General features: G+C 52.7%; 55 protein-coding genes (2 of these 55 running past the window's edge). 2 read left to right on the forward strand and 53 right to left on the reverse strand.

Annotated elements, in window-relative coordinates; genetic code table 11:
* A protein-coding gene (locus tag KNP85_RS00895) for a YpdA family putative bacillithiol disulfide reductase (RefSeq protein WP_214800938.1) crosses the window boundary here: on the forward strand, positions 1-373 show its 3' end. The gene continues 635 nt to the left of window position 1, outside the view; 373 of the gene's 1008 nt are visible here — the last part of the coding sequence; its start codon lies off the left edge, out of view; the stop codon is at positions 371-373.
* Positions 374-417: 44 nt separating this feature from the next.
* Here KNP85_RS00895 and KNP85_RS00900 read toward each other — a convergent pair whose 3' ends face one another.
* The 7 genes from KNP85_RS00900 to KNP85_RS00930 form a co-directional block, all read right to left on the reverse strand.
* Positions 418-1686: a Glu/Leu/Phe/Val family dehydrogenase gene (locus tag KNP85_RS00900; RefSeq protein WP_021067184.1), complete on the reverse strand. Its 1269-nt coding sequence runs from the start codon at positions 1684-1686 to the stop codon at positions 418-420.
* Positions 1687-1836: 150 nt separating this feature from the next.
* On the reverse strand, positions 1837-2754 hold the full coding sequence (locus KNP85_RS00905; protein ID WP_214800846.1) for a D-alanine--D-alanine ligase: 918 nt from the start codon (positions 2752-2754) through the stop codon (positions 1837-1839).
* Between the two features lie 95 nt (positions 2755-2849).
* Positions 2850-3431: an adaptor protein MecA gene (locus tag KNP85_RS00910; RefSeq protein ID WP_021067182.1), complete on the reverse strand. Its 582-nt coding sequence runs from the start codon at positions 3429-3431 to the stop codon at positions 2850-2852.
* Positions 3432-3492: 61 nt separating this feature from the next.
* Positions 3493-4350 (reverse strand): MerR family transcriptional regulator, encoded by an 858-nt coding sequence (locus KNP85_RS00915; protein ID WP_021067181.1) that lies wholly within the window; start codon positions 4348-4350, stop codon positions 3493-3495.
* A 164-nt stretch (positions 4351-4514) separates the two neighbouring features.
* Complete coding sequence (locus KNP85_RS00920) at positions 4515-4718, reverse strand: hypothetical protein (protein ID WP_021067180.1); 204 nt, start codon at positions 4716-4718, stop codon at positions 4515-4517.
* Positions 4719-4759: 41 nt separating this feature from the next.
* Entirely contained in the window at positions 4760-6187 is a 1428-nt protein-coding gene (locus KNP85_RS00925) for a RecQ family ATP-dependent DNA helicase (protein ID WP_031200191.1), read from the reverse strand.
* Complete coding sequence (locus KNP85_RS00930; RefSeq protein ID WP_021067178.1) at positions 6171-7193, reverse strand: YpbB family protein; 1023 nt, start codon at positions 7191-7193, stop codon at positions 6171-6173. Before KNP85_RS00930 ends, KNP85_RS00925 begins: the two co-directional genes overlap by 17 nt.
* A 142-nt stretch (positions 7194-7335) precedes the next feature.
* Here KNP85_RS00930 and KNP85_RS00935 point away from each other — a divergent pair, with 142 nt between their 5' ends.
* Complete coding sequence (locus KNP85_RS00935) at positions 7336-7584, forward strand: ferredoxin (RefSeq protein ID WP_021067177.1); 249 nt, start codon at positions 7336-7338, stop codon at positions 7582-7584.
* A 38-nt stretch (positions 7585-7622) separates the two neighbouring features.
* Here the strand turns inward: KNP85_RS00935 and KNP85_RS00940 are convergent, their stop codons facing one another.
* The 46 genes from KNP85_RS00940 to KNP85_RS01165 form a co-directional block, all read right to left on the reverse strand.
* Positions 7623-8429: a thermonuclease family protein gene (locus tag KNP85_RS00940; RefSeq protein WP_214800847.1), complete on the reverse strand. Its 807-nt coding sequence runs from the start codon at positions 8427-8429 to the stop codon at positions 7623-7625.
* 82 nt (positions 8430-8511) lie between these two features.
* Positions 8512-9471 (reverse strand): ABC transporter permease, encoded by a 960-nt coding sequence (locus tag KNP85_RS00945; protein ID WP_021067175.1) that lies wholly within the window; start codon positions 9469-9471, stop codon positions 8512-8514.
* Complete coding sequence (locus KNP85_RS00950; RefSeq protein WP_021067174.1) at positions 9468-10532, reverse strand: ABC transporter permease; 1065 nt, start codon at positions 10530-10532, stop codon at positions 9468-9470. Before KNP85_RS00950 ends, KNP85_RS00945 begins: the two co-directional genes overlap by 4 nt.
* Positions 10529-12055, reverse strand: a complete 1527-nt coding sequence (locus KNP85_RS00955) for an ABC transporter ATP-binding protein (RefSeq protein WP_021067173.1) — start codon at positions 12053-12055, stop codon at positions 10529-10531. Before KNP85_RS00955 ends, KNP85_RS00950 begins: the two co-directional genes overlap by 4 nt.
* Positions 12056-12116: 61 nt before the next feature.
* Complete coding sequence (locus KNP85_RS00960) at positions 12117-13202, reverse strand: BMP family lipoprotein (protein ID WP_021067172.1); 1086 nt, start codon at positions 13200-13202, stop codon at positions 12117-12119.
* Positions 13203-13330: 128 nt separating this feature from the next.
* The gene (locus KNP85_RS00965) at positions 13331-14050 is read right to left on the reverse strand and encodes a GntR family transcriptional regulator (protein ID WP_214800849.1); all 720 of its coding nucleotides are present in this window, start codon (positions 14048-14050) and stop codon (positions 13331-13333) included.
* 401 nt (positions 14051-14451) lie between these two features.
* Entirely contained in the window at positions 14452-16629 is a 2178-nt protein-coding gene (locus KNP85_RS00970) for a DNA translocase FtsK (protein WP_021067170.1), read from the reverse strand.
* A gap of 62 nt (positions 16630-16691) precedes the next feature.
* Positions 16692-18359, reverse strand: coding sequence for a ribonuclease J (locus KNP85_RS00975; RefSeq protein WP_021067169.1), 1668 nt, complete (start codon positions 18357-18359; stop codon positions 16692-16694).
* A gap of 95 nt (positions 18360-18454) precedes the next feature.
* Positions 18455-19108 (reverse strand): M15 family metallopeptidase, encoded by a 654-nt coding sequence (locus tag KNP85_RS00980; RefSeq protein WP_021067168.1) that lies wholly within the window; start codon positions 19106-19108, stop codon positions 18455-18457.
* Complete coding sequence (locus tag KNP85_RS00985) at positions 19105-20358, reverse strand: lipid II:glycine glycyltransferase FemX (protein ID WP_214800852.1); 1254 nt, start codon at positions 20356-20358, stop codon at positions 19105-19107. The genes KNP85_RS00980 and KNP85_RS00985 overlap by 4 nt, the downstream gene beginning before the upstream one ends.
* Before the next feature lie 3 nt (positions 20359-20361).
* Positions 20362-21822 (reverse strand): UDP-N-acetylmuramoyl-L-alanyl-D-glutamate--2,6-diaminopimelate ligase, encoded by a 1461-nt coding sequence (locus tag KNP85_RS00990; RefSeq protein ID WP_031200186.1) that lies wholly within the window; start codon positions 21820-21822, stop codon positions 20362-20364.
* 83 nt (positions 21823-21905) lie between these two features.
* Positions 21906-23123, reverse strand: coding sequence for a M16 family metallopeptidase (locus KNP85_RS00995; protein ID WP_029595681.1), 1218 nt, complete (start codon positions 23121-23123; stop codon positions 21906-21908).
* A gap of 50 nt (positions 23124-23173) precedes the next feature.
* Positions 23174-25390, reverse strand: a complete 2217-nt coding sequence (gene pnp, locus KNP85_RS01000) for a polyribonucleotide nucleotidyltransferase (protein WP_021067164.1) — start codon at positions 25388-25390, stop codon at positions 23174-23176.
* Positions 25391-25522: 132 nt separating this feature from the next.
* Complete coding sequence (rpsO, locus tag KNP85_RS01005; protein WP_015881433.1) at positions 25523-25792, reverse strand: 30S ribosomal protein S15; 270 nt, start codon at positions 25790-25792, stop codon at positions 25523-25525.
* Positions 25793-25916: 124 nt separating this feature from the next.
* On the reverse strand, positions 25917-26843 hold the full coding sequence (locus tag KNP85_RS01010; RefSeq protein WP_214800854.1) for a bifunctional riboflavin kinase/FAD synthetase: 927 nt from the start codon (positions 26841-26843) through the stop codon (positions 25917-25919).
* A gap of 15 nt (positions 26844-26858) precedes the next feature.
* Complete coding sequence (truB, locus tag KNP85_RS01015) at positions 26859-27767, reverse strand: tRNA pseudouridine(55) synthase TruB (RefSeq protein WP_058763392.1); 909 nt, start codon at positions 27765-27767, stop codon at positions 26859-26861.
* A 48-nt stretch (positions 27768-27815) separates the two neighbouring features.
* A complete protein-coding gene (gene rbfA / locus KNP85_RS01020; protein ID WP_021067161.1) occupies positions 27816-28166 on the reverse strand; it encodes a 30S ribosome-binding factor RbfA in 351 nt (116 codons plus the stop codon).
* An 18-nt stretch (positions 28167-28184) separates the two neighbouring features.
* Positions 28185-30419 carry a translation initiation factor IF-2 gene (gene infB, locus KNP85_RS01025; protein ID WP_021067160.1) on the reverse strand — a complete coding sequence of 745 codons (2235 nt, stop codon included), beginning with the start codon at positions 30417-30419 and terminating at the stop codon, positions 28185-28187.
* A 21-nt stretch (positions 30420-30440) separates the two neighbouring features.
* Entirely contained in the window at positions 30441-30737 is a 297-nt protein-coding gene (locus KNP85_RS01030) for a YlxQ family RNA-binding protein (RefSeq protein WP_021067159.1), read from the reverse strand.
* A complete protein-coding gene (gene rnpM / locus KNP85_RS01035; protein WP_165569410.1) occupies positions 30734-31012 on the reverse strand; it encodes an RNase P modulator RnpM in 279 nt (92 codons plus the stop codon). Before rnpM ends, KNP85_RS01030 begins: the two co-directional genes overlap by 4 nt.
* The gene (gene nusA / locus KNP85_RS01040) at positions 31009-32175 is read right to left on the reverse strand and encodes a transcription termination factor NusA (RefSeq protein WP_029595684.1); all 1167 of its coding nucleotides are present in this window, start codon (positions 32173-32175) and stop codon (positions 31009-31011) included. Before nusA ends, rnpM begins: the two co-directional genes overlap by 4 nt.
* Positions 32176-32187: 12 nt before the next feature.
* On the reverse strand, positions 32188-32658 hold the full coding sequence (gene rimP / locus KNP85_RS01045) for a ribosome maturation factor RimP (protein ID WP_021067156.1): 471 nt from the start codon (positions 32656-32658) through the stop codon (positions 32188-32190).
* A gap of 119 nt (positions 32659-32777) precedes the next feature.
* Positions 32778-37070 (reverse strand): PolC-type DNA polymerase III, encoded by a 4293-nt coding sequence (locus tag KNP85_RS01050; protein ID WP_214800856.1) that lies wholly within the window; start codon positions 37068-37070, stop codon positions 32778-32780.
* A 76-nt stretch (positions 37071-37146) separates the two neighbouring features.
* Positions 37147-38847 (reverse strand): proline--tRNA ligase, encoded by a 1701-nt coding sequence (locus KNP85_RS01055; protein ID WP_021067154.1) that lies wholly within the window; start codon positions 38845-38847, stop codon positions 37147-37149.
* 40 nt (positions 38848-38887) lie between these two features.
* Positions 38888-40138, reverse strand: coding sequence for an RIP metalloprotease RseP (rseP, locus tag KNP85_RS01060; RefSeq protein ID WP_029595687.1), 1251 nt, complete (start codon positions 40136-40138; stop codon positions 38888-38890).
* Positions 40139-40154: 16 nt separating this feature from the next.
* Entirely contained in the window at positions 40155-41300 is a 1146-nt protein-coding gene (gene dxr / locus KNP85_RS01065) for a 1-deoxy-D-xylulose-5-phosphate reductoisomerase (RefSeq protein WP_021067152.1), read from the reverse strand.
* Between the two features lie 15 nt (positions 41301-41315).
* Entirely contained in the window at positions 41316-42113 is a 798-nt protein-coding gene (locus tag KNP85_RS01070; RefSeq protein WP_031200184.1) for a phosphatidate cytidylyltransferase, read from the reverse strand.
* Position 42114: 1 nt separating this feature from the next.
* Positions 42115-42852 carry an undecaprenyl pyrophosphate synthase gene (locus KNP85_RS01075; RefSeq protein ID WP_021067150.1) on the reverse strand — a complete coding sequence of 246 codons (738 nt, stop codon included), beginning with the start codon at positions 42850-42852 and terminating at the stop codon, positions 42115-42117.
* A gap of 83 nt (positions 42853-42935) precedes the next feature.
* The gene (gene frr / locus KNP85_RS01080; protein ID WP_021067149.1) at positions 42936-43496 is read right to left on the reverse strand and encodes a ribosome recycling factor; all 561 of its coding nucleotides are present in this window, start codon (positions 43494-43496) and stop codon (positions 42936-42938) included.
* Positions 43493-44218, reverse strand: coding sequence for a UMP kinase (gene pyrH, locus KNP85_RS01085; RefSeq protein ID WP_021067148.1), 726 nt, complete (start codon positions 44216-44218; stop codon positions 43493-43495). Before pyrH ends, frr begins: the two co-directional genes overlap by 4 nt.
* Before the next feature lie 106 nt (positions 44219-44324).
* Positions 44325-45206: a translation elongation factor Ts gene (gene tsf, locus KNP85_RS01090; protein ID WP_029595690.1), complete on the reverse strand. Its 882-nt coding sequence runs from the start codon at positions 45204-45206 to the stop codon at positions 44325-44327.
* A 117-nt stretch (positions 45207-45323) separates the two neighbouring features.
* Entirely contained in the window at positions 45324-46064 is a 741-nt protein-coding gene (gene rpsB, locus KNP85_RS01095) for a 30S ribosomal protein S2 (RefSeq protein WP_021067146.1), read from the reverse strand.
* 152 nt (positions 46065-46216) lie between these two features.
* Complete coding sequence (locus KNP85_RS01100) at positions 46217-46585, reverse strand: hypothetical protein (protein WP_214755804.1); 369 nt, start codon at positions 46583-46585, stop codon at positions 46217-46219.
* A 13-nt stretch (positions 46586-46598) separates the two neighbouring features.
* Positions 46599-47369, reverse strand: a complete 771-nt coding sequence (locus KNP85_RS01105; RefSeq protein ID WP_021067144.1) for a FliA/WhiG family RNA polymerase sigma factor — start codon at positions 47367-47369, stop codon at positions 46599-46601.
* Positions 47370-47380: 11 nt separating this feature from the next.
* Entirely contained in the window at positions 47381-47866 is a 486-nt protein-coding gene (locus tag KNP85_RS01110) for a chemotaxis protein CheD (protein ID WP_214800858.1), read from the reverse strand.
* Positions 47859-48458 carry a chemotaxis protein CheC gene (locus tag KNP85_RS01115; protein WP_021067142.1) on the reverse strand — a complete coding sequence of 200 codons (600 nt, stop codon included), beginning with the start codon at positions 48456-48458 and terminating at the stop codon, positions 47859-47861. Before KNP85_RS01115 ends, KNP85_RS01110 begins: the two co-directional genes overlap by 8 nt.
* The gene (locus tag KNP85_RS01120) at positions 48448-48879 is read right to left on the reverse strand and encodes a chemotaxis protein CheW (RefSeq protein WP_029595691.1); all 432 of its coding nucleotides are present in this window, start codon (positions 48877-48879) and stop codon (positions 48448-48450) included. The genes KNP85_RS01115 and KNP85_RS01120 overlap by 11 nt, the downstream gene beginning before the upstream one ends.
* 12 nt (positions 48880-48891) lie before the next feature.
* Positions 48892-50859, reverse strand: coding sequence for a chemotaxis protein CheA (locus tag KNP85_RS01125; protein WP_214800860.1), 1968 nt, complete (start codon positions 50857-50859; stop codon positions 48892-48894).
* A gap of 19 nt (positions 50860-50878) precedes the next feature.
* Complete coding sequence (locus KNP85_RS01130) at positions 50879-51718, reverse strand: MinD/ParA family protein (RefSeq protein WP_021067139.1); 840 nt, start codon at positions 51716-51718, stop codon at positions 50879-50881.
* Complete coding sequence (locus tag KNP85_RS01135; RefSeq protein WP_021067138.1) at positions 51697-52776, reverse strand: flagellar biosynthesis protein FlhF; 1080 nt, start codon at positions 52774-52776, stop codon at positions 51697-51699. Before KNP85_RS01135 ends, KNP85_RS01130 begins: the two co-directional genes overlap by 22 nt.
* The gene (gene flhA, locus KNP85_RS01140) at positions 52777-54750 is read right to left on the reverse strand and encodes a flagellar biosynthesis protein FlhA (RefSeq protein WP_251136182.1); all 1974 of its coding nucleotides are present in this window, start codon (positions 54748-54750) and stop codon (positions 52777-52779) included.
* Between the two features lie 58 nt (positions 54751-54808).
* Positions 54809-55900: a flagellar biosynthesis protein FlhB gene (gene flhB, locus KNP85_RS01145; protein ID WP_214800864.1), complete on the reverse strand. Its 1092-nt coding sequence runs from the start codon at positions 55898-55900 to the stop codon at positions 54809-54811.
* Entirely contained in the window at positions 55897-56667 is a 771-nt protein-coding gene (fliR, locus tag KNP85_RS01150) for a flagellar biosynthetic protein FliR (RefSeq protein ID WP_021067135.1), read from the reverse strand. Before fliR ends, flhB begins: the two co-directional genes overlap by 4 nt.
* Positions 56664-56936 carry a flagellar biosynthesis protein FliQ gene (gene fliQ / locus KNP85_RS01155; RefSeq protein ID WP_021067134.1) on the reverse strand — a complete coding sequence of 91 codons (273 nt, stop codon included), beginning with the start codon at positions 56934-56936 and terminating at the stop codon, positions 56664-56666. The genes fliR and fliQ overlap by 4 nt, the downstream gene beginning before the upstream one ends.
* Positions 56937-56947: 11 nt before the next feature.
* Complete coding sequence (gene fliP / locus KNP85_RS01160) at positions 56948-57613, reverse strand: flagellar type III secretion system pore protein FliP (RefSeq protein ID WP_214800866.1); 666 nt, start codon at positions 57611-57613, stop codon at positions 56948-56950.
* Positions 57610-57671, reverse strand: partial view of a flagellar biosynthetic protein FliO gene (locus tag KNP85_RS01165; protein ID WP_021067132.1) — the 3' end only. Its footprint extends 433 nt past the window's final position; the window shows 62 of its 495 coding nt (coding positions 434-495); its start codon lies off the right edge, out of view; the stop codon is at positions 57610-57612. Before KNP85_RS01165 ends, fliP begins: the two co-directional genes overlap by 4 nt.

Genomic DNA, 57671 nt, shown 5'->3' on the forward strand with positions numbered 1-57671 from the left:
GACGTTCGACTCGCTCGTCCGTCACGACAAGGTGCGACTCGAGCTCGAAGCGGAGATCGTTCGGATCGAACCGCATCATGTCGTCTATCGTCAGCATGGTGAAGAACATCGACTCGAGACCGACCACGTCCTCGCCATGACGGGCTACTTGCCCGACCATGGGCTGTTCGCCGATGCCGGGGTCCAAGTCGATGAGGAGACCGGTGTACCGACGTTCGACGAGTCGACTTACGAGACGAACGTCGACGGCTTGTTCATCGCCGGTGTCGTCGCTGCCGGAAACGATGCCAATAAGATTTTTATCGAGAACGGACGTTTCCATGGCCAAGCGATCGCCGAGACGCTTCGGGAGCGCAACGGTGTCACATTATAAATAAAGAGAGGGAAGACCTGAAACCAGGTCCTCCCTCTCTTTTGTTATACCCAACCGCGGAAGCGCGACGCTTCTGCCATCTTGCGCACACCGACCATATAGGCGGCGAGACGCATGTCGACCTTACGGGCCGACGAGGTATTGTATACCGTATTGAACGAGTGGACGAGCACTTTCTCAAGCTTCTCTTCCACTTCCTCTTCCGTCCAATAGTAACCTTGATTATTTTGAACCCATTCGAAGTATGAGACCGTCACTCCACCGCTCGAAGCGAGCACGTCTGGGACAAGCAGGATGCCACGTTCCGTCAAGATGCGGGTCGCTTCGTTCGTTGTCGGTCCGTTCGCGGCCTCGACGACGATGGACGCTTTGATGTTGTCGGCATTGTCCTCGGTGATTTGGTTCTCGATCGCGGCCGGGACCAAAATGTCGCAGTCGAGTTCGAGCATCTCTTTGTTCGAGATCGTGTTCTTGAACAAGGTCGAGATCGTCCCGAACGAGTCACGACGGTCGAGCAGGTACGGGATGTCGAGACCGTTCTCGTCGTGGATGGCTCCGTACGCATCACTGACGGCGATGACTTTCGCTCCGGCGTCATGCATGAACTTCGACAAGAAGCTACCAGCGTTGCCGAACCCTTGGACGACGACGCGGGCGCCTTTTAACTCGATCCCGCGACGAAGCGCCGCTTCTCGAATCATGATGGCGACACCTTTTGCCGTCGCCGTCTCGCGACCGTGCGAGCCACCGAGCACGAGCGGCTTCCCGGTAATGAATCCTGGTGAGTTGAATTCATCGATCCGGCTATACTCGTCCATCATCCATGCCATGATTTGCGAGTTCGTGAACACATCCGGTGCCGGGATGTCTTTCGTCGGTCCGACGATTTGACTGATGGCCCGAACGTAACCACGGCTCAACCGCTCAATTTCACGGAAACTCATCTCACGCGGATCACAAACGATTCCACCTTTACCGCCGCCATATGGAAGGTCGACGATGCCGGCTTTCAAGCTCATCCAGACCGACAACGCCTTCACTTCGACCTCGGTCACGCTCGGATGGAATCGGATTCCACCTTTCGTCGGTCCGACGGCATCGTTATGTTGCGCACGATATCCTGTGAAAATCTTGGTCGATCCATCATCCATCCGTACCGGGATGCGGACGGTCAACATCCGAAGCGGCTCTTTCAAGAGCTCGTACATCTCTTCTGGATACCCGAGTTTATCGAGCGCCTCGTGTATCACTTCTTGTGTCGATTCAAGGATGTTTTTTCGTTTTTGATGACCTTTTTCTTGATCCGTAATCATGAAGGTTTCCTCCCCTAAATTGTCGATTCTCCCCCAAGAATCAACCTCGTATTCGTTTAAAAGTATATCTGATACGCGCCCAATTTGAAAGGCTTTTACGAAAATAATGAAAGCGTTTTCTAAAACGAAAAAAGAAGGGGGTGCCCCTTCTTACTTTTCAAGTGCGAGTGCGATGAATCGCTCTAACAGTTCACCGTACGAGATGCCGACGGCGCGGGCGCTGTCCGGGAACAGGCTGAGCGGCGTCATGCCAGGCAATGTGTTCGTCTCTAAAATATAGGCGAGCCCGTCTTCTGACACGAGGAAGTCTGAGCGGGAATATCCGCTGCAGCCGAGGGCACGGTGCGCTTGAATCGCGGCCGCCTGAACTTCTTCCGTCAACGCAGCCGGCAATTCGGCCGGACAGACGTGAATCGATCCACCTTCTGAATACTTCGACTCATAGTCATAAAACTCGTTTTTCGGGATAATCTCGATGACCGGGAGCGCGGCTTCGGCGCCATGGTTTCCGAGTACAGGTACCGTCAATTCACGGCCTTTAATATATTGTTCGACCAAGACGGCCGTATCGCAGGCGAACGCTTTGTCGATTCCTTCACGGAGCATCGTTTCGTCCATCGCGATTGTCAATCCGTTCGAAGACCCTTCTTGGGCCGGTTTGACGACACATGGGAATTCACCGCCCCACTCGACGATTTTCGCGTCGATATCGTCCCCTGTCTCGATGAGGACGTCACGGGCGATTCGGATGCCGGCAGCGGCGAAAATGATTTTCGCACGGGCTTTGTCCATCGCGAGCGCGGACGCCAACACACCAGACCCCGTGTACGGCAAGCCCGCCATCTCCAAGAGCGACTGCACGCGTCCGTCTTCACCGTACTTGCCATGCAAGGCGCTGACGACGACGTCGGCTTGAAGCGTCAACAGCTCATTGGCCCGGTCCGGGTGAAAATCAATCGCCACGACGTCGTGACCCCGTTCTTCGAGCGCTTCAATCATTCCTTTACCACTCGTGAGCGACACTTCCCGCTCACCTGATACACCACCATATAATACCGCGACTTTCATCAAATCTCTCCTTCAGCTAGCTACTCCAAAATTCAAGTTTTATCATACCATGTGTCGGCCGAAAACAATAGAAACAGAACGGTAAAAAGCCGTACTTACGCGAACGTATCGTACAGCTGTTTCACGGCCTGTTCAGTTTGAATCGTCTTCCCGTACTCCATCATGACGTACGGACTGACGGTCGTCGTCCGACCGTACTCCGACAAGATGGCGGCCAGTCGTTCTTCCACGTCTGGTTTGAGCACCTCGACAAAGTGCAGATAATATCGTCCCTCGTAATGATAGAACGCTCCGCCCTGCTCGGTGTCTCGCATATGTGGGAACAAGCGAATCGAGGCGTTGATGACGTCCTCGATATCGTCAAATTGATAAATCAAATGATGAATCACGTCGATGGTAAGCCGAATCTCGACTTGCTCTTGATCCGATTCCGCTACGGGCGCATCGACTTTCTGGACGTCGATGACGAGCCCGTCACGGGGAAACATCGTCACGTTCAAGTCGACGGTCCCTTGCGGCATGAAGCCAAATTCCGCTTCCGCCGTCTCAAGCAATTCCCGCCACAGGTCTTGACCGCTCTCCCCCACGATGGTATCGATGGCGATGCCTCGAGTGGATAGGTCGCTCGCGGTCAAATATACCCTTAAATGTTCTTTTGTTTGCTTTTCAAATCTCAAACGAAAACCTCCAAAGAATAATCAATCCTACTTTATAAGCTACTCCCGTTTGTTCGAGCTGTCAAATAGTTGACAACCACTCGGTCCACGCCTCGGGCGTGTCCCCGAGGAAGGCCGATCCGAATTCGGACGCTTGAAGGCTGACCGCGTAACCACCGGCCCCGATGACGAGGTTCGGGTGGTCGGCTTGGATGAACTGCATCGCGTCTTTCAGGCCATCGAGATGTTCTGTCAACGTACATGAGAAAATCAGACACTTGGCATCGATATCGTGCAACGCCTCGTTCAAATCCTCTTTCGGGAATCCCGCACCGAGGAAAATCACGTCATAACCGTATTGGCGTAAGTAAAGCGTCACGAACAAGAGCCCGATCTCATGCATCTCGCCCGGGGCACAGACGCAAATGATGCGCGGCAAAAAGGGATTCATCGGCATTTGGAGCGACAACGTCGACAGGCGGGCACGCAAAAAGGCCGTCGCAAAATGTTCATGCGCAATCGTAATCGTCCCATTCTCCCAACGTGTCCCGATTTCCATCAATAACGGACCGATGATATCTGTCGTAACCTTTTCAAAACTAAACGTATTAAAGGCACGATTAATCAAATCGTGCGCCTTACGTTCATCAAATGAAAGTAACGCCTCGAGCAACCCGTCCATGAGCTCCTCGTCATAAAGGCGGGCAGGCTTCGGCTTCGGGGCTTCATGTAGCTGTTGAATCGCTTGGGACACGGTCAATCCTTCCCGTTGTTTTTCAACGACCCATTTTATCTTCTCGACGTCTTGGTCGGAATACAATCGATGACCCGAATCTGTCCGGCTCGGAACGATGAATTGATAGCGTCGTTCCCACGCCCGAATCGTGGTCGGGTTGACTCCGGTGAGTGACGCGACCGTCTTGATGGAGTACTTCGGCACAGCAGCCCCTCCTTTCCTACTAGTTCTTCTCTTTCAGTATAGACCCATCTGTACGGCTTTACCTGTTTTATTGTGCAAATCTTGTGAGAAATTGGTGAGATTGTGCATATTCACAACCTCGGGCATAAAATCATAAAAAAAATACGACGTTCTCGTCGTATTGTTTAGAAAAAGATGTCGTGACGACCTATATATAAAAATACAAGAATAATGGCAAACATCGTCAGTGTCAGCATCATGGCGAGCGGTCGCTTCAGCCAGTTGTCGTTCAATTTCTCTTTTCGCTCATGCTCTTGCCGTTCAGCGCGAGATGGCAACGTGTCCACCACTTTTTCACGAAGTGAGTCCGCTTGGTTCCGATGTCGCAACGTGTGCCCTCCTTTACCTTTTTTATCATTTTACTATGATATCAATCAAAGGAAAAGATACGAGCCAACCGATGTTTCCAATCTGTCACATTTTTAGACACAAGTTGCTCCGACGGCGGGAACACGATTTCGCCGCAGATGTCACAACAATCGCTTTGCTTGACCGGTTGCTCCGAGAAATAATTTAACAAATAATCGCGCCGACACGTCTTGATGAGGGCATAGTCCATCATCTGTCCGAGTTGACGATACCGGGCCCGCTTTCTATCTTTTACCCAATCCACCGCCTCGGCAAGCGTCCGCTCGGCAAGCATCTGATTCAACAGTCCCCAAACCGGATCTTCCTCGTTCAAGCGCAATAAACGTGGCAACTGGGCCAGGCTCGTGCCATTGTCTCGTTCAAAATAGGCGAGACGGATATCTTTGTCTTTCGGATATTGCTGGTCGATCAAAAACTGTTGAATCCGCTCATCCCCTTCGGCGTATAGCAAGACCGCGAAAGCCGGCTCGCCGTCACGCCCAGCCCGACCAATCTCTTGCATGTACGCCTCGAGCGTGGCCGGGATTTGATAATGAATGACGGAACGGACGTTATCTTTATTGACACCCATCCCGAACGCACTCGTACACACCATGATGGCGACTTCGTCACGTAAAAATTGTGACTGTACAAGGCGCCGGTCCTCGGTCGACATGCCACCGTGATAAAACAAGGCGTCATCGAGATGGAGGGCGAGCGCTTCGGCCTCACGCCGTGTCGCCGTATAGATGACGGCCGGTTTCGGCACGTCGTGGACGAGTTCGCTCAGACGGCGCATCTTATCTTCTGACCCGAGACGTTCCACGATGAGGCGAATCTCGGGACGGTTCGCCGAGTGGACGAACTGCGCCGGCGAGAAGAGCGCCAGTTTCTCGACAATATCTCGTTTCACCGTCTCCGGTGCGGTCGCCGTGACAGCCATGCACTGCGGACTGCCGAGCTGCTTGCGCAGTTCACCTAGGCGCGCATACTCCGGCCGGAACTCATGGCCCCACTGCGAAATACAGTGCGCCTCGTCGACGACGAGCATTTGAATCTTTGTGCGCGCCAGCGCCCGTGTCACATGGGGCACGGCAAGTTGCTCCGGCGATAAATACAAGAAGCGGTACCGTTTCAAATGGTTTAAAATCTCTTGCTTCTCTTCGAGCGTCTCCATCGACGTCAATCGAGCCACCCCACGTTCGCCGCGCTCGCGGATATGGAGCATCTGGTCCTCGATCAGTGACAAGAGCGGCGAGACGATAATCGTCAAGCCGTCGTTCTTGATATAGGACGGGAGTTGGAACGTCAATGACTTCCCGGCCCCGGTCGGCATGATGGCGAGCACGTCTTGTCCCTCAGCGACCGCGTCGATCACCTCGCGCTGTCCCGGACGGAAACTGTCATAGCCGAACACCCGCTTCAACGTCTTCTCAAACAAATGTCTCACCTCGTTTCAATCGTGCGAACACCAATCGGATTTGATAATAACTGATCCCGTCGATTTGTTCAAAAATCGGTTTGAGCGCCCAGCTCGATTCGTCACGCAGTTGCTCGACTTGCTTGATTTGCTCGAGCGGAACAAATTGATCGAGCGGAAATTCGTCTAAATACATCGCCATCTCGACGACGTGGTCTTCAATCGTACTAGTGCGCAACCGCCGCTGTGACTGGACTTGTTGGAACGATCGACCGGCCAAGAACTGTTCATACGACCCTCGCGCCGATAAGGTCATCCGTTCACTCGATAAGCCGTGGGCGAATCCTAACAGTTTCGCATCTCGCGGCAATTTCCAGAGGAGCGCATTCCACCCGGCCAAGAAGTAGAGCCGGGCCGTCCGTGCATCGACGTCGAGGAGGGCCGCGATTTGTTCATACGTATACCCGGTCTCGAACGCTCCCGTGAACCTATAAACGACGGCGGTCGCATAAGGGTCGCCGATGTCTTCAAGCGCCGTCTCGAGCTCGTGATGGAAGCTTTGAATCAACGGTCGCCATTCGCGTTCGGTCCGCACGATTTGTTTGACCCAACGTTCGGCCAGACGATCGGCCTGGACCGGATAAAACGTCCGCTCATGCTCGAGCGACATGAACGTCTGCACGAACAGGCTGAGCCGTTTCCATGTCATCGTCGTATAGTCCCGGTACTCGCCGCCGAGACGGTCGAACAAGTCGCTGACGGCCTCGGGCGAAGCGAGCATGGACCCGGCTTCGGTCAAGGTAAAACTCGAGCGGTTGAGCCAACCTCGCTTCTCGAACGAGGCGAGCAGTTTCTCATAGTCGTACTTCGTGTAGGGGAACAAGCCAAAAATCGGTTCCAAATCATAAAAAAAGGCATCTTGCAGCGTCGTCGCCGATCGTTTCCCGTTCAACACATGAAACAAACTGCGCTCGCTACGTTCACCTTTCAAGCGTTGGATGGATAGTAATAACACCCCGTCCGCTAAATGAACCATCGTTCCACCTCCTTGTTAAAATTATGCTTCCAAAACGTTATTCGTTTCCTCATTGAAATATTTGGGTATGTAGACTACAATTACTCATAGTCAGTAGAAAATCATTTCTATGCAGAGAGACGAAACGTATGGAGGGTTACAAATGGCAAAATTTACGATTGTTGATAAAGATACATGTATCGCATGTGGGGCCTGCGGAGCAGCTGCCCCAGACATCTTCGACTATGATGACGAAGGCCTCGCGTTCAACTTGATGGACGACAACACGGGTACGATTGAAGTCCCGGATGAGTTGTATGAGGACTTGATGGACGCCTTCGAGGGCTGCCCGACCGACTCAATCAAAGTCGCAGACGAATCATTCGACGGCGACGCACTCAAGTACGAATAAGGGAGACATGTGTGCCATCTCGGCGCACATGTCTTTTTTTAACGTGTCGCTTTGCGGAAACCGGCCTCCCGCGCCTCTTTCTCTGTACAGAACATCTCTTCCGGGATCGTGCGCTCATAGCTCGCCCCGCCCGGAACGTGATAAATCTTCTCTCCGTCCCGATTGATATTCCCTTTAATGTCACATCCATCCGTGTCTCGTTTCGGCTGGGCCGGCTCGGTCGCCTCGTGGTCGAACCCGTTGCCGGTCACATAATCCTCGAGACTCCAAATCCCGAGCAATTCCTGACGCGCGGCCTGTTCGACGTCCCGGAACGCATCGATGTGTTGCGTGTTCGGCGCGTATACATAGGCGACGCGCGCCAGACCGCGACGTAACAATTCCTCGTTCAGCATCGCATCATCGTACCAGACGTAGGCGAGTGTCCGTTGATAGCGATCGTAGCGCCCGACGTCATACTCCAGTGTGATCGTATCCCCTTCTGGTAGCCAACGCTCGACGAATGATTTTGCATCTTCTCCGAACGGTTGTACCGGCAACGTCGGATGACTCGTCTCTGGCGTATCGACGAGCAAGAGGCGAATCGATTCCGTCGCCCCGTTCTCAAACTCGACTTTGAGCGTATCCCCGTCGATGACGCGGTCGAGCGTGACCGTCTCAGTCTTGCCGAGCGGCCGTGCGACTTGTTGCGTGACCGACGCCGACGGAAAGTCGGCCTCGAGTTCGACGAGCGACTCCGGCGGGTCGATTTGTTCAGCGAACCAGTCATCGACTGAGCAGCCTGCGAGCGAGATGCTCAGCACGACGGCAATCAGCAGTTGCCACCATTTTTTCAATTGTCTCACCTCTACACCAGTATAACAAAAAAGGTTGTTTGACTTAAGCGTCAAACAACCTTGGTGAAACGGACATTTGTCCTTTTGGTGATTAGCGTTTCCCTTTAATATATGGGATACCGACCGATTTCGGTGCATCCGCACGTCCGACGACACCCGCGAGGGCAAGAATCGTAAGCGCATACGGTGCAATCAAGAGCAACACTTGCGGCACGTTGCTGATGACCGGCAAGTTACTGCCGATGATCGACAACGCTTGGGCGAAACCGAAGAAGAGGCCGGCTCCGAGCGCGCCGAGCGGGTTCCACTTCCCGAAGATCATGGCGGCGATGGCCAAGAAGCCTTGACCGACAATCGTAGTCCCACTGAAGTTCGTCGTGACCGTGACGGCGTAGACCGCACCGGCGAGACCGCCGAACGCACCTGAGAGCATGACGCCCATGAAGCGCATTTTCGTGACGTTGATTCCCATCGTGTCAGCTGCCATCGGGTGTTCCCCGACCGAGCGGAGACGAAGGCCGAACGGCGTCTTGAAGATGACGAACCAGACGACGAACGCGAGCGCGATGGCGATGAACGACGTGTACTGGACGTTGATGAAGAACATACGAAGAACCGGGATATCCGATAAAATCGGCACGTTCTCTTTCGCAATCCGAAACTCGATGAAATCGGTCTGTCCTTTGTTGTAGAGGACACGGACGACGAAGATGGCGAGACCGATCGCAAGCATGTTGATTGCGACCCCGAGCACCGTTTGGTCAGCACGCCAAAGGATGGCCGGCACTGCCAAGAAAAGTGAGAAGAGTGCGCCGACGACCATGGCGACCAAGAGCGAAATCCAAGGACTGAGACCACCAAGCCCCATCTCCGTCAACGTGAGCGTCGTGATGATTCCCGTGGCGGCACCGATGACCATGATGCCTTCCAAGGCGATGTTGACGACACCCGAACGTTCACTGAAAATGCCGCCGAGCGCCGCGATGATGAGTGGAGTCGCATAGGCCAACGCGACCGGAACGACGATATAGAGGACTTCTAAGAAGCTCATTTTTTCTCCACTCCTTTCTTACGATTTCCTTTGAATTTGTCAATCACGTAGTTGAACGCATAACCAGACGCCACGAAGATGACGATGGCGGCGATGATGACTTTGACGAGCTCGGACGGAATGTTGGCGCCGAGCTGCATCGCGAGTCCACCGATATTGAGTCCGGCGAACAAAATGGCTGCCAAGACGACACCGATGGCCGTGTTCGCACCGAGAAGGGCGACGGCAATCCCATCGAATCCGACCCCAGTGAACGAGGCACTGAGCGTCATCCCGTTGAACGTACCAAGACCTTCCATCGCTCCAGCGAGTCCAGCGAACATACCCGAGATGACGAACGATAGGATGATGTTGCGATTGACACTCATACCTGCGTATTGCGACGCGTGTTTGTTGAAGCCGACGGCCCGAAGCTCATAGCCGAGCGTCGTCCGTTGCAAGATGTAGTAATAGACGATCGCCGCGAGCACAGCGATGAGGACACCCCAGTGCAAGCGTGAGAACTGCGTCATTTCTTGAAGCCATGGCGACGCGAGCGACGCCGACTCGTTGATTGACTCGGTCCGTTCGTTCGTTACGCCGATGACGCTACGCAAGATCGCGTTCGTCGTGTACAAGGCGATATAGTTCATCATGATTGATGTGATAACTTCATGAACGTGGAACTTGGCTTTCAAAAAACCAGGGACGAACGCCCAGAGCGCTGCCGCGAACATGGCCGCGAGAAGCGCGAGCGGGAGGTGGATGAACATCGGTAAATCAAAGTTGATTCCGACGTAAACGGCTGCCACCCAACCGATTAACACTTGACCTTCGACCCCGATGTTGAAGAGACCGGTCCGGAACGCGAACGCGACCGCTAAACCTGAGAAGATGAGCGGCGCTGCGGCACGAAGTGTTTCTCCGATTGCATATGGGCTTCCGACCATACCTTCGAACAATGACGAGAACCCTTGAATCGGGTCATAACCGCCAATCAGCATGACGATTGCCCCAACGAGAAGTCCCATCAAAATCGACAAGAGCGGGATGAGCAGTCGATTGAATCCTAACTTATTCATACTGTTTCTTCTCCTCTCTTACCGCCGGCCATCAAGAAGCCGAGTTCTTGCTCGGTCGTTTCTTTCGGATCACGAATCCCGACAATCTTACCTTCATATAAGACGGCGACTCGGTCCGCGACGTGTAAAATCTCTTCGAGTTCGAACGAGATTAAGAGGACGGCGCGTCCTTTCTCACGTTCTTTGATGAGCTGTTCATGAATGAACTCGATTGCACCGACGTCAAGTCCACGCGTCGGTTGGGCCGCAATCAACAAGTCAGGTGACCGGTCGACTTCACGGGCGATAATCGCTTTCTGCTGGTTACCACCTGATAAGGCACGGGCCGGCACATCGACCGATGGAGTTCGGACGTCAAACTTCTCAATCAACGCCTTCGCTTTTTCAGCCACAGCTTTATAGTTCATCAAACCACGCTTCGAGAACGGCTCTTTGTAATACGTTTGGAGGACCATGTTGTCCCGAATCGAATAGTCGAGGACGAGTCCGTGTTTATGACGGTCTTGCGGGATATGACCGACGCCAGATTCCGTCACTTTACGTGGCGTGAACCCAGTCACGTCTTTCCCATTCAACAATACTTTTCCAGACTCCGGTTTCTTCAAGCCTGAGATAGCTTCAATCAACTCGGTCTGTCCGTTTCCATCAATCCCGGCGATTCCAAGAATCTCTCCTGAACGAATCTGTAAATCCAAGCCGTCGACGGCTTCAAGCCCGCGACTGTCTTTGACGACGAGTTTTTGCACGTCGAGGACGACTTGCTGTGGATCTGCCTTGGAATATTCCGCATCAAAGTTAACTTCACGCCCGACCATCATTTCAGCCAAACGGTCTTCATTGACCGTCTCATCGATATCGACGGTGCCGATATAACGTCCGCGACGGATAACCGTACAGCGGTCGGCCACTTGCATGATCTCTTTCAGTTTATGCGTGATCAAGATGATCGATTTACCTTCTTCGATCAAACGCTTCATGATTTGAATGAGTTCTTGAATCTCTTGTGGCGTCAATACAGCGGTTGGCTCGTCAAAAATCAAGATTTCAGCGCCGCGATAGAGCGTCTTCAAAATTTCGACACGTTGTTGCATCCCGACCGAGATGTCCTCGATTTTAGCGTCCGGATCAATGCGGAGACCGTATTGTTCCGAGATCTCCATAACTTTTTTACGCGCCGTGGCCCGGTCGACCGTCAATCCACTCTTCGGCTCTGAGCCGAGGATGATGTTCTCGGTCACCGTGAACTTCTCGACGAGCATGAAGTGTTGGTGTACCATACCGATCCCAAGGTCGTTGGCGATGTTCGGATTCTCAATGTTCACTTTCTCCCCACGCACGCGGATCTCCCCGCCTTCCGGCTGATAAAGACCGAACAGGACGTTCATGAGCGTCGATTTTCCGGCACCATTCTCGCCGAGCAACGCATGAATCTCTCCTTTGCGCAATTGGAGGGTGATATTGTCGTTGGCAACGAACGTTCCGAACTCTTTGCGAATATTGAGCATTTCAATTACATATTCCAAGAAAGTCCACCCCTAACTTTAAGTAAAGGGAGACCGCATGGGTCCCCCCTAACTCAATGAATTATTTTACTGTTTTCATGAACTCTTCGAACTCAGCGTCAGTCGCTGGAGCCGTGATGTCTCCGTCGATCAACTGTGTGCGGTACTCTTCAACTTTTGTGAGGACGTCAGCTGCAACGTTCTCATCAGATGTTTCAGCAATCCCTACTCCATCGTCTTTCAAAGAGAACTCAACGATTTCGCCTGCAGGGAATTTATCTTCCATTGCAAGTTTCGATACTTCGTAAGTAGCCGTGTCAACACGTTTGACCATTGAAGTAAGCGTTACGTTTTCTGGAAGACCTTCTTCGTATTGGTCACGGTCAACACCGATGACCCATACATCTTCGCCGTTCTTCTTACGGTTTTTCGCTTCTGTGAATACCCCTACCCCAGTACCGCCTGCTGCGTGATACACGATATCAGAACCTGCTCCGTACATACCTGAAGCGATTGCTGTACCTTTTTCAGCTGAGTTGAAGTCTTCAGCGTACTTCACGTCAATTGTTGCATCCGGGTTAACGGCCATGACGCCAGCTTTATAACCGTTCTCGAACTTCTTGATCAAGTCAGACTCAACGCCACCGACGAATCCAACTTTGTCAGTTTTCGTAGTGAGACCAGCGACAACACCGACGAGGAACGAACCTTCTTGCTCTTTGAACGTGATCGATGCGACGTTCGGTGCATCAACGACCATGTCGACGATTGCGAAGTTGTTGTCTGGGAACTGCTCAGCAACTTTTTGGATGTCTTCGCCCATCAAGAAGCCGATTCCGTAAATCAAGTTGAAATTATCGCGTGCCAATTGTTGCAAGTTAGGCTGATAATCCGCTTGCTTTGAAGATTGAAGATATTTGAAGCCTTCGTTCTCAGTCAAGCTGTTGTCTTTCCCGAACTTCGTAAGACCTTCCCAAGCTGATTGGTTGAACGATTTATCATCGACACCGCCAGTATCGGTTACCATGGCTACTTTGAAGTCGCTGCCTTCGCCGCCGCCTTCGCCGTTTGAAGCACCTTCATTGTCATCCCCGCCACATGCTGCGAGTACTGTTGAGAGTGTGAGACCTGCTGCTAAAGCTGAGAGAATCGTTTTTTTCTTGTTCATCGTCGTGTTTCCCCTTTCGGATCATAACAATTAAGGTTGTCATGTCATCAGTAGTCTTTACACCGGTATAAGAAAGCGCTTTCACGCTGTTCCCCAAAAATAACCGTTTCCGGATAAAACGAACGTGCTTAGACGCGTTTGCGAACGACGTGGAAGTCGAAGCGGTCCGCTCGGAAAAAGTTCGCCGAATCGAGCAGCGGTAAGTCGCTCTCATCGTAATGCAATTGCTTTAATGCCAGTAACGGTTGGTCCGTTTGAAGTTGCGTCGAGATTTCCGTGTTCACACTCGGTTCGATGTGCGTGATCGCATAAGCGACCCGACGTCCTACCTCTTGTTCGAGCGCATCAAACAACGACTTACCTTCCGTCAACGCTTTAGGATTCGAGACGAGGTGGGCCGGAATTTTATCGACACAGTATACAACTGGTGTCTCGTCTGCATAACGAATCCGCACGATCCGATAAATCGGCGAGTTCGGTTCGATTTTCAGACGCTCAGCTTCTCTCTCGGTCGCTAGAACCTTTTCGGCCACCAATACTTTCGTTCCTGGTGTCATCTTGGCGCGCATGATCATGTCCGTGACACTGAACAGTTCTTCAATCCCTGAAGTGAACGGGGGTTTTGAACTGATAAATGTTCCGACGCCATGTTTCCGCACGACAAATTTCTCGTCTTCGAGGATACGAAGGGCTTCCCGGAGTGTCGCTCGACTGACTCCTAGTTGCTTCGACAACTCGAACTCTGAAGGAAGTTTCTCTCCTTCACGATAGACACCATCGTCGATATCTTGCTTGATTTTCTCAATCACGCGAAGATAGAGCAAGCGATGATCGAGCTTGATCGACATGGGCCTCACCACCTTTACCTATTCTAACCAGTGCTCAGACATCTGACGTATGAATGTCCTTGCCAATATTAAGTATAGGGATTCGAGAATTAGAACGCAATACTTTTTGTTCGGAATCGGGGAAATATTTTAAAGTGAAGGGATTATGTATACCTCTTAGTCTATATTACCTGTTGTGAAGCCGTTTGAAAAGAAAACGTAAAATGTAAACGGTATTAAAAAATGAAAGCGGTTCAACGATTTTAGTAGTATGTCTTAATGTCTCGAATAGGTCAGATGTGCTATATTAGTTCGTCCCAACATGACGTCGACCTCGATCATCACGTTTGAACAGGATTATCTGAAATTATATAAAAAACGAACGATTAGGATTTTTTATACCTAATCGTTCGTTTTAATGTTTAACCCTCTGGTTGGTTAATGAGCACTTTCCGCGGCTTTGAGCCTTCTGACGGCCCGACATATCCAGCCTGTTCGAGCGAATCGATCAATCGGGCGGCTCGATTATAACCGATGCGGAATCTTCGTTGAATCATCGAAGTGGAAGCCGTCTCTTGCGTCAAGATGAATTGAACGACTTCTTCAAACAATGAATCGTCCGAGTCGATCGTCGTGACTTCCTCTTCTTTCGGCATCATCGCCTCGACATACTGGGCCCGTTGTTGGGCGATGACGTGATTGACGACCGTCTCGACTTCTTGATCCGAGACGAACGCACCTTGGACACGAATCGGTTTGTTCATCCCGTTGGCGAGCATGAGCATGTCACCCCGTCCGAGCAGCTTTTCCGCACCGCCGCCGTCAAGAATCGTCCGGGAATCCGTTTGCGACGAGACCGCGAACGCGATCCGTGACGGGATGTTCGCTTTGATGACACCGGTGATGACATCGACCGATGGACGCTGCGTGGCAAGTACCATATGAATGCCGGCTGCCCGAGCCATCTGGGCGAGACGCATAATCGCGTCCTCGACGTCGTTCGAGGCGACCATCATCAAGTCGGCGAGCTCATCGACGATGACGACGATGAACGGCAGACGCTTCGCGTCCTCGTCATCCGACTTATCGACGAGTTCGTTATAGCCTTCGATGTTCCGGACTCCGTAGCGGCTGAACAGCTCATAGCGCCGCTCCATCTCGGCGACGACTTGTTTGAGCGCTTGGGCCGCTTTCTTCGGATCCGTCACGACCGGCGTCAATAAGTGTGGGACACCGTTATAGACGTTCAACTCGACCATTTTCGGGTCAATCATCATGAGCCGGACCTCATCAGGACGCGTCCGCATCAAGAGCGACACGATCATTCCGTTGATGCAGACCGATTTCCCCGAACCAGTCGAACCGGCGACGAGCAAATGCGGCATCTTGTTCAAGGCGATCGTCACCGTCTCACCGCTGATGCTGCGGCCCAATGCGACGAGGAGCGGCGACTGTTCCCGCTTGACCGGATCGGCTTCGAGCACTTCACGGAGACAGACCGGGGCCACTTCCTGGTTCGGCACTTCAATCCCGATGGCTGCTTTGCCCGGGATCGGTGCCTCGATGCGGATATCTTTCGCCGCGAGCGCGAGGGCAAGATCGTCACTGAGCGAGGTGATGCGGCTCACTTTGACCCCGATATCCGGTTGCAGTTCATATTTCGTCACGGTGGGCCCGAGATGAATCTTCAATACTTTCACGCCGACGCCGAACGATTTGAGCGTTTGGACGAGTTTTGTCGCATTCGCTTTCAAGCGGGCATTCTCGCCGGACAAATCGGTCACGACCGGTTCACTGAGAATGGTGAACGTCGGAAGCTCATACGTATCCGATACATCCTGTGACGCCGTCATCATCATATCCTCGGTCGGCAGGTCGGCCACTTCTTCCGACGGGGCCGCCTCCTCCGTTTTCGGACGCTTCTCGGCGACGACTTTCTCGCTGAACCCGACGATTGGGATATCATGCATCGTCACCGCATCCGCCTCAGGCTCCGCTTCGGCAGGTGTCGATTCCACGACCTTCGCCGGGGCCGGGACAGCCTTCTGACGCTTCACAGGGGCCGGTTTGACCCGTTCCCGGTCGTGCCACTCTTGTTTGATGGCCGTGCCCGTCTCAAGCAGCCGCGAACCCATCGTCCGCCAAATCGTTGGCGACAACAGGGAAATCCCGACAATCATGCAGAGGGCGCCTAAAAAGACAATCCCGAAGTCAGAGAGCAAGTATTGATTGAGTCGATAGAGCGCCCCGTTGACCTCGCCTCGTTCGGCCCCCCATACCAAGTCCCCGAACATGAGAAACGACGTGAACAACAATAGAATCCCGGTCCGTTGCATCGGACGAAACTCATTTAAGAAGACGAGCAACGTGAACGCGATTGCCAAATACGTCAGTGCCCCCCAGCCCCCGAACAACGTCGTCGCGAGAAGCGACGTCTGATTGCCGACCCATCCGAAATCGAACAGGGAAAAGATGAAGGCCGTAATCGACAGGACGAAGGCGATCCAGCCATATGTACGCAGTGGGATGGGCTGTTTTTTCGCACGTCTCGTCGTCGGTCGCTTCCGCTTCACCGGAGTTTTTCTCGTTTTTTGTGCCACCTTAGATTCCTCCTAAAAAAACAAGGCAAAAGTCTGATGACTTTTGCCTTAATCTCAATTCTTTAAATCTCCATGATGATCGGCAAGATCATCGGACGACGTTTCGTCTGCTCGTACAAATAGACGCTGAGCCGTTCGCGGATATTTGATTTCAACTCGGTCCAATCACTTCCAGCTTGGAGACTCTTCTCAATCTGTTTCGTGACGATGCGGTTCGCTTCTGAAATCATCTCTTCCGATTCACGCATATAGACGAATCCACGCGAGATGAGTTCAGGTCCTGAAATCAATTTCTTCTGTTTCCGGTTCAACGTGACGACACAGAGAACGACACCGTCTTGCGACAAGAGACGACGGTCACGGAGCACGATATTCCCGACGTCCCCGACACCGATTCCATCGATTAAGACGTTTCCAGCCGGCACTTTGCGGCTCATCCGGGCTTTGCGGCCCGTGAACTCGACGACATCTCCTTTTTCAACGATGAAGATGTTGTTCGACTTCACACCGACTTGCTCGGCGAGTTTCGAGTGGGCCATCTGCATCCGGTACTCCCCGTGAATCGGGAGGAAGTACTTCGGTTTGACGAGGTTCAACATGAGCTTGAGCTCTTCGGCCGAACCGTGTCCAGAGACGTGTACTTTGCGTTGGTTATAGATGACGTTGGCGCCTGAGCGGAAGAGCAGGTCAATCGTCTTCGAGACGGACTTCTCGTTCCCCGGAATCGGCGTCGCCGCGATGACGACCGTATCGTTCAGGCGGATGTTCACTTGTTTATGGGCGTTGCGCGCCATGCGCGTCAAGGCCGCCATCGGCTCACCTTGCGAACCAGTCGTCAAGATGACGACTTTGTTGTCAGGCAAGCGATTCACTTGTGAAAGCTCGACGAGTGTCTTCGGCTTGAAGCGCAAGTAGTTCAGCTTCTGGGCCACTTCGACGATATTGACCATGCTGCGGCCGACGACGGCCACTTTACGGTCGTTCGCTTCGGCTGCCGCGAACACTTGTTGCAGACGGTGCACGTTCGAGGCGAATGACGCGACGATGACGCGGCCTTCGGCTTGATAGATGACGTCGTTCAACTCGGCGCCGACGAGCGATTCCGAACCGGTTTGACCCGGACGTTCCGCGTTCGTCGAATCCGACAAGAGGCAAAGGACGCCCCGTTGGCCAATGGCCGCCAACTTGTTGAAGTCTGACTGTTTCCCATCGACCGGTGTGTAGTCAAACTTGAAGTCGCCCGTGTGAACGATGGCGCCTTGTGACGTTTGGATACAGACCCCGACACAATCCGGGATCGAGTGGTTGACGCGGAAGAAAGTGATGAAATGATCAGCGATAGTCAATTTCGTTTTGGCGTCAATCAATCGGAGGTCGACTTCTTTCAATAAGCCAGCCTCTTTCAATTTGAGCTCGATTAAACCGAGCGTCAATTTCGTCCCATATACGGGAACGTGTTTCAAATCACGGAGTACGTAGCTGAGTCCACCGATATGGTCTTCGTGACCGTGTGTGATGAAAATCGCGCGTACCCGATCTTTATTTTCTTTCAAATACGTAATGTCCGGGATGACGATATCAATCCCGAGCATCTCATCGCCTGGGAACATAAGGCCGGCATCGATGACGAAGATGTCGTCGTCTAGTTCCACGACGTACATGTTCTTCCCGATTTCGCCTACGCCTCCAAGCGCAAAGACGCTAACGTTCTCTGTCTTCTTCTTTGACACTAACAAAAACCTCCTAGATGTTGCATATTCTGTTTCGTCCACTTATCGCTACTGAATATTGTATCGGAAAACTGCTGATATGCCAACATTTCCGTTCAATCGACGAGAGGTTTCATCACATCGGCAAGCGGCATCGTCGCTTTGTCATCCGGACGTTTCCCGGAAGCGAGCTGACGAATCGACAAACCGAAGTCCATTTGTAAGTGTGGGTAATCCGGAAAACTTCTCCAATCCCCGCCCCATTCGAAGCCGAGCGCCTTGCCGAGTTCCCCTAGTTCTTGCCAATCCGGTTCATCCGACCGATTGTGGTCCGACTCCAAATCATAGTCGGCGCGGTTGTTGTGAATGATGACGAAGTCGACGGCAAGGCCATAGTTATGGTAGCTCTCACCTGCTTTGGCGTTCGTCACGACTTGACCTGGTTTCGAGCGACCTTGGGCGTACAGGGCGTTCTGCTCATCGGCTGAACGGTATCCTGACGTCAGGCGAACCTCGAGACCGAGGCACGAATAGGCTAGCCGTACGAACGATTCACTCCGCTCCCGGACGTGCGGATGCAGTTTGGCGAACGCTTTCTCGCTACGCTCGACGATGACCGCTTCCGAGCGCGAGTTGCGCTCACACATCCCCGCCTCGAACGTCGGTTCATCGACCCATGGCATCGGCCCCGGACGTGATAACGTATACGCTAAAAAGATTCCGACTAAAAAAGCCGTCATCGCGAACGTCAAGACGCCGGTCCATTTCATCGGCGCAACCGTTTACGGAGTCCTTTGACGAGCGGTAATCCTGTTTCAAGGGCGAAATAGAGCGGACGATTCAAGACGAGATCGAACTCGCCGACCTTCTCGATCATATCGCTACCCCAACCGGATTTGAACGCATACAGACCCGCATACTCATCATCGGCGTCGGTGCTGCCCGATACGCCACCGAAATCATAGCGTTCGGCCTCGCTCGCCTTGGCCGCTTGCATCATCGTCCATTGCATGAGGTGGTTCGGCATGAAGTCACGGAACTCGTTCGAAGACGCACCGTACAAGTAATACGAGCGTCGTCCGGCTAACGTCAACAGACCGCCCGATAAGACGAGTCCGTTCGGGTACTTGTCGTGCAACTCGTTCAGTTCCGGCAACGCAGCTTTAATCTTTTCAATCTGTTCGCCCGTCTGCTTTTGACGGTTCAACAGACTCGTCCGTTTCTTCTCCACCGTCTCCGTCTCGAGGGAACGTTCAATCTTGCCGAGGTCACGTTCGGCTTTTTCGAGCGTGGCCATCTGTTGGTCGAGCGCGAGCTTCGGTTCGAGTTTCGTCAAGAACAGACGCGCGTCCCCTGGCTGCAGGCAATCGTATAAGTTCTCGAAGTAATCAAGGCCCCGGATGGCAAAGCCGTCCCGCTCGCCTGTCACTTTCATCAACTCCGCGAACGTCTGGAGACCATCGCGACCGACTTCCGTGCAGACGATTCCTTTTCGTTCTGCCAAACGCACGTTATAGCGGAACTTATGATGGAACTTGCCAAAAATCTCTTTCTCGCTCGGACGCAAGTCCGTCTCCATCGTGAACCGAGGCTGGGCGTAATCGAACCCGCCGCCGTATCCTTTATGGGCGAAGCCAAGACTCGCCATCTCGGTCAATAGACCTGGCACTTCATCTCGATCGATATTCGGATCAATTTTCACGACGATCGCTTTGTTCGCCTTGGCGACCCGTTTCGCTTCTTCGGTCAACGCGGTCAACGAAGCCACATCGTCATAGTCGACGACGAAACCGCGCGGCGCGTAGCAAAGCGTGAACGGAAGTTTAGGTACGCGTTTGAACAAGAGTAACGCGACCCCGCTCGTCACACCATTGGTCGCGACGGCGATCCGCTCGGCGAACCAGCCGTTTTGTCGTTTGACGTTGGCCCAACTTGAGAGTTGAAGCAAATCCCCACGGTCATGTGTTTTGACGAACTCGTCATGCTCTTTTTCTGTCAAGGTGATCGGTTGTACTGCCATAAATCATGATTCCTCCGTCTTCAAAATTGTCGCTCGGACGATCGCTTCTTCATCTAGCGGAATTTTCTCATTGCCAATGATTTGATATTTCTCATGTCCTTTGCCGGCCAGGACGACGATGTTATCGGACTCGGCCAATTTGGCCGCGTAGCGGACCGCCTCTTCGCGGTCCCCGATCTCAACGAAATTGTCGTGGGTCATCCCGGCAGCGATGCCGCTCGTGATTGAGTCGTAGGCTTCAAAGCGTGGATCGTCCGTCGTGATGACGACCGTTCCTGCATACTTCGAGGCCATCTCTCCCATCGTCGGTCGCTTCGTAACGTCACGATTTCCGCCTGTCCCGATTAAGAACACAATCTTCTCTTTCGGCACGCCGACGAGCGACTTCAAGCATTGCTCGATGCCGTCGGGCGTGTGGGCGTAATCCGCATAGACGTTATAGCCCGGCACATCGAGGCGTTGCATCCGCCCTTTGGCCGGATGGATCGCTTCGAGCGCCTGGACGATTTCGGGCAATCGATAGCCTGCCGCGAGCAGGCAACCTGTCGCGAGCAAGATGTTATACACGTTGAAGCGGCCGATGAATTGAACCGTCAACGGATGGCGTTCGCCTTGATAGTTGAGGCAAAAGCTCGTCTCTGACAGCGTCTGAACGATATCTGATGCCGTCACGTCTGCCATCGCGTCAATCGCATAAGTAATTACTCGCGCCCCTGTCATCGTCTCATACAGCTTGCTGTACGGGTCGTCTGCGTTCAGTACGGCGACCTTGTGACGTGACGCCATCTGTCCGAGCTGTGCGAACAGTAGCCCTTTCGCTCGCGCATAGTTCTCGAACGTACCGTGGAAATCGAGATGGTCGTGCGTCAAGTTCGTGAATCCGACGATATCAAAGTCCGTCCCGATGACACGGCCGAGTTCGAGTCCGTGCGATGACACTTCCATCATCACATCGGTCACGCCTTCTGCGTGCATCCGGGCGAGCAACTGTTGTAGCTCCGAGCTTTGCGGTGTCGTATTTTTACTTGGAACGACCGTATCGTTGATGCGGACCTCGACCGTGCCAATCAATCCGGTGCTATGACCGAGCTCGGTGAGGACGTCGCGCAGAATCGTCGTTGTCGTCGTCTTGCCGTTCGTCCCCGTGATCCCGAACAGACGCATCTGTTCAGACGGATACTGATAGAACGCCGACGCTAAGAGGCCGACCGATCGTGTGCTGTCGCGCACGATTAAGTTCGGTACGCTTAACGAGAGCGGACGCTCGCTGACGACGGCTACGGCCCCTTTGCTGACCGCCAATTCGGCATAGTCATGGCCGTCGACCGTATAGCCTTTGATGGCGACGAACAGCGTCCCAGGGACGACTTCTCTCGAGTCGGTCGTCACATGGGTCACTGGGATGGCTTGTAAGTTTGGTTGATTAATCAATTGAATGTGTTTAGCTAAATCCGTTAAGTTCAAGTCTTTCCCTTCTTTCACCTGTTCCTGTCCAAAGTAAAGAATACCTCTTAATCAGTGTAGAGAACTTACAATTCGGTTTCAAGTCAGTCTTCGGACGGAAGGACATAAGATTTGGCAGGGGCGTGGCTGAGCACCTCTCTGATTAAGGCGTTGACACCATGCACATCGATGCGATCGATTTTATCGAGCACCTCGTTCAAGTCCTCGACATCGTCGAGCAGGACGAGGTTTCGACCGTTTCGGTTCATGCGGGCACTCGTACTCTCATTCCCGAGGACGAGCGACCCTTTCAATTGGCGCTTGCCTTTCTCGACTTCCTCGTCGGACAATCCGTCCGCGATCAACGTCTCGAGTTCGCGCGTCATAATCGTCTCGACTTGGGCGAGCGTATCCGGAGATGTCCCGATATAGATGGTGAACGTCCCGTGGTCATCGAACGTCGTGTAGTACGAGTAAATCGAGTATGCCAGCCCCTCTTCTTCTCGAATCGACTGGAAAAGACGTGATGACATCGTGGCCCCGATGGCATTGTTCATCAAGGCCAAATGCGGCAGACGGTCATCTTTGGCGGCAATCGCCTCAAAGTTCCAACAGAGGTGTGCTTGCTCTGTCTCTTTCTGTTTTTTCATCACGTCACTGTATAAAATCGGAGTCGTCGATTCTTTCGGAGATTCCCCTGATGGGAGGTCGGCAAACCTTGTCTTGACCGCCTCAATCAATTCATCGGTCACATGCCCGGCGATTGAAACGACGACACGATTGCCCGTGTACGTCGAAGCGACGTAACGGAGCAGTTGGTCCCGCGATAGGCTGAGGACGCTCGCTTCCGTCCCGAGAATCGGTTCGGCAAGGATGTCGTCCTTATAGACGGCTTTCGCGAGCAGCTCGTGGACGAGGTCTTCCGGTGTGTCCTCATACATTTTAATTTCTTCTAAGACGACCCGCTTCTCTTTCTCGAGCTCCGTCTCATCAAATAACGAGTCGAACAGCATGTCGGCGAGCGCATCGAACGCGATGACCGCGTGCTCGTCAAGCGTCTTCACGTAATAGCACGTATGATCTTTCGACGTGAACGCGTTGACGCTACCCCCGAGCTCATCGAAGAACGACGCGATTTCTTTTGCCGTTCGCGTCTTCGTCCCTTTAAATAACATATGTTCAATCAAATGGCTGATGCCAATCTCGGTCATGTCTTCGGTCCGAGTTCCGGCTTTGATAAAGACACCGGTCGACGTGCTACGGACATCCGCCATCGGCTCAATCACGATGCGGACGCCGTTGTCTAATGTGATCCATTCCATGTTATCACTCCTATGAAAAAGGCCATCGCACCAGACGATGGCCATCATGATTAGTTTGTCGAGCGTGGCGGACGACGGTCTCCGTCACGACGCGGCGGACGGCTGTCACGTGGTGGACGGCTTTCGCGCTGCGCTTTACGTTTTGCTTCGTATGCTTCACGTTCTTCCGGTGATAATCCTTCAAGGATGAGCACTTTGTGTGAGGCATTGACTCGGCCTTTGTCGTCAATCTCCGTCACACGGACTTTGATTGTATCGCCGAGTTTAACGACGTCTTCCACGTTCGCGACACGCTCTAAGCTGAACTCAGAGACGTGGACGAGCGCGTCTTTCCCTTTGAACAATTCGACGAACGCGCCGAACTTCTCGATGCGGCGGACCGTTGCATCGAACTCTTCGCCGACGACGACTTCACGGACGATGTCGCCGATGAGGGCCATCGCCATATCGATGCCATCTTGATCGGTCGACGCGATGAAGACCGTTCCGTCTTGCTCGATATCGATTTTGACGCCCGTTTGGTCGATGATGCTGTTAATCATCTTCCCGCCCGGTCCAATCACATCGCGGATCTTATCCGGATTGATCGTCATCGTCACGATTTTCGGTGCATACTTCGACAACTGCGGACGCGGTGCGTCGAGCGTCTCAAGCATATGATTCAAGATGTGGAGACGGCCTGAACGTGCTTGTTCGAGTGCCTCTTCCAAAATCTCACGCGTGATTCCGGCGATTTTGATATCCATTTGGAGCGCCGTGATCCCGTCTTTCGTTCCAGCGACTTTGAAGTCCATGTCACCGAGGTGATCTTCAAGTCCTTGGATGTCCGTGAGAACCGTGTAATGTTCGCCTTCCATGATGAGACCCATCGCAATCCCGGCAACCGGTGCCTTGATTGGAACCCCTGCATCCATGAGAGCGAGTGTCGAGCCACAGATTGACGCCTGTGAACTTGAACCGTTCGACTCGAGTACTTCCGAGACGAGACGAATCGTGTACGGGAAGTCGGCTTCTTTCGGGATGACCGGGAGCAACGCACGTTCTCCGAGAGCACCGTGACCAATTTCACGACGACCTGGCGCACGCACCGGACGAGCTTCTCCGACCGAGAACGGCGGGAAGTTGTAATGGTGCATGAAGCGCTTGTTCTCTTCGAGACCGATGCCGTCGATGATTTGAGCATCTCCGATGACGCCGAGTGTCGCCACCGACATGACTTGTGTTTGTCCACGTGTGAACAATCCAACGCCGTGGGCGCGTGGCAATAAGCCCGTTTCCGACGCAAGTGGACGGATGACTTCCGGGCGACGACCGTCCGGACGAACTTTATCGACCGTGATGAGACGGCGAACTTCATCTTTGACAAATTTGTTCAAGATGCCAGACACTTCTTTCAACTTGGCCGGCTCGTCGACGAGGCGCTCTTCGTAGATGGCGACGTACTTGGCAATCACTTCGTTGATTGCTGCATCACGCGCATGCTTCTCTTCGACTTGAACCGCAGCGTTGATTTCTGGACGAGCTGCTTCGAGCTCAGCCGTCAAGGCGTCATCAAATTTCGACACCGTGTATTCGAACTTCGGTTTCCCGACAGCTTCGACGATTTCCGTTTGGAAAGCGACCAATTTCTTGATTTCTTCATGACCGAACAAGATTGACTCGAGCATGACGTCTTCCGGTACTTCGTTGGCGCCTGCTTCAACCATGTTGATTGCAGTTGCCGTTCCGGCGACTTGGAGTTCGAGGTCTGTCTGTTCGAGCTGAGCCGTCGTCGGGTTGACGACGAACTCACCGTTGACGCGTCCGACTGTCGCACCGGCGATCGGGCCATCGAACGGGATGTCTGAAATCGAGAGTGCGATTGACGTTCCGAGCATACCGGCCATCTCAGCTGGGCAGTCCGGGTCGTTCGACATGACGTAAATCATCACTTGGATATCATGACGGAAGCCATCCGGGAAAAGCGGACGGATCGGACGGTCGATGAGGCGCGATGTCAAAATCGCGTTCTCCCCAGGACGACCTTCCCGACGGAGGAAACCTCCTGGAATTTTACCGACCGAGTATAATTTTTCTTCATAGTTGACCGTGAGCGGGAAGAAATCTAAATCCTTCGGCGCTTTCGATGCTGTGACCGTGGCGAGCACGACCGTGTCCCCATAACGGACGAGTGCCGAGCCGTTTGCTTGTTTCGCAAGTTGCCCGACTTCTACAGACAGCGGACGCCCGCCCCATTCTGTAGAAAATACTTGTTTCGTACCTAACATGAACATTCTCCTCTCAAACCTTATCTAGTTTATTATGTAACTCATTCATATGAATGTCTAATGATTTTCCTCCTAAAAAAGAAGAAACGGACTAGGAACAAGTGTCCCAGCCCGTCACATGGTCCGTTCGGATTAACGACGGAGACCAAGGCGTTGAATCAATTCACGGTAACGTGTAACGTCCTTGTTACGAAGGTACGTAAGCAAGTTACGGCGACGTCCAACCATTTTCAAAAGACCGCGACGTGAGTGGTGGTCTTTCTTGTGTGTACGAAGATGATCGTTTAAAGTGTTGATTTGTTCAGTCAATACTGCAACTTGAACTTCCGGTGAACCAGTGTCACCTTGTTTTGTCGCGTATTCCGCGATGATTTCGTTCTTACGTTCTTTTGAGAGTGCCATTGCCTCTCCACCTCCATTTAATAGAAAATTGCCGCGTTGCCGAGCCGACGTTGGTGAATCGATCAGCCAAGCGAAGCGGTGTACTTTGCGTACCAAAATAGGATACCGTACCACCCATCCAAAGTCAAGACAGGATTGACCGAGCGGCCGTCTCATCTTGCTTGAGTTGGGCGATGAGCGAGTCGAGTCCGTCGAACGCCCGCTCGTCCCGTAAATAGTGCATCCATTCGATTTCGATCAATTGTCCGTATAAATCTTCCGAGAAGTCGAACAAGTGGCTCTCGATTGAGACGTCACCGGTCGCATAGAACGTCGGCCGCCGACCGACGTTCGTCATCGCGTCGAACGTCCGACCGTCCTGAAGCCGTACACGCGTCGCGTAGACGCCTAGACGCGGCATGACATACGATGCGTCCATGACGACGTTCGCCGTCGGGTAGCCGATCGTCCGGCCTCGGGCGTCACCGTGGATGACTTCCCCGCAGATAACGTACGGCGTACCGAGCAATTCGCTCGCCACATCGACATCACCGGCACCGAGCAACTGACGAATCCGCGTCGACGACACTTTTTCGCCGCCGCTCGTCTGTTCGGCGACGACCGAGGTCGTGAAGCGACCGCGCGCATGATACGGCAGCGTTTCCATCGTCCCCTCGCCGAATTTACCGTACGAGTAGTCAAAACCTGCCGTCACATGGACCGCACCGGCACCAATCAAATAGTCATCCACGAACTGTTGTGGCGACAGGCTCGCCAACTCTTTCGTGAACGTGATGACGATGCACCGTTCGACACCGAGTGCGGCAATCCGGTTCAATTTCCGCTGGAGCGGTGTGATGTAACGGACCGCATCCGGTTTGTTCGATAACACTTGTTTCGGGTGCGGGTCGAACGTGATGACGGTCACGGGCACGTCAAGCTGTTTTGCTTGCGCCTGCGCATGCCGAATCACGGCCTGATGTCCGGTGTGGACGCCGTCAAAAAATCCGAGCACCATGACCGAAGGGACCAGGTCTGGTGTCTCAGGATACGTCAGATGGATCGTTTCCATACTTCAATCTCCCCTTTAGTCGATAGTCAACATGACCTCGACAGTTGCGTCTGTTGTTCCGTCAAGCCGTCGATAGAGGGCAAGTGGAATTCCTTCTTCATTATAGACAGTAAACAGTTCAAATTCGAGCGAGACGTCGTTCAAACGACCTCCGTTTCGAATATACCGTTCTCGATTGGCTGGAATCGTCATGGCAGGCCAACGTTTGATGACCTCTTCGAGCGGGATGAGGTGGTTCATTCGTTCCTCGACCGTCTCGAGGTCGGCCAGTTGCTGCAACGTGACGGCGGCCGTTTCCTCAAACGAACCAGACCGGGTCCGCCGCAAGTCGCTCATATGGGCCGGATAGCCGAGCTGCTCCCCGATTTGAACGGCGAGCGTCCGGATGAACGTCCCTTTGCCACACTCGACGTCGACACGGAAACGGCAGACACCGTCTTCGATGACCGGCTCATTCGTCCGGACGAGGCGATGAATCTCGACGATGCGGCGGGGTCGGTCCACCGTCTGACCTTTTCGGGCGTATTCGTACAATTTCTTACCGTTCACTTTGACAGCAGAGAAGTAAGGCGGGATTTGCTCGATTTTTCCTGTCAGCTTCTCAAGGACACGATCGATGTCCGCAGCGGTGAACGCCTCGGGACCGACTTCACGCGTCTCGACGACCTCGCCATGGGCGTCCTCCGTCATCGTCGCTGTTCCGATTGTAATCTCGGCGGCGTACCGTTTGCCTTCATCGGTCAGAAAACGAGACAACTTTGTCGCCCGTCCGAGGCAAATCGGTAGGACACCGGTCACTTCCGGGTCAAGCGTGCCGGTATGTCCGACTTTTTTCGTTTGGAACAATTTACGGAGCTTGAACACACAGTCGTGGCTCGTCATGCCGCTGTCTTTATCTAAAATCAATACGCCAGTTGGTTCCATCTGAATTCCTCCCATCAAAAAAGGGGAGACGCGAGTCCCCCCTTCAATTTATTGGTCGTTCCGATTTAAGTCACGAATCAATGAATCGATATGGCTACCATATGCGACCGATGAATCGTATTCGAACGACAATTCTGGCGTTTTCCGAAGACGGATGCGGCTCCCGATCTCGCGGCGAATAAATGCGCTCGCCTTATCAAGACCAGCTTGCGTTTCAGCCTTCACCGTGGCGTCGTCTCCGAGCACCGTGTAGTAGGCTGTCGCTTGCTGCAAGTCTCCCGTCACATCAACGCTCGTGATTGTAGCGTTCTTCGTACGTGGGTCGTTGACTTCACGGAGCAAGATATCTGTAATCTCTTTACGCATCTGCTCTGCGACGCGTTGGGCACGAATGTTCATACGTGTTCCCTCCTCGCTTTATTTACGTTCGACTTCTTTCATGATGAACGCTTCAATAACGTCCTCCACTTTGATGTCGTCGAACTTCTCTACTTTAATCCCACACTCGTAACCTGTCGCGACTTCTTTGACGTCGTCTTTGAAGCGGCGAAGCGTATCGAGTTTTCCTTCGTACACAACAATCCCGTTACGGATGATGCGGACGCCGGCGTCGCGTGAGATTTTACCTTCTGTGACGTAACAGCCGGCAATCGTACCGACTTTCGAGACTTTAAAGACGTCACGGACTTCAACTTGTCCTGTGATTTCTTCAACGAACTCAGGGTCGAGCATCCCTTTCATCGCGCTTTCGATTTCATCGATTGCGTTATAGATGATGCGGTGCAGACGCATTTCAACATGCTCTTGCTCGGCCATCGACCGGGCGTTACCATCTGGGCGAACGTTGAATCCGATGATGATCGCATTTGCCGCCGAAGCGAGAATGACGTCACCTTCTGTGATTGCACCGACACCTTGGTGGACGATGTTGATTTTAACGCCTGCGACGTCGATTTTACGGAGTGAACCAGCGAGTGCTTCAGCCGAACCTTGAACGTCTGCTTTGATGATGACGTTCAAATCTTTGACTTCGCCTTCTTGAATGCGGCTGAACAAGTCATCAAGACTAACTTTAGCCGATTCGCGACGCTGTGATTCGAGGTAACGTTGGTAACGTTTTTCTCCGATTGCACGTGCTTTCTTCTCATCTTCAAACACGATGAACTGGTCACCCGCTTGTGGGACATCGTTCAATCCTGTAATTTCGATTGGCGTCGATGGACCGACTTCTTTCACACGACGACCGATATCGTTGACCATGGCCCGGACGCGTCCGAACGTGCTACCGACGACGATTGAGTCACCGATCCGGAGTGTCCCGTGTTGAACGAGAAGCGTGGCGACAGGACCGCGGCCTTTGTCGAGCTTCGCTTCGATGACCGAACCGCGAGCTGGCATTTTAGGCGTCGACTTGTACTCTTCGACTTCAGAAACGAGCAAGATCATCTCGAGCAACTCATCGATTCCTTCGTCTTTCAAAGCTGAGATCGGTACGAAAATCGTTTCGCCGCCCCACTCTTCCGGTACAAGACCGAACTCTGTCAATTCTTGTTTGACGCGGTCAGGGTTTGCGCCTTCTTTATCCATTTTGTTCACAGCGACGATAATCGGCACGTTTGCCGCTTTCGCATGTGAGATGGCTTCTTCTGTCTGTGGCATGACGCCGTCATCCGCTGCGACAACGATAATCGCGATATCCGTCACTTCGGCTCCACGAGCACGCATCGTCGTAAAGGCGGCGTGACCTGGTGTGTCGAGGAACGTGATCTTTTTATCGTTGACTTCAACTTGATAAGCACCGATGTGCTGCGTGATTCCGCCGGCTTCACCAGCAACGACTTTCGTGTTGCGGATCGAGTCAAGAAGTGTTGTCTTACCGTGGTCGACGTGACCCATGATTGTGACGACAGCTGGACGCTCAACAAGCTCATACTCAGAGAAGTCGATTTCTACTTCTTCAAAGTCCGTCTCATCGATGAGTACTTCTTTCTCCACTTCATAACCGAATTCAGTTGCAAGCAACTCAATCGTCTCGTCATCAAGTGTTTGGTTGATTGTCGCCATGACACCAAGACCCATCAACTTCATGATGATCTCGTTTGGCTTTTTATCCATCTTCGCAGCGAGGTCCGATACGCTGAGGACATCATCGTACTTGATGACGTTGCCCATTTCAGACTCTTGCGCTAAACGAGCTGCTTTACGCTGACTCGTTTTCGAATTTGGATCCGCTTCTAATGGCACGGCTGCTTTCGCAGGCTTGCCTTTGAATTTACCACCGCGCTTTTTGTTGCGGTTGTCGTTGCGGTTGTTGCCGAAACGGTTGCCACCACGGTTGCCCGCTTGGTTGCTTTGACCGCCAGACGCTTGTGGGCGTGCTTTCGGTGCTTCTTGCTTGGCAGCAGGTTTCGCGTCAGCCGGTTTTGACTCGGCAGACTTCGTTTCAGCTGGTTTCGTTGCAGCTGGCTTTTCTTGCTTGTCAGCCGAACGGTATTTCTCAGGATTGAAGACACGGTCGAGTTGCTTGACCGACTCCTCATCTAAGACAGCCATGTGGTTTTTCACTGGCTTGTTCATTTTCTCGAGCTGAGTAATGACTTGTTTACTTGTTACATTCTGTTCTTTTGCAAATTCATAGACGCGTTTTCCCAAAGCATCCACCTCCGTTAATAGTTAAGAGAGAAGTTGCTTAAGCTTGTTCGCAAATCCGGATTCTGTCACAGACACGACGACTCGCATGTCTTTACCTAAAGCAGCCCCGATCGTATATCGGTCGCTCACTTCAATCAATGGAACACCATACGATGTACACTTGTCGGTAACCCGTTTTCTCGTAGACGCTCCTGCATCTCCGGCAAGGATGACAAGCTTGGCTCGGCCAGCTCGTACATCCTTCAACACAAACTCTTCTCCCATCGTTACTTTCCTCGCACGTGCGGCAAGGCCTAACAATGATTCCCACTGACTCATGATTCGGCTCCTGTGACAGCTTGAAGCAGCTGCTCATAAAGCGCGTCACTCGTCTTGACTTTTAAATGATGATCGAGTGTCCGTTTTTTCTCTGCTAAACGAATCACATCCGCATCTTTCGACAAATACGCTCCACGTCCGTTCAATTTACCGGACGTATCGATGACGACGTCACCTTCCGGCGTCCGAACGACACGAATCAACGCTTGTTTCGGTAACATTTCTTGCGTGACCACACATTTGCGCAAAGGAAGTTTCTTTTGCTTCATGGTCATTCCTCTTCTTTCACCGTTGTCGGCTCGAGGGCGACGTCAACCGAGTCAGTCTGTTCCACTTCATTGTGAACAATTTCTGGCTCCGGTTCAACTTTTTCGGCGTACGTATCATACAAGTCCATGCTTTCTGCATCGGTCTCGCTCTTAATATCGATTTTCCATCCCGTCAACTTAGCGGCAAGACGGGCGTTTTGACCGCGTTTACCGATGGCGAGTGACAATTGATAGTCTGGCACGACGACCGTCGTCGATTTATTCGGTTCATTGACGTACACGTCAACGACTTGAGCCGGGCTGAGTGCGTTTTTCACGAACTCTTTCGGGTCGTTCGACCAACGTACGATATCGATTTTCTCACCGTTGAGCTCATCGACGATTGTTTGGACACGTTGCCCTTTCGGACCGACACAAGCGCCGACTGGATCGACGATGTCTGAATGAACAGCAATCTTCGAGCGATCACCCGCTTCGCGTGAGACCGACATGACGTCGACCGTTCCGCTCGCGATTTCTGGCACTTCGAGCTCGAACAGACGACGCAACAGACCTGGATGCGTCCGCGAGACTTGAATGGCTGCGCCAGACCCTTTCGTCGTCGAATCGACTTTTGTGACATACACCTTGATGCGGTCATGAATCTGGTACGATTCATTTGGCATCTGCTCGTTCGGTGTGAGCACCGCTTCGATATTGTTTTCAAGACCGATATACAAGTTGCGTGGGTCGAACCGTTCCACAATCCCCGTCATGATCTCGTCTTCTTTATCGACGAAGTGGTTATAGATGCGCTCGCGCTCGGCTTCCCGCATCTTTTGCGTGACGACTTGTTTGGCTGTCATCGCTGCGACGCGACCGAAGTCGCTCGGTGTGACTTCTTCTTTATGGAAGTCCCCTAACTCATAGTTCGGGTCAATCTCATGCGCTTCTTCGAGCGACAATTGTTGCTCGGGATGCGAGAGACGTTCAACGACTTCGAGAAGTGCGAAGACACGAATATCACCGGTCACTTGGTCGAATTCAACTTTTACGTTTTCATTCGGGTTGGCGACGTTTCGGCGGTATGCCGAAATGAGCGCCTGCTCAAGTGCATCGATGATAATCTCCTTCTCGATTCCTTTTTCGTTAGCAATCTGTTCGATTGTTGTGAGTAATTGTGGCCCCATCTTTACCTCTCCTTAACTAAACGTGACCGCTAGGCGGGCTTGTGCAATTTTGTCTACCGGTAGCGATATCGCTTTTTTTCTTGTCTTGATGCGTGTCTCGACGATGGCGGTCTCGCCGTCATATTCCGTCAAAATCCCTTCGAACTCTTTGGCACCTTCAATCGGGGCAAACGTCTTGATATAGACGTTCTTTCCAATCGCGCGTTCAAAGTCGGTCGGCTTCTTCAGCGGTCGTTCGGCACCGGGACTCGAGACGTCAAGATAATAGGCTTGTTCGATCGGATCGCTATCGTTTAGTTTTTCCGAGAGTTGTTCGTTGATGTTGACGCAATCATCTAAATCGACGCCCCCCGGCTTGTCGATATAGACGCGCAAGAACCAGTCTGGCCCTTCTTTCACGAATTCGACATCGACCAATTCCATGTTCTCACGCTCCACGATCGGCAACGCGATCGCTTCGACGACTTCTGTTATTTTGGACACTCTCATCCCTCCTTCTGGCTTTTACATACAAGAAAGGAGTAGGGTTCCCTACTCCTTTCCGTCGTAGTATCCAACATTGTTCGATACCAATATATCATATTTTCCCGGTTTTTCGCAACTTACACCCCAAAATCAAAGAACGAGAGTTGGTTCTCATCCGGGAGGCCTTCGAGACATTTCATCGTATCGAGCGTCTCGACGATTGTCTTCGACAACTTGGCCCGTTTGCGCAAGTCTTCTTTCGATAAAAACTGTCCTTCGGCACGTGCATCGACAATCGCTTTCGCCGCGTTCGTACCGAGACCATCGACGGCATTGAACGGCGGGATGAGCGTGTTCCCTTCAATCAAGAACTCGGTCGCGCTCGAACGGTACAAATCGATGTTCTGGAACTTCATGCCGCGCTCTAACATCTCGAGTGCGAGCTCGAGCACGGTGTGGAGTCCTTTGTCTTTCGCCGTGGCTTCAAATCCTTTTTCACGGATATCCGACATCGCTTTACGCACGGCCTGTGACCCTTTGATCATCGCCGACAAATCGAAGTCGCCGGCCCGGACCGTGAAGTACGTCGCGTAATACAGAATCGGATGATGCACTTTGAAGTAGGCAATCCGGACGGCCATGAGCACGTACGCCGTGGCGTGCGCTTTCGGGAACATATACTTGATCTTCTTACAAGACGAGATGTACCATTCCGGAACATCGTTGGCCCGCATCTCCGTCTCCATGTCTTCCGACAAGCCTTTCCCTTTCCGTACCGACTCCATGATTTTGAAGGCAAATGACGGTTCGAGGCCCGCATAAATCAAGTAGACCATGATGTCATCACGACACCCGATAACGTCTTTCAATTCACACGTCCCGTTATAGATGAGTTCGTTCGCGTTCCCAATCCAGACATCTGTCCCGTGAGACAGTCCCGAAATTTGAACGAGTTCGGAGAACGTCGACGGTTTCGTCTCTTCGAGCATCTGCCGGACGAACTTCGTCCCGAACTCTGGAATCCCTAGCGTACCCGTCTTCGATTCGATTTGTTCCGGCGTCACACCGAGTACTTCCGGCGACGAAAAGATTTTCATGACCGTCGGATCGTCCGTCGGAATCGTCTTCGGATCGATACCGGACAAGTCTTGGAGCATCCGGATGGCGGTCGGATCATCGTGACCGAGAATATCGAGTTTGAGCAAGTTGTCGTGAATCGAGTGGAAGTCGAAGTGGGTCGTCTTCCATTCGGACGACTTATCATCGGCCGGATATTGGATCGGCGAAATTTCGGTGATGTCCATATAATCTGGGACGACGATAATCCCCCCCGGGTGTTGCCCGGACGTCCGTTTGACGCCGGTGACACCCGAGACGAGCCGGTCGACCTCGGCATTCCGATAAATCTTATCGTTCTCGGTCGCATAGCCTTTCACGTATCCGTACGCCGTCTTATCGGCAATCGTCCCGATTGTACCGGCACGATACACATACTCTTCACCGAACAACACTTTCGTGTAAGCGTGGGCGTGTGGTTGATATTCACCCGAGAAGTTCAAATCGATATCCGGTACTTTGTCCCCTTTGAAACCAAGGAACGTCTCGAACGGGATATCGTGCCCGTCCTTCGTATACCAAGTCCCACACTCCGGACATTGCTTGTCGGGAAGGTCATACCCGGACCCGACCGATCCGTCGTCGAAGAAGTGGGAATGTTGACACTTCGGACAGACGTAATGCGGTGGCAGCGGATTGACTTCGGTGATTTCGGTCATCGTCGCAACGAAACTCGATCCAACCGAACCACGTGACCCAACGAGATAGCCGTCATCGAGCGATTTCTTCACGAGTTTATGCGAGATTAAATAAATGACCGCAAACCCGTGACCGATAATCGACTTCAACTCTTTCTCAAGCCGAGCTTCGACGATTTCAGGCAGTTGTTCTCCATAAATCGAGCGGGCCATATCATAACTCATATTCCGGACTTCATCGTCGGCCCCTTCAATCTTCGGCGTATACAAGTCGTCCGGGATGATTTGAATCGACTCGATTTGATCGGCAATCGCGTTCGGGTTCGTGATGACGATCTCGCGGGCGAGCTCGTCCCCGAGGAATTTGAAGTCTTCCATCATCTCTTTCGTCGTGCGGAAATGGGCATGCGGGAGTTCTTTCCGCGTGTTGATGAAGTTGGCGCCACCTTGCGTCCGAATCAAAATCTCCCGATACGAACGGTCCGTCCGGTCGAGATAGTGGACGTTGCCGGTCGCACAGACCGGCAGTCCGGCCTGACCTGCGACGCGAATGATCCGTTTGATGATTTCACGCAACTCAAGTTCGTTGGCGACAATTTCTTTATCGATGAGATGCATATAGAGCGCCGGCGGATGAATCTCGATGAAATCGTAAAACGCCATCATCTTCTCAAGCTCTTCGTCCGATTTGTTCAGGGCAGCATCGAAAATCTCGCCATTGTCGCACGCCGAACCGATCAAGAGGCCCTCACGACGCTTGATAATCTCCGAGCGAGGCATGCGTGCCATGCGGAACAAGTAGTCGATGTGCGACAAGGAAATCAGTTCGTATAAGTTCCGGAGTCCCGGTTTTTTCGTTTTCGCATAAATCGTCGCATGGAACGGACGAATCTTCGAGACGTCGCTCCCGACTTTCGCGTTCAGCGAGCGATGCGTTTCCATCTCAAACATCTGTTTGGCGAGTTCGAGCAGCTTCATGAGCAAATACGCCGTCGCCTCGGCATCATAGATGGCGCGGTGATGTTGCGTCAACTCGATATCGAATCGCTTCGCGAGCGTGTTGAGACGGTGGTTCTTGAGCGTCGGTAAAATCGTCCGGGCGAGCTCGAGCGTGTCGATGACCGGATAGTCATCCGGTTCGTGTCCACCGCTCCGGAGCGTCGCTTCAAGGAAGCCCATATCGAACGATGCGTTATGGGCGACGAGAATGCCGTCCCCGCACCAATCGACGAACTGCTTGGCGATGACTTCCGGATTGGGCTGGCCATGGACCATGTCATCGGTGATACCCGTCAGTTCAATCGTCGTGGCCGAGAGCGGATGCTTCGGATCGGCGAACGCCTCGAAGCGGTCGATAATCTCTCCGTCCTTGATTTTGACACCCGCGAGCTCGATGATTTTATTGTAGACGGCCGAAAGCCCCGTTGTCTCGACGTCGAAGACGACGTACGTCGCATCGTCGAGCGGGACGTCGGTCGGATGATAGGCGACGGGTACGCCGTCATTGACGACGTTCGCCTCGACCCCGAACAGCACTTTAATGTCATTCTTTTTCCCGGCGTAATAGGCTTCTGGGAACGACTGGACTCCGGCATGGTCCGTGATGGCGATGGCACGGTGGCCCCATTTCGCCGCTCGTGCGACGAGTGCCGATACGTTTGTGACCGCGTCCATCTGGCTCATCTGCGTGTGCGCGTGCAGTTCGACCCGCTTTTCACCGGCCCATTCGTCCCGGACCGGTTCGACTTTCACTTCTTGCAGTTGTGACGCCATCATGCACAGTTCGCGCATGAAGCTGTCATCCTCGACCCGACCGGCTGCTTGAATCCACATGCCTTTTTTGACGGCACTGAGCATCCGGTCATCGTCGTCATCGCGCGCGAACACTTTGACGATGAGTGAATCGGTATAGTCCGTCATCTTGAACGTGAAGAGTTTCTTCCCGCTCTTCAATTCTTTCCGTTCGGCCGAGAAGACGAGGCCACGGATGGCGACGCGTCGTTCTTCTTCGATAATCGTCTTGATTGGGACAATCTCGTCTTTAATCAAGGCGCCCATCCGCACTTCAGTGACCGGCTCATCGTTCGTCTCGGTCGACTTGGCGAACTGCGCCGCGAGTGCGAGCTTCGCCTGTTCCAAATCTTCTTGGACGACTTGTTCGCGCAACGCTTGGTTCGCTTCTTCATTTTCTGAGAACAACGCTTGGCATGGTTTTTTCATAAAGCCATAGGCGCTGTAGAGCGCCTGGACTTCTTGGCATAACTCTTTATCGACATAGTTCGCCTCAGGGGCCGAGCGCACCGGGATGAGCAATTTGTTCTGCTCGAAGCGCGGTGCGACCGATGCGAAATAACTGCGCATCGCGCCTGACACTTGGCTCAATTCACTGATGATTCGGGGCCAATAGTCGATATAGTCCTGTTCGCCCCCACCTGACGTCGTCGTGAACCGAGCGTACACCTCGTCCGCGAACGTCGCATAGCGACTCTCGAGCCGGCTCATGAATAGTTGATACACCTCATACGGCAACACGTGTTGCAATTGGAAATAAAACGTCCATGTCCTGCGTTGCTTGTTGACGACGAGTCGTGACAGCTCCGCTCCGTCGAATTGATCCGTTTCGGTCGTGATGCCGAGGTCACCCAAGAGCAATTGCATTTTTTGATTAGCTTCCACGGGTAAGAAGTCCCCCCCTTTTATCATTCAATGTCGAAAAATGAAGGTGACGGCAAGAAACCGTCACCTTCATCGATCATTTGGCTTCGTTCAGTTGCGTCGTGATGACACGTGGCAACTCATCGACTGTCGTCTCGAGGACTTCGCCAGTGGCACGTACTTTCACTTCGACGATTCCTTCGCTCGCTTTTTTCCCGACGTTGATACGAATCGGAAGACCGATCAAATCAGCATCGGCAAACTTGACGCCAGCCCGTTCTTTACGGTCATCATACAACACATCGTACGTCGATGACAGCTCATCGTATAAACGGTTCGCGAGTTCGACTTGCGCCTCGTCTTTCGTGTTGATGGCAATCAAGTGCACATCGAACGGAGCGACGCTCTTCGGCCAGACGATTCCGCGATCGTCATGATGTTGCTCGATGACGGCCGACAACGTCCGCGAGACGCCGATGCCGTAACAGCCCATGATGAGCGGTTCGGCCCGACCTTCTTCGTTCAAGAACGTCGCGCCCATCGCTTCTGAATAGCGTGTGCCGAGCTTGAACACTTGTCCGACTTCAATCCCGCGGGCGAAGCGGACCGGACCTGACTCGTCAGGTGCCATGTCGCCTTCGACGACGAAACGGAGGTCGTGATACGTCAAATGCGACAAGTCGCGTTCGGCGTTGACGTGCGTATAATGGGTGTTCGCCTCGTTGGCGCCACATACCGCGTCGACCAAATATTTGACGGCGTAATCAGCCACGACTTTGACCGGTGAATGAATCGGTCCGAGCGTGCCCGGCTCACAGCCGAACAAGTCGATAATCGTCGCTTCTTCTTCCATTTGGATGTCGAGTCCACCGAGAGCGTTCTTCACTTTGACGTCGTTCGCCTCGTGATCACCTCGAACGATGGCCATGACCGTCTCGCCATCGACGTTGAAGAGGACCGACTTGATTGTCGTCTTCGGATCGACGTTCAAGAAACGCGCCACATCTTCAATCGTCTTATTGTCTTTCGTGTCGACCTTGTCGAGTGCGAGCACGTCGGCCGCTTGCATGTCATAGCGGTCGAGCGTTTCAGCCATCTCGATGTTCGCCGCATAAGTTGATGAATCCGTATATACGATGGTATCTTCACCGATTTCGGCGAGCGCTTGGAACTCGTGTGTATCTTTCCCGCCGATGGCACCTGAATCAGCTACGACCGGACGATATTTCAAGCCGATGCGGTCAAAGATGCGTGAATAGGCGTTATACATATTCGTATACTCTTCGTCCAAGTCGTCTTGCGTCGCATGGAACGAGTACGAGTCTTTCATCAAGAACTCACGACCCCGGAGCAATCCAAAGCGCGGACGACGTTCGTCGCGATACTTCGTTTGAATCTGATACAAGTTGACCGGTAACTTTTTATACGAGTTGAGTTCATCGCGCACGATTGACGTGATGAGTTCCTCATGGGTCGCACCGAGTGCGAAACGACGGTCATGACGGTCCGTCAATCGCATCAATTCTGGACCGTAAATGCCCCAGCGTCCCGTCTCTTCCCATAGTTCGGCCGGTTGAATCGCTGGCATGAGCAACTCTTGCGCTCCGGCCCGATTCATCTCTTCGCGGATAATCGTTTGGATATTGTGCAATACGCGATGGCCGAGCGGGAGATATGAATAAATCCCAGCGGCGTTTTGGCGCATGAAGCCCCCACGGACGAGAAGCTGATGGCTGATGGCTTCCGCATCGGCCGGTACTTCTCGTAATGTAGGCATGAACAGTCTCGATTGTTTCATAGGTATCAACGTTTCCCTTCTGTAACTCGATTAGATCTTATTATTTAAAGAATGACTGGATATCATTCCAGGTGACAATCAACATGAGCAGCATGAGCAAAGCGAAACCGATAAAGTGGACGAATCCTTCCTTTTTCGGATCAATCGGTCTTCCGCGCACCGCTTCGAACAAGAGGAAGATGAGTCGTCCCCCATCGAGCGCCGGGAGCGGCAACAAGTTGAAAATGGCCAAGTTGACGGATAGAAGTGCCGTCCAGTTAAGGAGCATGATGAATCCGCTCGCTGCCACTTCGTCGGTCATGCGGACGATCCCGACCGGACCGGCCAACTGATCGACGCCGACCTGACCCGTCACCAAGTCACCGACCGCGGAGAAGATGAGCGTCGACATCGTCCACGTCGTCTCGGCCCCGGTTGTAAAGGCTTTGGCCGGTGAACGTTCGAGCGCGTTCGTCACGCCTAAAATTCCGACCGTCTCCCCATTTTGTTCGACCGCTTGCGGCGTAATCGTCACCGTTTGCTCGACGTCGTCACGAATATACGTCACTTCGGTCGGCGTGTCGGCACGATCGGCCAATACCGTCCGCAAATCGAGCCAGTTGTCGATCGGTTGACCCTCGATCGAGACGATCTCGTCGCCTGCGACGAGCCCGGCTTGATCGGCGGCCGAGTCCGGTTGGACCGTACCGATTTGACCATCGTCCGTCGGTGTCCCTTGGACGAGACCGACGATGACGAGGAGGAGGAAGGCAAGGACGAAGTTCATCGCCGGACCGGCTGCAATCGCAAGCACCCGTTTCCAGACAGACTGGGCTCCGAACGTGCGGTCGTAAGGCGCGATTTGAATCTCCATGCCTTGGTCGACGAGAAGCGTGTCCCGCTCGAGCGAATAGACACGGACCTCATCATCGACGAGCAGTTGTACTTTCAATTCGCGGACCGAGTCAAACTTGTCGACCGTCCCGACGACATGAACGTCTTGGGCCTGGTCCGGTTGGAAATAGACGCGATCGACCGTCCCGGCACTCGTCAGACGCAATCCGACGTGTTGCCCGGCCTTCACTTCGATCGGCTCAAAATCTTCCCCGGCCATTTTGACATAACCGCCGATTGGCAATAGTCGAATCGTATACAGCGTCTCATTTTTTCGGAATGAGAGGATTTTCGGTCCAAACCCAATTGCAAATTCATGACAGAGAATCCCTGCCCGTTTCGCCATGACGAGGTGTCCCCATTCATGAACCGAAATGAGTACCCCAAACATCAAAACGATGGCGATAAAAGTCGTCATTGTCTATTCCCCACCTTCACTTTCCTTGCTGAATTTGTTCTCGAACCGCTCGGTCGATTTGAAGAATCTCCTCGAGCGTCGGTTCTGCAATTACCGTATGTGTCTCCATCGCTTGCTCGACGATGCGTTCGATATCGAGGAATGCGATCTCCCCGTTCAAGAACAGCTCGACGGCCGCCTCGTTGGCCGCATTGAGCACGGTCGGCATCGAACCGCCGGCACGCCCGGCCTCATAAGCGAGGCGTAACGCCGGATAACGTGTTAAATCGGCTTCCGCGAAGTGTAGCGTCCCGATTTCTCTCAAGTTTAACCGCTTGTTCCCTTCGATTTCAAGACGTTTCGGGGCTGATAGCGCATAGAGAATCGGGCCTCGCATATCGGGGTTGCCGAGCTGCGCCATGACAGCGGCATCTTTGAATTCGACCATCGAGTGGATGATCGACTCGCGATGGAGCACTACTTCAATATCATTATAATCGATATCGAACAACCAGTGCGCTTCGATGACTTCGAGTCCTTTATTGAACATCGTCGCCGAATCGATTGTGATTTTGGCACCCATCGACCAATTCGGATGCGCGAGCGCCTCTGCGACCGTAACCCCTTCAAGCTCTTCTCGCGACTTGTCACGGAAACTTCCGCCTGAAGCCGTCAAGATGATTTTCGAGACGTCGTCGCGACGTTCGCCGTTCAAGCATTGATAGATGGCCGAATGTTCACTGTCGACCGGGAGCAGGCTGACGCCATGCTTTTTGACGGCTGCGGTGACGAGATGCCCTGCCGTGACGAGCGTCTCTTTGTTCGCAAGCGCGATGTCTTTCCCCGCTTCGATGGCGGCAAGGGTCGGTTCAAGCCCGACGGCCCCGACGACTGCCGTCACGACGACATCGGCCCGTTCAGCGGTCGCACATGCAATCAACCCTTCCAGTCCGATGAAAAAGAGTGGTTCATATGTAAGGCGTGGCTTGAGCTGTTCGAGTACCTCGATATTTTTAGCGGATACGTATTTTGGCCGTAGGCGATTGATCCATTCTTCCGCCACGTCTACGTTCGTTCCGAACGCATATGCCTCAAGTTCAAACAAGTCGGGGTGCTGTTCGATGACGTCGCATGTTTGTACGCCAATCGATCCAGTCGCCCCGATTAAGCTGATTCGCTTCATCTTGACACTCCTCTTTTATAACAAATTAAATACCCAAATGACGGTGAATACCGCGATCATACTATCAAACCGGTCTAAAATCCCACCGTGTCCCGGTAACAGATGACCGGAATCTTTCACATTATATTGACGCTTGTATGCTGATTGTACCAAATCACCGAGTTGACCGACGACTGATACGACGACCGCGAGCACCAATACTTCGAGAATCGGTAACACCGGCTCGATGAGTACGTAGACGATGCCGAGGACAATCGCCGACACGATGCCGCCGATCGCACCTTCAATTGTCTTATTCGGGCTGATAGACGGCCATAGTTTCGTCTTTCCGATCGCTTTCCCTGTGAAATAGGCTCCAGAATCGGTCGCCCAAATCATGAACAAGACGAGCAACACTTTGACGAGCCCGTCTTCTGACAAGCGGACGAGTGCGAAACTCGAGAACCCGATGACGAGATAGACGGCAGAGACGAAATAAAAGCTCGCATCTTCGTACGTGAACCGGTTTTTCGTGACGACCGTCCAGAACAAGAGGAGCATTAAACCGAGCACCATCCATTGCGTCGTCGACATCGGCAGTTCCTCGAGGACGAGCCGACGCTCGAGCAACATCAAGATGAACGGGAACGCCACGAGAAGTGACGTCACGAGAAACGGGAACGCCATCAATTTATGATTGCGCATCAACGTAAACTCGCTCAATCCGATTAAGGCGAGCACGCCCATCAAGATGACGAACGGGCTACCGCCTAAGGCAATCAACGTGACAAATATGGCGCCGGCCCAGAGACCGGTAATGATTCGTGTTTTCATGTCACACCCCGCCAAACCGGCGAGTCCGCGCATTGTACGCTTCAATCGCCTCGACGAAGTGATCCCGTTTGAACTCAGGCCACAACACGTCCGTGAAATGTAGTTCAGCGTAAGCCCCTTGCCAGAGCAAGAAGTTCGAGAGGCGCTGTTCCCCACTCGTGCGGATAATCAAATCAACGTCTTGCATGTTCGTCATGAGACGCTCACCAATCATGACGTCATCGATCTCGTCCGGTTGGATCGTACCGTGCGCCACATCACTCGCGATTTGTTTCATCGCTTGAACGAGTTCATCACGTCCGCCATAGTTGAGCGCAAAGACGAGATCGAGCCCCGTATTCGTCGCCGTCCGTGTCCGTGCCTCATCGACCGCTTCTCGCGTCCCGCGTGGCAGTTTTGTCACATCGCCTGCGACGAGCACGCGAACGTTCTGTTCATCCAATTCTTTTAAATCCGTCTCTAAAAATTGCTTCGGCAATTTCATCAAGAAGTTGACTTCTTCTTCAGGACGCGTCCAGTTCTCCGTCGAGAACGCATACAGCGTCAATGAACGGATGCCGAGTTCTTGGGCGGTGCGCACCGCTTCCCGGACCGACTTCATCCCTTCCCGGTGACCCATGATGCGAGGGAGCCCACGCTTCTTCGCCCAACGGCCGTTGCCGTCCATGATGATGGCGACGTGTTCGGGAATGCTCAGTTCCGCCTCGGTTTTTGTTTTAGGATTCACCCATTTAAACATACTCTATCCTCCTGATTGTATGAAAGAGGGACCCTCTCAGTAAAAGGGTCCCCACACAGCTTTTTGGTATACCACTTCCGTGATTACACTTCCATGATTTCTTTTTCTTTCGTCGCTGCAGATTCATCAATCTTTTTGATGTACGAATCCGTTAACGATTGAACGTCATCCGCGTAACCGCGAAGGTCGTCCTCAGTCAAGTCCCCATCTTTTTCAAGCTTCTTCAAGTTTTCATTCGCGTCACGACGAACGTTACGGACAGCTACTTTCGCTTCTTCCGCATATTTTTTCGTCACTTTCACGAGCTCTTTGCGGCGCTCTTCTGTCAAAGCTGGGATCGCGAGACGAATGACCGTCCCATCAGAAGACGGCGAGAGGCCGAGGTCGGCTTTTTGAATCGCTTTCTCGACATCTGACACCATCGATTTGTCCCATGGTTGAATCAAGAGTAGACGCGCTTCCGGAGTGTTGATGTTCGCCACTTGGTTGAGCGGAGTCGGTACACCGTAGTAGTCGACTTGGACCGGGTCCAAGATTGACGCGCTCGCGCGTCCCGTACGAAGTGTCCCGAAATCACGTTTCAAGGCAGAATGGGCTTTCTCCATCTTTTCTTCAGCAGTTTTCAATACGTCATTAACACTCATGAATTGATTCCTCCTACTACCGTCCCGATATGTTCCCCGAGTACGACACGTTTGATGTTTCCTTCTTCAAGCAATGAGAATACAATCAGTGGGATATGGTTGTCCATACATAGTGATGTGGCTGTCGAATCCATCACTTGGAGTCCGTCTTTTAAGACGTCCAAGTACGTGAGCGTGTCGTATTTGACCGCATCCGGAACGAGTTTCGGATCCGCCGAATAGACACCATCGACGTTGTTTTTACCCATCAGGATGACGTCAGCTTCAATTTCCGCTGCGCGGAGTGCTGCTGTCGTATCTGTTGAGAAGTACGGGTTCCCCGTCCCTGCCGCGAAGATGACGACTCGACCTTTTTCAAGGTGACGCATCGCCCGACGACGGATGTACGGTTCAGCCACTTGGCGCATTTCGATTGAGGTTTGGACGCGCGTCTGGACACCGTTCGATTCAAGGCTATCTTGAAGTGCGAGCGAGTTCAACACCGTGGCAAGCATGCCCATATAATCAGCATTCGCCCGGTCCATGCCGAGTTCGCTGCCCGTCTTCCCGCGCCAGATGTTTCCGGCTCCGACGACGACGGCTACTTCGACGCCCAAGGCGACCAACTCTTTGATTTGTCCAGAGATCGAGTTGACGATGGCCGGGTCAATCCCGTACCCTTGATCTCCTGCGAGCGCTTCTCCACTCAATTTTAACACAATTCGCTTATATTTCGGTTCCATACTTTGCCTCCTCTTGCTTGAAAAAAGGGAACACGCTCCCTTAACGAACTAACTCAAGGTTATACAGACGTGTTCCCAATTTTGATTGCATCACGGGTGATGCAGATTATTTTTTAAGTTGGTTCATTACTTCTTCAGCAAAGTTTTCTTCGCGTTTTTCCATACCTTCTCCAACTTCGAAACGTACGAATGAGTTGACACGGCCGCCTTTAGACTCTACGTATTTCCCAACTTTGAAGTCAGCGTCTTTAACGAATGTTTGGTCGACGAGGCAGATTTCCTCGAAGTACTTGTTCATACGTCCCGCGATCATCTTCTCGACGATGTTGGCAGGCTTGCCTTCGTTGAGGGCTTGCTCAGTCAAGACTTTCTTCTCACGATCTGCTTCTTCAGCCGATACTTCGTCGCGTGTCGCGTAAAGTGGGCGTGCTGCTGCGACGTGCATAGCTACGTCTTTCGCAACTGTCTCGTCCGTTGTACCGTCGATGATGACGACCGAACCGATGCGTCCACCCATGTGAAGGTACGTGCCGAAGACTGCATCGTCAGCTTTTTGAAGAACAGCGATACGACGGAGTGAGATTTTCTCTCCGATTGTCGAAGCTTCTTCTTGGATGTGCGTCTCAAGTGTTTTACCTGCTACGAATTCAGAAGCGAGTGCCGCTTCTACTGAAGTCGCGCCTGAAGTGAGAACTGCATTCGCCACGTCTGAAACGAGTGTTTGGAACTTCTCGTTTTTCGCAACGAAGTCTGTTTCTGAGTTGACTTCGACGAGCGCAGCTTTGTTGCCGTCAACCGCTACTGCCGTCAAACCTTCTGCTGCGATGCGGTCGCCTTTAGCTGCTGCTTTAGCGATCCCTTTTTCACGAAGGAAGTCGATTGCCGCTTGCATGTCACCATTTGTTTCAGTGAGTGCTTTTTTGCAATCGAGCATACCTGCGCCTGTTTTTTCACGAAGTTCTTTTACCATTGCTGCTGTAACTGCCATCGGAAATTCCTCCTTGTAAAACTTACGAATTTTTAAGAAAAAGCACTAAGGCTTTATATACGTGTCCTAAAAAAAGGTGATAAAAGGCTTTCCCTTTATCACCTGTTGTCTGACCGATTACTCAGCTTCTGTCGCTTCAGCTTCTGGAGCTACTGCTTCTTCAGCTACTTCTTCTTCGCCTTGCTTCGCTTCGATGATCGCGTCTGCCATCTTAGAAGTGAGCAATTTAACCGCACGAATCGCATCGTCGTTCGCTGGGATGACGTAGTCGATTTCGTCTGGGTCACAGTTTGTGTCGACAATCGCAACGATTGGGATGTTCAATTTGTGAGCTTCTGCAATCGCAATACGCTCTTTACGTGGGTCAACGATGAAGAGGGCATCAGGAACACCTGGCATGTCCTTGATTCCGCCGAGGAACTTCTCAAGACGTGTCATTTCTTTTTTCAAGATGATGACTTCTTTCTTAGGAAGTACTTCGAACGTACCGTCAGCTTCCATTTTCTCAAGCTGCTTCAAGCGGTTGATACGCTTTTTGATTGTTGAGAAGTTTGTGAGTGTTCCACCCAACCAACGCTCGTTGATGAAGTACATACCTGAACGGAGTGCTTCTTCTTTGATCGTGTCTTGAGCTTGTTTTTTCGTACCTACGAAGAGGACGTTTCCGCCTTCTGCCGCGAGTTCACGAACGAAGTTGTAAGCTTCGTCTACTTTTTTGACCGTTTTTTGAAGGTCGATGATGTAGATTCCGTTACGCTCCGTGAAGATGTATTTCGCCATTTTTGGGTTCCAACGGCGTGTCTGGTGACCGAAGTGTACACCAGCTTCGAGCAATTGCTTCATTGAGATTACTGCCATGATAAATTTCCTCCTTGTGGTTTAAAAAAGTCCTCCGCCTCGTTCATCGTTGTATTCCGACCTTTCGGCACCGAGGAATACCATCCCGAGACGTGTGTGATGTGTTTAACACCGAAAATTACTATAGCATATGTCAGCCAATCCGGCAACTCTCACTTTTTGCGAAGTTTGGCATAAAGGGCGACTTCTCCCTCACCTTTTCCGAGCAGTCGGGCCGTCTCTCGGACCGAATGGTTCAGTAAAACGTCCTCGACGTGCGGTGCCTGTTGGCGCTCACGGGACGACGGTGCCTCCATCGGCGAATCCTCAAATGCAGGTTCCACAGCCGATTCCTCGCTCGATGGCGCAGGGTGTTTCACGACATCGTTCATCGATTCCATGAACGACAACAGGAGGGCCTCGGTCTCACGCTTCTCCTGTTCGAGCCGCGTGACACGAGCCGTCAGCGCCTGGACTTGACGAAACAAAATCAACAGTCCGTACGCGACGATACAGGCGATTCCGATATAGACGACGGTCATCTCCATCCCTCCTTCATGATGTCTTTTCTTCTAAATAGGAACGTCCAAGCGCAAGCTTTAACGTCTTCAGTGCCTTGGAATGAATTTGTGAGATGCGGGACGTCGATAGTTCCAACACTTCACCGATCTCCGTCAACGTCAACTCGTCAAAATAGAATAACGACACGACGAGCCGTTCTTTCTCAGATAAATGCTCAATCTCGTTCGTCAACACATCGAGCAACTCGCGCTGCAGGAGCGTGTCTTCCGGTTTTTCGGAGTCGGGGTCAAAATACGTGACAGACATGACCTTGCCTTCCTCTTGAAGCGTCACCGCCTCATCGATTGATAACATGTTCGCAAAGTACCCTTCCGCCATCGCTTTCTCGATTTCTGAGACCGGCAGCTCGCACGCGTGCGCCAGTTCTTCTTTCGTCGGGGCCCGATGCAACTTCTGTTCGAGCTGTTCGGCGACATGGTCAATCTTCTTCACCCGTTCACGCACCGATCGCGGCAACCAATCGATTTTCCGTAATCCGTCGATGATGGCGCCCCGAATCCGAAACGCCGCGTACGTGTCAAACTTGTTGTTGTGTTCTGGATCATATTTCATGAGGGCATCGTACAATCCCATGTAACCCAAACTTTTCAATTCGTCGCGTTCGACGCTCTTCGGGAGCGTCACGATCATTCGTTGCACGTGATAATGGATCAGGAACTCATAGTGCGTCAATAGTTCATTCGCCGTATCCATATCGCGGTCAGTATTCCAACGATCCCACAACTCGGTAAGTTGAGTCGTCATGTCGATCCCCCCTAAATTTCCTTTGTTCCTACGCTGACCGTTCGAATCGAGAGGACGCAAGTCGCCACATCAAATTCAATCGTCCGCCCATTATGTCCGCCACAGTCCTCGGCGACGAGCGGGATCCGGTGCGCTTTCAACGCATTGCGGACGGCCTCGGCATTTCGTTCACCGATGCGCATCGCCTCATTCTCATATTTGAATTGAAACATTTGGGCGCCGCCGGCCATCTTTGCTTGCAACCGACCGGCCCCGGCCCGTTTCAATGAAGCGACGAGAGCGTCGATGGCCGTGTCCGCATATTTCCCTACTTCAATCGTTTGATGTTTGCGGGCAATCGCCGAATCCGGCAACATGACGTGGGCCATCGCCGCGACTTGAAGCCGGACGTCGTACAGGATGACCCCGACACACGAACCGAGTCCGGCCGTCCGCAACTTGTTCGGCGCCGTCGTCTGCTTCCATTCTGCAATCCCAATTTTGAGTACTTCAGCCATGGCCCATCAACCGCTGCTTAATCCGTTCGAGCGAGCCATGCGTCGGTAGGAACAACACATGTCCGGCACTTACTTTTCCGTCGATGCGGAACGTCGTATCGATATAGAGCGCCGCATCTTCTTCGGGCTGGACCGATGTGACGACGAATTCGACGATCGAACCGGCCATGTCGACCGCTGTCGCCGGGACGTGAATCGGAATCGGTGTATTCAACCAATCGCCGAGCGCCCGGGCGTAGGCCCCGCTCATGATATTCCCAATCTCTTCCCATGCCGACTGACCGAGTTCATCGGCCGCTTGGAACGTGAACCCGCTCCCGATGAGTGATGAGACCATCATCTCGGCGTCGTCGACCGGGAATAAGATGAGGATCATGCCGCTGATGTCGCCTCCGAGCTCTAATAGCACGGATGCCACATGACGCTCAGGACCGCCGACCCGTTCCGGCAGATACGTGATCGGTTCCATCTCGGCCGAGGAGACGGTAATGTTGACCGGCTTGGCCAAGAGCGTCGACAATGCCGTCGCTGCGTGGCCTGATCCGATATTGCCAAGTTCTTTCAATAAATCTTGCTCGAACTCACTCAGCATGTTGTTCCTCGAACAACGCGTTGGCGTCGAGAAGCGAGAACAGTTTGTCCTCCCCTTTCGCAATCGCCGTCAAATGAGCCGACAACATGTCTCGACTCGATTCAGGAATCGGCTCGAGACGAACGTCCTCGCTTTCCACGACCTCGTTGGCGCGATCGACGATAAAACCGGCATCGCCTTGATTGAGCGAGGCGATTAAAATCCGAGTCTCGTCGGTCGGTTCAATCGCCTCATACCCGAGGCGGAGGCGAAGGTCGATGACCGGCGTGACGACACCGCGCAAATTGATGACGCCCTTGACGTGAGCCGGTGCGTTCGGGACGCGTGTGACCGGTTGTACCCGTTCAATCGAGCGGACCGACTGGACATCGATCCCGTATGTGTTCGTTCCCAGTGAAAAGACTACCCATTTTTGTTCCATCCTTCTTCCTCCTTAGAACAGATCGTTGCTGTCGACAATCAAGGCGACACGCCCGTCTCCGAGTATCGTCGCACCAGAGATGGCCGGAATGCCCTCGAGATACGTACCGAGCGGCTTCATGACAATCTCTTGTTGGCCAATCAAATCGTTGACGACCACGCCGACGAGTTTATTTCCTTTACGGACGACGACGACCGGGAATTGCGTCTTCGTTTCCGTCTCAATCGCAAACATTTCTTTTAAATAGACGAGCGGGACGAGCTGACCTCGGAAATCGAAGACACGTTCGCGATGGGCCGTCAAAATGTCAGCCTCGTCAAGAAGTGTCGTCTCAAGAATCGATGACAACGGGATGGCGTACGTCTCCTCACCGGCTTGAACGAGCATCGCCGAGATGATGGACAGCGTGAGCGGAAGGCTGACTTGGAATTTCGTCCCTTGTCCGACGACCGTCTCGAGCGTGACGACCCCACCGAGTGATTCAATTTTGTTTTTCACGACGTCAAGACCGACACCGCGACCAGACAAATCGGTGACGACATCTGCCGTCGAGAAGCCTGGGGCGAAGATGAGCATAGCGACTTCGTTATCGGTCATCGCTGTCGCTTCTTCCGGCGTGATGACGCCGCGCTCGAGCGCTTTCGACCGGACTTTATCGACATGGATCCCTGCCCCGTCGTCCTCGATTTCAATGAAGACACGGTTGCCGCCATGGTAAGCCCGGAGCGCAAGACTCCCTTGCTCCGGTTTCCCGGCTGCGACACGGACTTCTGGTAGTTCGATGCCGTGATCGATGGCATTGCGAATCAAGTGAACGAGCGGGTCGCCAATCTCATCGATGACCGTCCGATCGAGTTCCGTCTCCGCGCCTGTGATCTCAAGCTGGACTTTTTTATGGATGTCTTTCGCGACCGAACGTACCATGCGTGGGAAGCGGTTGAACACTTGCTCGATCGGCATCATCCGGAGCGTCAGCACGAGTGATTGGAGTTCGTTCGTCCCGCGTTTGATTTTCTCGACCGTCTCGTTCAATTCAGGCTGTCCGACTTCGTCGGCGAGCCGCTCGAGACGACCGCGGTCGATAATGAACTCTTCGAATAAGTTCATTAAACGATCAATCCGTTCCAAGTTGACGCGAATCGTCTTCGCCTGGGCGACAGCCTGTTCTTTCGGCTCGTCCGCCTCGACTTTCGGTTTCGCTTCAGCGACGGCGACGGTCTCGGCACTGACGGCGACTTCCGGTTCACTCGATGCACTCGTATACACCGTCACGAGGACGTGCTCGACTTCTGACACTTGGGACACGGCGTGTTCAATCACATCTGCCGTCTCTTGTGACACAAACAAGACGTCAAACGAGAGGTCGAACTGCTCTTGTTCGATGGCCTCGGTTTCCGGTAACGTCCGGACGACCTCGCCGAGTTCTTGCAGGCGATCGAATACCATATAAGCACGCGCCGCTTTCAAAACGACGGCATCGGATAGTTTCACGTGCAATTGGAACGCCTCGAAGCCCGTCTCCTTCGCTTGGGTGATGACCGAATCCGTATAAAGGTCGGCCGTGAAGACGTTGGCTTCGACCGTCGGAGCCGCCTTTGACGAGCTGCCGATGAACGACTGGAACGCAGACACCGTCGCAGCGACATCGACGTTCGCGCCTCGGCCGCCGGTCTCGATATTGGCAATCATCTCTTCGATTTGTTCCATCGCTGAGAACATCGTATCAAGCAACAGCTGGTTGCTCTCTTTCTTACCGGCCCGAACCAAGTCGAGCGCGCTCTCCATCTCATGTGTCAAGTTGGCCACACTCTCGTAACCCATCGTCGCCGACATTCCTTTGAGCGTATGCGCGGAGCGGAAAATCTCTTGAATCGCCTCTTGGCTGCCCGTCTGTTCAAGTTTTAACAGTTGGGTGTTCACCGATTGAATATGTTCTTGCGACTCATCTAAAAACAATCCTAAGTATTCGTTCACGTCCATCTATAATGCCTCCCTGTCGTTAGACTCGGTTCCACTGACGTTTCAAGTTCCCCATCAAGCGATCCATAAAATGACGCGGTTTCGGCGGTGTCCCGGTCAATGTCGTTAAAATCCGCTCTAACCGCCAACTGATATCACTTTTTCGGTCCAAATGGTAAAACGGGACTTGGGCGATGACCGCTCGTCTGACCGTGGCGTCATCTGGTAAATACCCGAGGAATCGAATCGATTTCTTTAAAAACTGCTCACACGCAACTTCCATTCGTTCAAAACATTGCAGCGCTTCCTCACCCGATTGGGCCCGATTGACGATGACGCCGAGCGGTAAGTCTGGGCTTTGTCGATGCACCAGCTTCGTATAGGCGTACCCATCCATGAGCGAGGTCGGTTCAGGCGTCAAGATGAGAAACATCTCATCACATCCTTCAATGAATTGAAGTGATGTGTCGGTCGCCCCGGCCCCCATGTCGAACAGGACATAATCGTATTCAGTGAGCACTTCGAGTTCACGCATAAAAAATTGCATATCGGCATGTGAGAATTGGACTAGTTCATCAAGTCCACTCCCCCCATGTAATATATCGACACCATGCACACCTTTCTGAACCGAGGCGGCCAGCGGAATTCGGGCTTTGACCGAATCCATCATCGTCCGTGATCTCGAGGCGTTCAACAAGATATGCACGTTCGCCATCCCGATGTCGAGATCGACGATTAACACGCGCTTCCCAAGCTCGACGAGGCCGATGGCCGTATTGACACAGACGTTCGTCTTGCCGACCCCGCCTTTCCCGCTCGCGAAAGCGATCGTCGTCGGTGGGGTCTCTGTTTTCGCCCTTAGACGTCTTGCTTGGTCCATTGGGTCCACCCTTCTTTCTCAAGTAACCGATCCGTCAGCCGGGAAGGGTCCCCGTTGACGAGGTCGTCAGGCACTTCTTGTCCATCCGTCAGCCAAGCGACCGGCAGCCCACTTTCGCGAACCATCCGATACATCGCATGGATGTCGCTCGTCTCGTCCGCTTTCGTGAAGATCAGCGACCCGAGCGGCAACGGCTCGAACTGACGATATATCATTTCCATGTCCCGCATCTTTGACGTCAAGCTGAGGACGAGCGAGAGACTCGTCTCCGAAAAGTCATGATGCCGCTCGAACTGCTCAACATACGCCTCGTCGCGGAAGTTGCGGCCAGCCGTATCAATCAAAATGATGTCTTTTCGAGCGAACAGCTGCTTCGCCCGCTTGAAATCATCAAAATCGTAGGCGACCTCGACCGGGATGTCTAGAATCTCGGCGTACGTCTTCAACTGCTCGATGGCAGCGATTCGATACGTATCCGTCGTGATGAGGCCGACCGAGAGTCCATGCTCGAGCTTATAGTGGGCGGCTAGTTTCGCGAGCGTCGTCGTCTTGCCGACACCGGTCGGACCGACGAGCATCATGTACCGCTTCGGTTCCGGTACAGGCAAGAAAGAATTTTGGATTTGATCGCGGACGTAACGTTCGACGGCGTCGACCGATTTTGTCGTGTAATACAGTTCCTGAATCGCTTCGTCCCACGCTTCACCTTGAAACGATTCGGACGCGAGCAGCGCTTCGACGTGTGCCAATGGTGCCGGCAACCGTCTCGCTCCCGAGATTTCAGGCGCAGCATACGCGACGTTCCGTGGTTGCGGTTGACGTTTTTGCGTTGCCTCAGGTTTCGTTGCCGCGACCGGCTTCGCAACCGTACGTGGTTTGACGGCGAGTGGCGCCTTCTCGAGCGCGGCGATGACCTCGACGTGTTGTGAGGCGAACAAGCCGAGCCATCCTTTCTTCACTTGGCGCGAATTCAAGATGACGGCGTCGTCGCCAAACTCTTGTTTGACTTTCGCCATCGCTTCCGCCATCGTCTTGCCTGTATATTTTTTGATTTGCACTTAAATCACCCCAATACTTTTCACTTCAATCGAGCTGAGCAGTTCGTTGTAGGCGAGGACCGGCACATCCGGATAATACCGTTCGAGCAATTGTCTCACGAACAGTCGGATCGTCGGCGAACAAAGAATGACGGCCGATGCCCCGTAGCGTTCGAACATCGACAGCTGCTCGCCCGAGCGTTCGATAATCTCGCGCGCTTGTTCCGGGTCGAGCGCCAAATAGTTGCCGAACTCCGTCTTTTGAACGGCGTCTTGAATCAGCTGTTCGGTCTGGCCGCCGAGCGTGACCACGTAGAGTGGTCCGTCGGGCGGACTGACTTGGTCGGTCAATTGACGCGACAGACCTTGCCGGCAGTATTCGCCGAGGATATCCGCGTCTTTCGTCACTTTGCCATAGTCGGCCATCGTCTCGAACAAGAGCGGTAAATTGCGAATCGAGACGTGTTCTTTCAACAGATGACGGAGCACTTTTTGAATGTCTCCAATCGACAAGACGGATGGTGTCACGTCTTCGACGAGCACCGGATGTGTCTCTTTCAAATGCTCGACGAGCTGTTTCGTCTCTTCACGCCCGAGCAGGTCGGCAGCGTGTTTCTTGAGCGTCTCCGTCAAATGTGTCGCCACGACGGACGGCGGATCGACGACGGTATACCCGCTCATTTCGGCGCGGGTACGCGTCTCTTCATCAATCCATAGCGCCGGGAGACCGAACGCCGGCTCCGTCGTTTCAATCCCATATACTTCTGGATCTTCAATCCCAGGACTCATCGCCAAGTAATGATCGAGCAAGAGTTCGCCTTCAGCGACGACGTTGCCTTTCACTTTGATGCGATATGCGTTCGGTGACAGTTGCAGATGATCACGAATCCGTACCGTCGGCAAGATGAACCCGAGTTCGAGCGCGAGCTGACGACGGATCATAACGACTCGGTCGAGCAAGTCGCCGCCTTGCGATTCATCGGCGAGCGGAATGAGTCCGTAGCCGAACTCGAACTCGATGGCATCAATCTGTAACAGCGAGACGACCGTCTCAGTCGGTGCCGCCGGTTCTTCTTCCGGTAACGGCGTGTCGATGGTCCGTTTCAAATTGCGACGCATCGTATAAGCGCCGTAGAACGTGGCGCCGGCAATGATCAGTGTCACCGGGAGCAGACTCGGTGAGATGATTCCAAGCATGATGACGATGGAGCCGGCGATATAGAGCAGCGTCGGGTTTTGCCCGAGCTGGTCGACGACGTCTTCGCCGAGGTTCCCGTCCGAGACAGCACGTGTGACGATAATCCCGGTTGCTGTCGAGATGAGGAGCGCCGGGATTTGACCGACGAGCCCGTCCCCAATCGTCATGAGCGAGAACTTTTGGAACGCTTCGCCGACCGGTAGACCCATGTCGGCGACACCGATGATGATTCCGAAAATCAAGTTGATGGCGACGATGATAATCCCGGCGATGGCGTCCCCTTTGACGAACTTCGAGGCCCCATCCATCGACCCATAAAAGTCGGCTTCGCTTTGAATCTTTTTCCGGCGGATTTGCGCGTCTTTGTCATCAATCAATCCCGAGTTCAAATCGGCATCGATGGCCATCTGTTTCCCTGGCATCGCATCGAGGGTGAAACGTGCCGACACTTCGGATACGCGTTCGGCCCCTTTCGTGATGACGACGAACTGGATGATGACGAGGATGAGAAAGACGACGAATCCGACGAGCACTTTCCCGCCGACGACAAAGTCTCCAAATGTTGCGATGACTTCCCCACCGTATCCGGTCGAGAGAATCGAACGTGTCGTCGACACGTTCAATCCGAGCCGGAATAACGTCACAATCAGCAACAGCGAAGGAAAAACCGAGAAGTCGAGTGCTTCCCGGGCGTTCATCGCGACGAGCAAAATGAGCAACGCAATGAGTATATTGACAATGATTAAGAAATCTAACATGAACCCCGGTAACGGGATGACGAGCATGACGACGATCATGAGAACGCCGATCAATACCGCAAAATCTTTAGCTTTTACAGCCAATACATACTCCTCCTCAAGACGGTTGTTTCAATTGATAGACGAATGCGAGCACTTCGGCAATCGCCTGATAAAACGACTCGTCAACGACTTCCCCGATATCCATTTGGGCGTACAACGCACGGGCCAACGGTTTGTTTTCGACAATCGGGATATCATGTTCTTTGGCCACGTCACGGATATTGAAGGCGACGCGATCGACCCCTTTGGCGACGACGAGCGGCGCGAAGTCTTTCGTGTCGTCGTACCGGATGACGACGGCATAATGGGTCGGGTTGGTGATGACGACGTCCGCATTCGGGATCTCTTGCATCATGCGGCGCATCGCCATCTCCCGTTGTTGTTGTTTGATTTTCGACTTGATGAGCGGGTCACCTTCACTGTTCTTATACTCGTCTTTAATATCTTGCTTCGACATGCGAATCGATTTCTCAAAATCGAACCGTTGATAGAAAAAGTCGAGCAAGGCGAGCGCGAGCAAGGCCACACTCACCCACAGTCCGAGTTCAATCGTGATATGGGCGAGCGCGATGACCGATTCACGGATATGTTCGACCGCCATGCGGGACAGTTCTTTTTGGTTCTGCCAGAGCACGGCGACGGCAGTCGTCAGGATAATCAATAATTTGAATAAGGACTTTAAAAATTCGACGACCGCTTTCATACTGATAATCCGTTTGACCCCTTTAATCGGATCGATTCGTTCGAGTTTCGGTTGAATCGCTTCACCCGAGAACAACGTCCCGATTTGAAGGTAGTTGATTAATATCCCGAACACGATGGCGACCGCGAAGAACGGGCCCACGATCAGTCCGACGCGAAGCAACAAGTCGGTGAGCATGCCGGACAATCCGTTCGACAGATCGAACAGCAAGTAGCTCGGACCGAGCAAATCTTTCGTCACACTGAACAACTGTTTGCCGAGATAAGGCCCTAAGAACGATAACATGAGAAACATCGCGAACAAGGCGAAAGCCCCGGTCAAATCGGCCGACTTGGCCACTTGGCCTTTCTTGCGCGAGTCCTCTCGTTTACGCGGTGTTGCTTTTTCGGTTTTTTCTCCTGCAAAAAATTGAAGATCGACCGATAAGGTATATAGAGGCTTCATGAGGCGTCTCCTAGCACAGTCATAAAATCACGTAACACTTCTTGTAAAATCGGGATGAATTGGCTGATGCCGTTCAAGGTCAACCCCATCATGACGACCATGACCGAAAATCCCGCAATCAGCTTGAATGAAAATCCGATTGCAAAAATATTGAATTGCGGCGCCGATTTCGCCAAGAATCCGAGCGCCATGTCGACGAGCAAGAGCGATGCCATGAGCGGAAAGGCAAGTTGCAAGGCGACCATCATCGTCATCGTGACGACCTTGACGGCCATCATGAGTGACGCTTCGCTGAAGTCGATAATTGGCTGACCCGGCGGATAAATTTGAAAGCTATAATAGATGCCATCAATCAGCAGCAGATGTAAGTTGCTCGACAGCATGATAAACAACGTGAAAATATAGTAGAATCGACCAATCAGCGGCGACTGGCCTCCGAACATCGGGTCATAGGCCGATGCCATCGCGAGTCCGAGCTGTAAATCGATGACGCCACCCGCAATCTGGGGCGCGAAAAATAATATGTTAATCAATATACCGAGCACCAAGCCGATCAACACCTCGTACAATACCTGCAAGATATAGGCTTGGCCGAGATCGAGTGGCTCTGTCACCGTGAACATCGCATAGTACGCTAAAAAGGCACTGAACGCGACGCGGTGCATGACCGGCAGTTGCCGGGATGAAAATAACGGGACGCTCACGAAGAAGCCTGACAGACGGGCGAACGTCAATCCATACAGACTGATGAAATCGACCGCGTTCATTTCGAGGCGACCTCGACCATGAGTTCAAAAATCAAACGGGTGAACCCTTCAATCTGTTGCAGCATCCAAGGTCCGAAGACGACGAGCCCGATAAAGACCGAGACGATCTTTGGGACGAACGATAGCGTCTGTTCTTGAATTTGTGTCGTCGCCTGTAAAATCGAAATGACGAGACCGACGACGAGCGAAATCAATAAGAGCGGCATCGAGATTTTCAATAACGTCCACACACTCTCCGTCGCCAAATAAATGACCATTTCCTGCGTCATATTCGTTCCTCCTACATACTTCTAAGCAAGGACTCCACAATCAAGTGCCATCCATCCACCAACACAAACAGTAACAATTTGAACGGCAAGGCGATCATGACCGGCGGAAGCATCATCATCCCCATTGACATGAGGACACTTGCTACGACCATATCTATAATCAAAAATGGCAAGAAGATCATGAACCCGATTTGGAACGCCGTTTTCAACTCGCTAATCGCATAGGCCGGGACCATCGCGAGCAGCGGGACGTCTTCGACCGACTCAGGTTGCTCATAGTTCCCATATTTAATAAATAATTGCAAATCCTCTTGGCGCGTATATTGGGCCATGAATCGTTTCATCGTATTCCCAGCCTCTTCGAACGCCTCGTCTTGACTGATTTCGTCATCCATATAAGGCGACAATGCTTTGTAATTCAACTCCGATAGCACAGGCGACATGACGAACAACGTGATGAACAGGGCGAGCCCGATAATCAACTGGTTCGGTGGCGTCTGTTGCGTCCCGAGTGCCGGACGGATGAACGACAGCACGACGACGACCCGTGTGAAACAAGTCATCAAGATTAAAAACGAGGGCGCGAGCGTGAGCAAAGTGAGCACGACCAATAGTTTGATTGAGGTCGATGTACTATCTGGCGTCTCCAAGTTAATCAATTGTTCAATCGTCGTCATCGTTTCTTCCTCACTTCTTCAATCTGGGCCAACTGTTGTTTGAACGTGTCGAGAAAAG

The organism is Exiguobacterium sp. s194 (assembly GCF_018618275.1).
In the GTDB taxonomy this organism is placed as follows: domain Bacteria; phylum Bacillota; class Bacilli; order Exiguobacteriales; family Exiguobacteriaceae; genus Exiguobacterium; species Exiguobacterium chiriqhucha.

Coding starts and splice junctions, on each gene's coding strand:
- KNP85_RS00900 (WP_021067184.1), bottom strand. CDS start 1,686: ATGATTACGGATCAAGAAAAAGGTCATCAAAAACGAAAAAACATCCTT.
- KNP85_RS00905 (WP_214800846.1), bottom strand. CDS start 2,754: ATGAAAGTCGCGGTATTATATGGTGGTGTATCAGGTGAGCGGGAAGTG.
- KNP85_RS00930 (WP_021067178.1), bottom strand. CDS start 7,193: ATGGTTCATTTAGCGGACGGGGTGTTATTACTATCCATCCAACGCTTG.
- KNP85_RS00935 (WP_021067177.1), top strand. CDS start 7,336: ATGGCAAAATTTACGATTGTTGATAAAGATACATGTATCGCATGTGGG.
- KNP85_RS00945 (WP_021067175.1), bottom strand. CDS start 9,471: ATGAGCTTCTTAGAAGTCCTCTATATCGTCGTTCCGGTCGCGTTGGCC.
- KNP85_RS00950 (WP_021067174.1), bottom strand. CDS start 10,532: ATGAATAAGTTAGGATTCAATCGACTGCTCATCCCGCTCTTGTCGATT.
- KNP85_RS00960 (WP_021067172.1), bottom strand. CDS start 13,202: ATGAACAAGAAAAAAACGATTCTCTCAGCTTTAGCAGCAGGTCTCACA.
- KNP85_RS00965 (WP_214800849.1), bottom strand. CDS start 14,050: ATGTCGATCAAGCTCGATCATCGCTTGCTCTATCTTCGCGTGATTGAG.
- KNP85_RS00980 (WP_021067168.1), bottom strand. CDS start 19,108: ATGAAATGGACCGGCGTCTTGACGTTCGCGATGACGGCTTTTTTAGTC.
- KNP85_RS00985 (WP_214800852.1), bottom strand. CDS start 20,358: ATGGCAGTACAACCGATCACCTTGACAGAAAAAGAGCATGACGAGTTC.
- KNP85_RS00995 (WP_029595681.1), bottom strand. CDS start 23,123: ATGGAATGGATCACATTAGACAACGGCGTCCGCATCGTGATTGAGCCG.
- pnp (WP_021067164.1), bottom strand. CDS start 25,390: ATGTTAGGTACGAAACAAGTATTTTCTACAGAATGGGGCGGGCGTCCG.
- rpsO (WP_015881433.1), bottom strand. CDS start 25,792: ATGGCACTCTCAAAAGAACGTAAGAACGAAATCATCGCGGAATACGCG.
- KNP85_RS01010 (WP_214800854.1), bottom strand. CDS start 26,843: ATGGAAACGATCCATCTGACGTATCCTGAGACACCAGACCTGGTCCCT.
- truB (WP_058763392.1), bottom strand. CDS start 27,767: ATGGAACCAACTGGCGTATTGATTTTAGATAAAGACAGCGGCATGACG.
- rbfA (WP_021067161.1), bottom strand. CDS start 28,166: ATGAACATTCGTGCCCAACGCGTCGCAGAGCAGATGCGTAAAGAGATT.
- KNP85_RS01030 (WP_021067159.1), bottom strand. CDS start 30,737: ATGAGTCAGTGGGAATCATTGTTAGGCCTTGCCGCACGTGCGAGGAAA.
- rnpM (WP_165569410.1), bottom strand. CDS start 31,012: ATGACCATGAAGCAAAAGAAACTTCCTTTGCGCAAATGTGTGGTCACG.
- nusA (WP_029595684.1), bottom strand. CDS start 32,175: ATGGGGCCACAATTACTCACAACAATCGAACAGATTGCTAACGAAAAA.
- KNP85_RS01055 (WP_021067154.1), bottom strand. CDS start 38,847: ATGAAACAATCGAGACTGTTCATGCCTACATTACGAGAAGTACCGGCC.
- rseP (WP_029595687.1), bottom strand. CDS start 40,138: ATGACGACTTTTATCGCCATCGTTTTGATGTTTGGGGTACTCATTTCG.
- dxr (WP_021067152.1), bottom strand. CDS start 41,300: ATGAAGCGAATCAGCTTAATCGGGGCGACTGGATCGATTGGCGTACAA.
- KNP85_RS01070 (WP_031200184.1), bottom strand. CDS start 42,113: ATGAAAACACGAATCATTACCGGTCTCTGGGCCGGCGCCATATTTGTC.
- KNP85_RS01075 (WP_021067150.1), bottom strand. CDS start 42,852: ATGTTTAAATGGGTGAATCCTAAAACAAAAACCGAGGCGGAACTGAGC.
- frr (WP_021067149.1), bottom strand. CDS start 43,496: ATGAGTGTTAATGACGTATTGAAAACTGCTGAAGAAAAGATGGAGAAA.
- pyrH (WP_021067148.1), bottom strand. CDS start 44,218: ATGGAACCGAAATATAAGCGAATTGTGTTAAAATTGAGTGGAGAAGCG.
- tsf (WP_029595690.1), bottom strand. CDS start 45,206: ATGGCAGTTACAGCAGCAATGGTAAAAGAACTTCGTGAAAAAACAGGC.
- rpsB (WP_021067146.1), bottom strand. CDS start 46,064: ATGGCAGTAATCTCAATGAAGCAATTGCTCGAAGCTGGTGTACACTTC.
- KNP85_RS01100 (WP_214755804.1), bottom strand. CDS start 46,585: ATGACCGTCGTCTATATCGGAATCGCCTGTATCGTCGCGTACGGACTG.
- KNP85_RS01105 (WP_021067144.1), bottom strand. CDS start 47,369: ATGACGACTCAACTTACCGAGTTGTGGGATCGTTGGAATACTGACCGC.
- KNP85_RS01110 (WP_214800858.1), bottom strand. CDS start 47,866: ATGGCTGAAGTACTCAAAATTGGGATTGCAGAATGGAAGCAGACGACG.
- KNP85_RS01115 (WP_021067142.1), bottom strand. CDS start 48,458: ATGCTGAGTGAGTTCGAGCAAGATTTATTGAAAGAACTTGGCAATATC.
- KNP85_RS01120 (WP_029595691.1), bottom strand. CDS start 48,879: ATGGAACAAAAATGGGTAGTCTTTTCACTGGGAACGAACACATACGGG.
- KNP85_RS01125 (WP_214800860.1), bottom strand. CDS start 50,859: ATGGACGTGAACGAATACTTAGGATTGTTTTTAGATGAGTCGCAAGAA.
- KNP85_RS01130 (WP_021067139.1), bottom strand. CDS start 51,718: ATGGACCAAGCAAGACGTCTAAGGGCGAAAACAGAGACCCCACCGACG.
- flhA (WP_251136182.1), bottom strand. CDS start 54,750: ATGATCGTCGTCATGCTCGTCATCCCGTTACCGGGGTTCATGTTAGAT.
- flhB (WP_214800864.1), bottom strand. CDS start 55,900: ATGAAGCCTCTATATACCTTATCGGTCGATCTTCAATTTTTTGCAGGA.
- fliR (WP_021067135.1), bottom strand. CDS start 56,667: ATGAACGCGGTCGATTTCATCAGTCTGTATGGATTGACGTTCGCCCGT.
- fliQ (WP_021067134.1), bottom strand. CDS start 56,936: ATGACGCAGGAAATGGTCATTTATTTGGCGACGGAGAGTGTGTGGACG.
- fliP (WP_214800866.1), bottom strand. CDS start 57,613: ATGACGACGATTGAACAATTGATTAACTTGGAGACGCCAGATAGTACA.